51 protein-coding genes and 8 tRNA genes (2 of these 59 cut by a window edge) are annotated in these 56,413 nt (G+C 61.7%); 35 read left to right on the top strand and 24 right to left on the bottom strand.

The genetic code is table 11. From position 1 onward, the window contains the following. Positions 1–115: the 3' portion of an undecaprenyl-diphosphate phosphatase gene (locus MHM84_RS13110; RefSeq protein WP_239266798.1), read on the top strand. The gene continues 701 nt to the left of window position 1, outside the view; only the last 115 of its 816 coding nucleotides appear in the window; the start codon falls outside the window, past its left edge; the stop codon is at positions 113–115. A 71-nt stretch (positions 116–186) separates the two neighbouring features. Further along, positions 187–891, top strand: coding sequence for a class I SAM-dependent methyltransferase (locus tag MHM84_RS13105; protein WP_239266910.1), 705 nt, complete (start codon positions 187–189; stop codon positions 889–891). Positions 892–903: 12 nt separating this feature from the next. Here the strand turns inward: MHM84_RS13105 and plsB are convergent, their stop codons facing one another. Further along, positions 904–3,339, bottom strand: a complete 2,436-nt coding sequence (plsB, locus tag MHM84_RS13100; protein WP_239266909.1) for a glycerol-3-phosphate 1-O-acyltransferase PlsB — start codon at positions 3,337–3,339, stop codon at positions 904–906. 61 nt (positions 3,340–3,400) lie between these two features. Here plsB and MHM84_RS13095 point away from each other — a divergent pair, with 61 nt between their 5' ends. Beyond that, positions 3,401–4,558 (top strand): phosphatidylserine/phosphatidylglycerophosphate/cardiolipin synthase family protein, encoded by a 1,158-nt coding sequence (locus tag MHM84_RS13095; RefSeq protein WP_239266797.1) that lies wholly within the window; start codon positions 3,401–3,403, stop codon positions 4,556–4,558. A gap of 15 nt (positions 4,559–4,573) precedes the next feature. Here MHM84_RS13095 and MHM84_RS13090 read toward each other — a convergent pair whose 3' ends face one another. Then, positions 4,574–5,221 carry a YecA family protein gene (locus MHM84_RS13090; protein ID WP_239266796.1) on the bottom strand — a complete coding sequence of 216 codons (648 nt, stop codon included), beginning with the start codon at positions 5,219–5,221 and terminating at the stop codon, positions 4,574–4,576. Between the two features lie 69 nt (positions 5,222–5,290). Between MHM84_RS13090 and MHM84_RS13085 the strand changes: the two genes are divergently transcribed. The 4 genes from MHM84_RS13085 (at position 5,291) to MHM84_RS13070 (ending at position 9,216) form a co-directional block, all read left to right on the top strand. Then, on the top strand, positions 5,291–5,839 hold the full coding sequence (locus tag MHM84_RS13085) for a SprT-like domain-containing protein (RefSeq protein ID WP_239266908.1): 549 nt from the start codon (positions 5,291–5,293) through the stop codon (positions 5,837–5,839). 158 nt (positions 5,840–5,997) lie between these two features. Further along, positions 5,998–7,947: an acetate--CoA ligase gene (acs, locus tag MHM84_RS13080; RefSeq protein WP_239266795.1), complete on the top strand. Its 1,950-nt coding sequence runs from the start codon at positions 5,998–6,000 to the stop codon at positions 7,945–7,947. Between the two features lie 230 nt (positions 7,948–8,177). Then, the gene (locus tag MHM84_RS13075; RefSeq protein WP_239266794.1) at positions 8,178–8,840 is read left to right on the top strand and encodes a response regulator transcription factor; all 663 of its coding nucleotides are present in this window, start codon (positions 8,178–8,180) and stop codon (positions 8,838–8,840) included. Positions 8,841–9,024: 184 nt separating this feature from the next. Continuing rightward, on the top strand, positions 9,025–9,216 hold the full coding sequence (locus MHM84_RS13070; RefSeq protein ID WP_239266793.1) for a hypothetical protein: 192 nt from the start codon (positions 9,025–9,027) through the stop codon (positions 9,214–9,216). A gap of 42 nt (positions 9,217–9,258) precedes the next feature. Here MHM84_RS13070 and mntR read toward each other — a convergent pair whose 3' ends face one another. The 5 genes from mntR to MHM84_RS13045 form a co-directional block, all read right to left on the bottom strand. Further along, positions 9,259–9,675: a manganese-binding transcriptional regulator MntR gene (mntR, locus tag MHM84_RS13065; RefSeq protein ID WP_239266792.1), complete on the bottom strand. Its 417-nt coding sequence runs from the start codon at positions 9,673–9,675 to the stop codon at positions 9,259–9,261. A gap of 150 nt (positions 9,676–9,825) precedes the next feature. Beyond that, positions 9,826–13,779, bottom strand: coding sequence for a NahK/ErcS family hybrid sensor histidine kinase/response regulator (locus MHM84_RS13060; protein ID WP_239266791.1), 3,954 nt, complete (start codon positions 13,777–13,779; stop codon positions 9,826–9,828). 108 nt (positions 13,780–13,887) lie between these two features. Further along, on the bottom strand, positions 13,888–14,403 hold the full coding sequence (locus MHM84_RS13055; RefSeq protein WP_239266790.1) for a hypothetical protein: 516 nt from the start codon (positions 14,401–14,403) through the stop codon (positions 13,888–13,890). Between the two features lie 93 nt (positions 14,404–14,496). Next, positions 14,497–16,278 (bottom strand): sodium:solute symporter family protein, encoded by a 1,782-nt coding sequence (locus tag MHM84_RS13050; RefSeq protein WP_239266789.1) that lies wholly within the window; start codon positions 16,276–16,278, stop codon positions 14,497–14,499. 6 nt (positions 16,279–16,284) lie between these two features. Beyond that, positions 16,285–16,545: a DUF4212 domain-containing protein gene (locus MHM84_RS13045; RefSeq protein ID WP_239266788.1), complete on the bottom strand. Its 261-nt coding sequence runs from the start codon at positions 16,543–16,545 to the stop codon at positions 16,285–16,287. 735 nt (positions 16,546–17,280) lie between these two features. Here MHM84_RS13045 and MHM84_RS13040 point away from each other — a divergent pair. The 3 genes from MHM84_RS13040 (at position 17,281) to ttcA (ending at position 20,761) form a co-directional block, all read left to right on the top strand. After that, positions 17,281–19,101, top strand: a complete 1,821-nt coding sequence (locus tag MHM84_RS13040; protein WP_239266907.1) for a DUF294 nucleotidyltransferase-like domain-containing protein — start codon at positions 17,281–17,283, stop codon at positions 19,099–19,101. A gap of 69 nt (positions 19,102–19,170) precedes the next feature. Beyond that, entirely contained in the window at positions 19,171–19,788 is a 618-nt protein-coding gene (locus MHM84_RS13035; RefSeq protein WP_239266787.1) for a 3'-5' exonuclease, read from the top strand. Between the two features lie 118 nt (positions 19,789–19,906). Beyond that, a complete protein-coding gene (gene ttcA, locus MHM84_RS13030; protein WP_239266786.1) occupies positions 19,907–20,761 on the top strand; it encodes a tRNA 2-thiocytidine(32) synthetase TtcA in 855 nt (284 codons plus the stop codon). A 100-nt stretch (positions 20,762–20,861) separates the two neighbouring features. On the opposite strand, the gene fnr is transcribed toward ttcA, so the two are convergent. From fnr to ccoN, 11 genes are all read right to left on the bottom strand, one after another. Further along, a complete protein-coding gene (gene fnr / locus MHM84_RS13025) occupies positions 20,862–21,605 on the bottom strand; it encodes a fumarate/nitrate reduction transcriptional regulator Fnr (RefSeq protein ID WP_239266906.1) in 744 nt (247 codons plus the stop codon). A gap of 92 nt (positions 21,606–21,697) precedes the next feature. Continuing rightward, complete coding sequence (hemN, locus tag MHM84_RS13020; protein WP_239266785.1) at positions 21,698–23,110, bottom strand: oxygen-independent coproporphyrinogen III oxidase; 1,413 nt, start codon at positions 23,108–23,110, stop codon at positions 21,698–21,700. A gap of 71 nt (positions 23,111–23,181) precedes the next feature. Then, positions 23,182–23,913 carry a sulfite exporter TauE/SafE family protein gene (locus MHM84_RS13015; protein ID WP_239266784.1) on the bottom strand — a complete coding sequence of 244 codons (732 nt, stop codon included), beginning with the start codon at positions 23,911–23,913 and terminating at the stop codon, positions 23,182–23,184. Next, the gene (gene ccoS / locus MHM84_RS13010; RefSeq protein ID WP_239266783.1) at positions 23,913–24,170 is read right to left on the bottom strand and encodes a cbb3-type cytochrome oxidase assembly protein CcoS; all 258 of its coding nucleotides are present in this window, start codon (positions 24,168–24,170) and stop codon (positions 23,913–23,915) included. The genes MHM84_RS13015 and ccoS overlap by 1 nt, the downstream gene beginning before the upstream one ends. After that, positions 24,167–26,647 carry a heavy metal translocating P-type ATPase gene (locus MHM84_RS13005; protein WP_239266782.1) on the bottom strand — a complete coding sequence of 827 codons (2,481 nt, stop codon included), beginning with the start codon at positions 26,645–26,647 and terminating at the stop codon, positions 24,167–24,169. The genes ccoS and MHM84_RS13005 overlap by 4 nt, the downstream gene beginning before the upstream one ends. Beyond that, entirely contained in the window at positions 26,644–27,150 is a 507-nt protein-coding gene (locus MHM84_RS13000; RefSeq protein WP_239266781.1) for a FixH family protein, read from the bottom strand. The genes MHM84_RS13005 and MHM84_RS13000 overlap by 4 nt, the downstream gene beginning before the upstream one ends. Before the next feature lie 2 nt (positions 27,151–27,152). Beyond that, entirely contained in the window at positions 27,153–28,589 is a 1,437-nt protein-coding gene (gene ccoG / locus MHM84_RS12995) for a cytochrome c oxidase accessory protein CcoG (protein ID WP_239266780.1), read from the bottom strand. A gap of 141 nt (positions 28,590–28,730) precedes the next feature. Next, positions 28,731–29,654, bottom strand: coding sequence for a cytochrome-c oxidase, cbb3-type subunit III (gene ccoP / locus MHM84_RS12990; protein WP_239266779.1), 924 nt, complete (start codon positions 29,652–29,654; stop codon positions 28,731–28,733). After that, positions 29,651–29,872, bottom strand: a complete 222-nt coding sequence (locus MHM84_RS12985; RefSeq protein ID WP_239266778.1) for a cbb3-type cytochrome c oxidase subunit 3 — start codon at positions 29,870–29,872, stop codon at positions 29,651–29,653. The genes ccoP and MHM84_RS12985 overlap by 4 nt, the downstream gene beginning before the upstream one ends. A 3-nt stretch (positions 29,873–29,875) precedes the next feature. After that, the gene (gene ccoO / locus MHM84_RS12980) at positions 29,876–30,484 is read right to left on the bottom strand and encodes a cytochrome-c oxidase, cbb3-type subunit II (RefSeq protein WP_239266777.1); all 609 of its coding nucleotides are present in this window, start codon (positions 30,482–30,484) and stop codon (positions 29,876–29,878) included. Positions 30,485–30,506: 22 nt separating this feature from the next. Further along, positions 30,507–31,931, bottom strand: a complete 1,425-nt coding sequence (gene ccoN, locus MHM84_RS12975) for a cytochrome-c oxidase, cbb3-type subunit I (RefSeq protein ID WP_239266776.1) — start codon at positions 31,929–31,931, stop codon at positions 30,507–30,509. A 167-nt stretch (positions 31,932–32,098) separates the two neighbouring features. Here ccoN and MHM84_RS12970 point away from each other — a divergent pair, with 167 nt between their 5' ends. From MHM84_RS12970 to MHM84_RS12945, 6 genes are all read left to right on the top strand, one after another. After that, complete coding sequence (locus tag MHM84_RS12970; RefSeq protein ID WP_239266775.1) at positions 32,099–32,821, top strand: alpha/beta family hydrolase; 723 nt, start codon at positions 32,099–32,101, stop codon at positions 32,819–32,821. Positions 32,822–32,909: 88 nt separating this feature from the next. Beyond that, positions 32,910–32,985: transfer RNA gene (locus tag MHM84_RS12965), tRNA-Val, on the top strand. 44 nt (positions 32,986–33,029) lie between these two features. Then, positions 33,030–33,106, top strand: a tRNA-Asp gene (locus MHM84_RS12960). Positions 33,107–33,186: 80 nt separating this feature from the next. Beyond that, positions 33,187–33,263 (top strand) — tRNA-Asp (locus MHM84_RS12955). Between the two features lie 31 nt (positions 33,264–33,294). Continuing rightward, positions 33,295–33,371: transfer RNA gene (locus MHM84_RS12950), tRNA-Val, on the top strand. A gap of 3 nt (positions 33,372–33,374) precedes the next feature. After that, positions 33,375–33,451: transfer RNA gene (locus MHM84_RS12945), tRNA-Asp, on the top strand. Between the two features lie 48 nt (positions 33,452–33,499). Here MHM84_RS12945 and MHM84_RS12940 read toward each other — a convergent pair. Next, on the bottom strand, positions 33,500–34,414 hold the full coding sequence (locus MHM84_RS12940; RefSeq protein ID WP_239266774.1) for an alpha/beta fold hydrolase: 915 nt from the start codon (positions 34,412–34,414) through the stop codon (positions 33,500–33,502). A gap of 109 nt (positions 34,415–34,523) precedes the next feature. Between MHM84_RS12940 and MHM84_RS12935 the strand changes: the two genes are divergently transcribed. The 5 genes from MHM84_RS12935 (at position 34,524) to MHM84_RS12915 (ending at position 42,870) form a co-directional block, all read left to right on the top strand. After that, entirely contained in the window at positions 34,524–36,536 is a 2,013-nt protein-coding gene (locus MHM84_RS12935) for an NADPH-dependent 2,4-dienoyl-CoA reductase (RefSeq protein WP_239266773.1), read from the top strand. A gap of 158 nt (positions 36,537–36,694) precedes the next feature. After that, positions 36,695–37,744, top strand: coding sequence for a low specificity L-threonine aldolase (locus MHM84_RS12930; protein ID WP_239266772.1), 1,050 nt, complete (start codon positions 36,695–36,697; stop codon positions 37,742–37,744). 216 nt (positions 37,745–37,960) lie between these two features. Next, entirely contained in the window at positions 37,961–39,883 is a 1,923-nt protein-coding gene (locus MHM84_RS12925; RefSeq protein WP_239266771.1) for a PrkA family serine protein kinase, read from the top strand. An 86-nt stretch (positions 39,884–39,969) separates the two neighbouring features. Further along, positions 39,970–41,253, top strand: coding sequence for a YeaH/YhbH family protein (locus MHM84_RS12920; RefSeq protein WP_239266770.1), 1,284 nt, complete (start codon positions 39,970–39,972; stop codon positions 41,251–41,253). Between the two features lie 63 nt (positions 41,254–41,316). Beyond that, complete coding sequence (locus tag MHM84_RS12915; protein ID WP_239266769.1) at positions 41,317–42,870, top strand: SpoVR family protein; 1,554 nt, start codon at positions 41,317–41,319, stop codon at positions 42,868–42,870. A 65-nt stretch (positions 42,871–42,935) separates the two neighbouring features. Here MHM84_RS12915 and MHM84_RS12910 read toward each other — a convergent pair whose 3' ends face one another. Continuing rightward, complete coding sequence (locus MHM84_RS12910; protein WP_239266768.1) at positions 42,936–43,250, bottom strand: high-potential iron-sulfur protein; 315 nt, start codon at positions 43,248–43,250, stop codon at positions 42,936–42,938. A 224-nt stretch (positions 43,251–43,474) separates the two neighbouring features. Between MHM84_RS12910 and MHM84_RS12905 the strand changes: the two genes are divergently transcribed. The 3 genes from MHM84_RS12905 (at position 43,475) to MHM84_RS12895 (ending at position 45,229) form a co-directional block, all read left to right on the top strand. Continuing rightward, positions 43,475–43,954 (top strand): methylated-DNA--[protein]-cysteine S-methyltransferase, encoded by a 480-nt coding sequence (locus MHM84_RS12905; protein ID WP_239266767.1) that lies wholly within the window; start codon positions 43,475–43,477, stop codon positions 43,952–43,954. 60 nt (positions 43,955–44,014) lie between these two features. Beyond that, the gene (locus MHM84_RS12900; protein ID WP_239266766.1) at positions 44,015–44,290 is read left to right on the top strand and encodes an Lrp/AsnC ligand binding domain-containing protein; all 276 of its coding nucleotides are present in this window, start codon (positions 44,015–44,017) and stop codon (positions 44,288–44,290) included. A gap of 84 nt (positions 44,291–44,374) precedes the next feature. Next, entirely contained in the window at positions 44,375–45,229 is an 855-nt protein-coding gene (locus tag MHM84_RS12895; RefSeq protein ID WP_239266765.1) for a DNA/RNA non-specific endonuclease, read from the top strand. 233 nt (positions 45,230–45,462) lie between these two features. Here the strand turns inward: MHM84_RS12895 and MHM84_RS12890 are convergent. From MHM84_RS12890 to MHM84_RS12880, 3 genes are all read right to left on the bottom strand, one after another. Further along, a tRNA-Leu gene (locus MHM84_RS12890) sits at positions 45,463–45,549 on the bottom strand. Positions 45,550–45,577: 28 nt separating this feature from the next. Then, positions 45,578–45,664: transfer RNA gene (locus MHM84_RS12885), tRNA-Leu, on the bottom strand. Positions 45,665–45,739: 75 nt separating this feature from the next. Continuing rightward, a tRNA-Leu gene (locus MHM84_RS12880) sits at positions 45,740–45,826 on the bottom strand. Between the two features lie 198 nt (positions 45,827–46,024). Here MHM84_RS12880 and rnr point away from each other — a divergent pair. The 10 genes from rnr to MHM84_RS12830 all read left to right on the top strand — a co-directional run bounded on the left by rnr (position 46,025) and on the right by MHM84_RS12830 (position 55,581). Further along, on the top strand, positions 46,025–48,454 hold the full coding sequence (gene rnr / locus MHM84_RS12875; protein WP_239266764.1) for a ribonuclease R: 2,430 nt from the start codon (positions 46,025–46,027) through the stop codon (positions 48,452–48,454). Further along, on the top strand, positions 48,451–49,311 hold the full coding sequence (gene rlmB, locus MHM84_RS12870) for a 23S rRNA (guanosine(2251)-2'-O)-methyltransferase RlmB (RefSeq protein WP_239266763.1): 861 nt from the start codon (positions 48,451–48,453) through the stop codon (positions 49,309–49,311). The genes rnr and rlmB overlap by 4 nt, the downstream gene beginning before the upstream one ends. A gap of 150 nt (positions 49,312–49,461) precedes the next feature. Next, the gene (gene rpsF, locus MHM84_RS12865) at positions 49,462–49,857 is read left to right on the top strand and encodes a 30S ribosomal protein S6 (protein ID WP_239266762.1); all 396 of its coding nucleotides are present in this window, start codon (positions 49,462–49,464) and stop codon (positions 49,855–49,857) included. Between the two features lie 24 nt (positions 49,858–49,881). Then, the gene (gene rpsR / locus MHM84_RS12860; protein ID WP_019016909.1) at positions 49,882–50,109 is read left to right on the top strand and encodes a 30S ribosomal protein S18; all 228 of its coding nucleotides are present in this window, start codon (positions 49,882–49,884) and stop codon (positions 50,107–50,109) included. 13 nt (positions 50,110–50,122) lie between these two features. Continuing rightward, positions 50,123–50,974: a hypothetical protein gene (locus tag MHM84_RS12855; RefSeq protein ID WP_239266905.1), complete on the top strand. Its 852-nt coding sequence runs from the start codon at positions 50,123–50,125 to the stop codon at positions 50,972–50,974. Positions 50,975–50,989: 15 nt separating this feature from the next. After that, on the top strand, positions 50,990–51,436 hold the full coding sequence (gene rplI / locus MHM84_RS12850) for a 50S ribosomal protein L9 (RefSeq protein WP_239266761.1): 447 nt from the start codon (positions 50,990–50,992) through the stop codon (positions 51,434–51,436). Positions 51,437–51,607: 171 nt separating this feature from the next. Continuing rightward, positions 51,608–52,996, top strand: coding sequence for a replicative DNA helicase (gene dnaB, locus MHM84_RS12845; protein ID WP_239266760.1), 1,389 nt, complete (start codon positions 51,608–51,610; stop codon positions 52,994–52,996). A 72-nt stretch (positions 52,997–53,068) separates the two neighbouring features. Further along, entirely contained in the window at positions 53,069–53,365 is a 297-nt protein-coding gene (locus tag MHM84_RS12840) for a hypothetical protein (RefSeq protein WP_239266759.1), read from the top strand. 45 nt (positions 53,366–53,410) lie between these two features. Beyond that, entirely contained in the window at positions 53,411–55,168 is a 1,758-nt protein-coding gene (locus MHM84_RS12835; RefSeq protein ID WP_239266758.1) for a bifunctional diguanylate cyclase/phosphodiesterase, read from the top strand. A gap of 107 nt (positions 55,169–55,275) precedes the next feature. Beyond that, positions 55,276–55,581: a DUF6482 family protein gene (locus MHM84_RS12830; protein ID WP_239266757.1), complete on the top strand. Its 306-nt coding sequence runs from the start codon at positions 55,276–55,278 to the stop codon at positions 55,579–55,581. Positions 55,582–55,591: 10 nt separating this feature from the next. Here MHM84_RS12830 and MHM84_RS12825 read toward each other — a convergent pair whose 3' ends face one another. Next, positions 55,592–56,029: a DUF393 domain-containing protein gene (locus MHM84_RS12825; protein ID WP_239266756.1), complete on the bottom strand. Its 438-nt coding sequence runs from the start codon at positions 56,027–56,029 to the stop codon at positions 55,592–55,594. 110 nt (positions 56,030–56,139) lie between these two features. Between MHM84_RS12825 and hemH the strand changes: the two genes are divergently transcribed. Then, positions 56,140–56,413 carry the beginning of a ferrochelatase gene (hemH, locus tag MHM84_RS12820; protein ID WP_239266755.1) on the top strand. 716 nt of this gene lie beyond the right edge of the window, so the window shows 274 of its 990 coding nt (coding positions 1–274); it begins with the start codon at positions 56,140–56,142; its stop codon lies off the right edge, out of view.

Raw genomic sequence — 56,413 nt, 5'->3', positions numbered from 1 at the left:
CGCACTGGTCTGCATCAAACTGTTCCTGGCGGCGCTGGATCGTATCGGCATGTGGCCGTTCGTGGTCTATCGCCTGCTGTTGGGTGGCGTGTTGCTGTGGTTGTGGCTGGTGTGACTGCGAGCCAAGCCGTTCAAGGCATCGTTGCTGCAGGAGACGGGCTGCGCGACTTGGCCGAGCGCCTGGGCATGTCTTGGGTACCGGCCCGGCCCGAGCAGGGCCTGGCGCTCATCGAGACGCCCGATGGGCTGGCCATCGCCGGCGATCCGGCGCACTACGGCAAGCCACTGCAGGTCGACTTCGTGAGCGGCAAGGCGGCCCATCGGCGCCGCTTCGGGGGCGGGCGAGGACAACTGGTGGCCAAGGCCTGCGGGTTGGGCAAGAGCGGAGTGACCCCTGGCATCGTCGATGCCACGGCGGGGCTGGGACGCGATGCGTTCGTACTCGCGACGCTGGGGGCCGAGGTACTGTTGCTGGAGCGGGTGCCGGCGATCTTCGCGTTGCTCGAGGATGGTCTGCATCGTGCCCGGGGCGATGCAGAGACGGGGACGATCACTGCACGCATGCAGGCCGTGCATGCCGATGCCGCTGGCGAGCTGGCTGAGGTCGTGGCACAGAGCGAGGTGGCGCCCCAGGTCGTCCATCTCGATCCGATGTTCCCCCACCGCGACAAGTCGGCACTGGTCAAGAAAGAGATGCGCCTGTTTCGCGAGCTGGCAGGCGACGATAGCGATGCGCCACGTCTGCTCGAGGCTGCGCTCGACGTGGCCACCCACCGTGTCGTGGTCAAGCGGCCTCGCAAGGCACCTCCCATCGAAGGGCCCAAGCCGGGTCATGTGATCGAGGGCAAGATAAGCCGCTACGACCTCTACGTTCATCGTGCCTTGAAGTGAGACGTCTGGCGTTCACTGGCGGGCGATTTGACGCAGGCGATGACGCAGCACCGGGTCGAATAGCACGCGGCCTCGCAACTGGGCAGCTTCCAGCGCCTTGTCGAAGCACAGGTGGTTCCCTTCGCGCCATAACCAGCCTTCCCCTTCCAGGGTGTCGAGCAAACCACTGAACAGCCGGCGATCGAAAAACTCGGGGGCGTTGAGACCGGACAGCAGGGTCAGTCGCTCGGCCAACTGGTGACTGTGCTCTTCGAGTTCCTCCCGGGTCAGGCTGCCGCTGGGGTAGCGCAGCAGGGCGGCGAGCAATAGATAACCGCGCTCCAGTGACGGCTGAATCAAACGTCCTAGCAGGCTGAGACGTTCGCTGTCCGCCTCGTGACTGGGTGGGCGTCGCCAAGTGCCGCTCTCGTAGCGCAGCAGCCCCAGGCTGACCAGAGATTCGAGCGTGGTGTCGAGTGCCTCATGAAAATCGCCGGGTAACGAGACGCTCAGCTCGTGGTCGATCAATGGCCAGGCCGGGGCCAGCAGGTCATGCAGCGTGTCGCGATCCAGGCGTGCGCTATTGCGGAATGCAAAGGCGACCAAGGCCGGCAGGGCGAACAGGTGCAGTACGTTGTTGCGATACCAGGTAAGCAAGGTGGCCTGCTGACCGTTGGCCAGGATCAGCTCGCCCAGCGCCTGGCCGCGTCGCTCGATGAAGCCCAGCGTATGCGTGGCGGCAAGCCACTCGTCGGGCGTCCCTTCCGGCAGACTGGGATGGGCGCCGTTGGAGTGCACGCGTTGCAGGTCGACCAGCATCGCCATTTGGGTCTTGAGCAGGTCGGCTTCGATGGCGCGGTGCGGTGTGGCGAGCAACACGAGTGCCGTGAGGTTGACGGCGTTGAGTGCCGCGGAGGCATTGATGCGTCGGCTGAGTTCCCGGCCCAGTGCCGGGACTGCGCGGGTCATCCACGGCGGCCGCGTGTCATGTTCCGTCTGGCGCCAGTGAGGGACGCAGTCATCGAGGAACTCGCTCAGGCGCAGCGGGGCGCCGACGTTGACCGAGACCCGCCCGAAAGGCTGGCGCAGTTGTCCCAGCACCCGAATCAGATCGAATGGCGATTCCTTCTTCTTGGCGCCGCCCTGTAGCTCCTTGAGATAGCTGCTGCTCTCCAGCACCTTCTCGTAACCGATGTAGACCGGGACGAAGGCGACTTCGCGGTGGGTGCCGCGCAGGTAGGAACGCAGGGTCATGGCCAGCATGCCGGGGCGCGGCGTCAGCATGCGTCCGCTGCGTGAACGGCCGCCCTCGATGAAGTACTCCACCGGATGGCCGCGCGACAGCAGACGGTGCAGATATTCATTGAACACGGCCGAATAGAGGCGGTTGTCCTTGAAGCTGCGGCGCATGAAGAATGCCCCGCCGCGTCGCAGCAGCGGCCCGACTGCCGGCATGTCGAGATTGCGGCCGGCAGCGATGTGTGGCGGCATCAGGCCTTCCCGGTAGAGGACGTAGGAGAGCAGGAGGTAATCGATGTGGCTGCGGTGGCAAGGCACATACACCAGGGTATGGTCACCGGCCAGCGCCTTGGCGCGTTCCAGCCCGTTGACCTGAACGCCGGCATACAGCTGATTCCACAGGCGGTGCAGTAACTGGGCCAGAAAGCGCAGCACCGGATAGCTCATGTTGGAGGCGATCTCGCGCCCGTATCGCCAGGCGCGGCGGCGTATGCGCCGGGGCGACTGTCCCAACGCGGTGGCGCACTCCTCGATGGTGCGCTGGATCCCCGGGCTGGCCACGACCCCCTCGATCAGCGTGTTGCGGTGCGACAGGTCGGGTCCCAATACTCGGGTACGCACGCGGCGGAAATGCACGCGCAGCAGTCGCGACACCTTGCGGCTGGTCAGTTCCGAGGCGCGGCCATCGTACAGCTCGCGCAGCGATAGCGGGGCGCCCAGGTGAAGTTCGACATCCTTGCCATTGATCAGCACCGACAACAATCGGCGCATGCGTCCGGTGAGCTTCCAGTCGTCGGCAGCCAGCAATTTCCAGAAGCCGAAGGTCTTGCCCGGGGCCCGGCCCCAGAACACGCTGACCGGCACCAGTTGCACGTCTTGCTCGGGCCGTTGCTCGAGCTCATCGATCAGGGCCGCGAACGGCGCATGGGCGGGCGGCAAACGGCCCCATAATCGTCGTCCCGGCCTGGGCAGTGCAACGCAGGCCTTGAGCGCTTGAGAGCCTAGATGCAACCGTGCGTCAGGCGGCGGCAGGTCGTGACGTACACAGAAATCTTCCAGAAGCAGGCTGTCGGACAGGGCGGCATGCGACAGGACATAGAGCGTGGGCTTGGTGGGGTCGAGACCCAGCGCGTGGGGGGCGGGCTCGACCAGGCGCAGGTCGACCCAGCGCGCAAGCAGCTTGCGAAGTGGCGGACGCAACGGTTGGAGCAGGGAAGTCAGCAAGACCACTCCTATGCCGGCAAGAGAATATTGCGGCATTATAACGGTTTGTTCTGCGAACTGGAGCGACATGGCATTGAGAAAGCGTGCGACGGAATCGGGCCGGCGCAGGCGCGGCACATGGCGGGATGGCAATCGCTTCACGCTACTGGCCGAAGGCCGGCGTTACCTGCCGGCCATGGAAGAGGCCATCGCCGCAGCCCGTTCGTTCATCGTTCTCGAACTGTACCTTATGGAGTCGGGGCGTCTGGCCGGACGGCTCATCGAGCGGCTGGTCGACGCCGCGCAGCGTGGCGTGGATGTCCTGGTGCTGCTCGACGGCCTTGGTTCCATGGGACTCGACGGCAAGGATCGCGACACGCTACGTGAGGCCGGCGTGGTCTTGCGCTTCTTCAACCCGCTGGCCTGGGGACATCTGGGCAACGTACTCATGCGCGACCATCGTAAGCTACTGATCGTCGACGGTAAGGTGGCGTTTACCGGCGGTTTTGGCGCGGTCGACGAGTTCATCGATGCCTGGTTCGACGTCGCGGTCCGCATCGAAGGCCCCGTCGTGGCCGACTGGTTGCAGCTGTTTGCCCGCCTGTGGGGCTCGCCCCTGACCCGAGGCGATGGCGAGCCAGCGCTCGTCCAACGCCTGACGGCACAAGGACAGCCAGCGAGGGAGCGTCCGATGCTCGGCCGCGTGATGTGGGGGCAGGGGTACCGCTACCAGGCCATTCGCCACTCACTGCATCAGCGCGTGATGACTGCCCGGCAGCGCATCTGGGTCTGCACGCCCTATTTCGTGCCCACCCTGACACTGCGTCGGCGTCTGGCCCGTGCCGCCCGTCGCGGTGTCGACGTTCGACTGCTGTTGCCCGGCGATGCTCACGATCATCCCGGCGTCAGATATGCCGGACAACGGTTCTACGGCAGGCTGCTGCGTGCCGGGGTGAGAATCTACGAATACCAGCCGGGATTCATCCACGCCAAGATCTCGCTGGTGGATACCTGGGTCAGCGTCGGTTCGTGCAATTTCGATCACTGGAGCCTGCAATGGAATCTCGAGGCCAACCAGGAAGTGCTGAATTCCGCCTTCGCCGACGAAGCCGCGGCCCTGTTCGAGCGCAACTTCGCGGTGAGCCGCGAGATATTGCCCGCCGCGTGGGCCCAGCGCTCCCGGCGACACCGGTTACGGGAATGGATATTCGGGACGCTGGACTCCTGGGTGACGCGGTTGCGCTAATCGTCGGCAATAGCCTCAGCGACGCCGCTTGCCAGCGTGTCCGGCGGGTTTTTTCTTGCGCGGTGTAGGCTTTGGACTCTCCGGCGGTACCCGGTAGTGCAGGTACAGATCGAGGGTCAGTTCGGGCAGTTGCTGCACGAGCCGCTCGGCTTGGATGGCATCACGGCTGAGATCGGCCATGTCCGGCTCATCCTCGAACAGGCCCGATAGCGCCATGAACGGCAACAGCAGGGTGGCGGCGCCTTCCTCGTCGCCTTCGAACCAGGCCGCCTCGTCGAGGAACACTCCTTCCATGAAGCCGGCGCACCAGTCGCCGATCGGGGTTTCCTCGGGCGCGATGCCGCCGAGTTCCAGTTCGAAGGGCAGCTCCGGCAGATGGCCTTGCTCCAATGCGTCGACGGCGTTGCGGCGCAGGCGCTCGAGCAGGCCGAGGATCTCGTCGCGCTCGCTGTCGTCGGTGAAGTCGGGCTCGCCGTGGAACAGTTCGCCAATCCAGGTTGCCGCCGGAACGTCCCGTGGCGCTATGGCCAGTGCCACCAGGAAACCGTGGGCGCCGATCAGGTCCAGGGCATCGGCATCGACCTGGTCGGAGTCGAGGAAGTCATCCAGGCGATCCAGTTCGTCGTCATCGAGCAGCGGGGTAGGGAGTGGCGTCTCTTGCATGTCGTTTCCACCGAAAAAATGAGCCTGGCGCTGGACGCGCGCCGCATTGAGCGGCATTCTAGCACTGCAATGCAATCCCCTGTGCTTCCGACTCCCGATCCCGACGAACTCGCTGCCCTCGACCGGCCGGCGCTGCATGCCCGCGCCATCGAGCGTGTCGATGCTGCCTGGAAACTGGCTTGCGAAGTCTATCCCGAACTGCCGCGTCCCAAGGTGTGGCTGGACATCCGCGGCAAATGTGCCGGTCAGGCCCATTTCGGTCGCGGTGGGCTACGCTTCAATCCGATTCTGCTCAGCGAAAACCGTCTGGCCTTTTTCGTCGACGTGATCCCTCACGAGATGGCGCACTGGCTGGTCCATCACCTCAAGGATGGCAGCCGCGTGCAGCCACACGGTCATGAATGGCGGAGTGTCATGACCCGTCTGTACGGTATCGAGCCGCGCGTGACTCATCGCTTCGATACCCGCTCGGCGAGCCCGGCGCCTCATCGCTATGACTGTGAGTGCCGCAGCCACTATTTTAGCCGCCGACGTCATGCTCGCGCCCAGGCCGGTCAAGCCTATTTTTGTCGACAATGTCGCCAGACCTTGGTCTATAAGGCTTTGGAACAAATCTAAAGTTGTCTTCTTAAGCTTTTGAATATAAAGCAAAAATCGCTTCTACCAATGTCTAATAGGGTACTGCCCCCCGTCTGGGTATATGCTGAATGCACTTTCAGGGGCCGGCTCATTTCCGAAGCTGGCAGAAACATGTTTCAAGGTACAGGGGCTTAGGTATGACCGAGCAACAGAAAGTCTATCCGGTGCGTGACGAATTCGCCGCCAACGCCTGGGCGGACAGGGAAAAGTATCAGGCCATGTACCAGCGGTCGGTAGACGATCCGGAGGGCTTCTGGGCCGAACAGGCAAAGCGCCTCGACTGGACCAGGGCGCCGACCAAGATCAAGCACACCGTGTTCGACACGCACAATGTCGACATTCGCTGGTTCGAGGATGGCGAGCTCAACGCCAGCGTCAATTGCCTGGATCGCCATCTGGAAACGCGTGGCGACCAGCCGGCGATCATCTGGGAGGGCGACGATCCCAACCAGAGCAAGACCCTGACCTACCGCGAATTGCATGCACAGACCTGCCAATTGGCGAACGCGCTCAAAGAACTCGGTATCGGCAAGGGCGATGTGGTCACGCTCTACATGCCGATGATTCCCGAGGCGGCGATGGCGATGCTGGCCTGTGCGCGTATCGGCGCCATTCACTCGGTGGTGTTCGGCGGCTTCTCGCCGGATGCGCTGGCCCAACGTGTCGTCGACGCCCAGTCGAAACTGGTCATCACCGCGGACGAATCGGTGCGCGGTGGCAAGCATGTACCGCTCAAGGACAACGTCGATGCCGCACTGACCCGCAATGGCACCGACGTGGTCGACCATGTGCTGGTGGTCAAGCGAACCGGAGGCGAGATCGACTGGAACGACGATCGCGACGTCTGGTATCACGAGGTGGTCGAAAAGCAGGCTACCGATTGTGCCGCCGAGCCCATGAATGCCGAGGACCCGCTATTCATCCTCTACACGTCGGGCTCTACCGGGGCACCCAAGGGGCTCAAGCACACCACTGGCGGCTATCTCCTGCATGCTTCGATGACCCACCAATACGTCTTCGACTACCACGAGGGCGAGGTCTATTGGTGCAGCGCCGACGTCGGCTGGGTCACCGGTCACAGTTATATCGTCTACGGCCCGCTGGCCAACGGTGCGACCACGCTGATGTTCGAGGGCGTGCCCAGTTACCCCACGGCTGGACGCGTGGGTGAGGTCATCGACAAGCATAACGTGTCGATCCTTTACACTTCGCCGACTGCCGTGCGCGCCCTGATGGCGCATGGCGACAACGTCATGCAGTCCAGCAAGCGCGACAGTTTGCGCCTGCTTGGCTCGGTGGGCGAGCCGATCAACCCCGAGGCCTGGGAATGGTTCCATCGCGTAATCGGCAATTCCCGCTGCCCGATCGTCGATACCTGGTGGCAGACCGAGACCGGCGGCATCATGATCGCGCCGCTGCCGGGTGCGACCGACCTCAAGCCGGGCTCTGCCACGCTGCCGTTCTTCGGCGTGATGCCGGCGCTGGTCGATAACGAGGGTAACATCCTCGAGGGCGCCACCGATGGCAATCTGGTGATTCTGGATTCCTGGCCGGGCCAGGCTCGTTCGATCTGGAACAATCACGAGCGCTTCGTCCAGACCTATTTCTCGACCTACAAGGGCATGTATTTCACCGGTGACGGCTGTCGTCGCGACGAGGACGGCTATTACTGGATCACCGGGCGTGTCGACGATGTCATCAACGTCTCGGGTCACCGCATGGGCACCGCCGAGATCGAGTCCTCGCTGGTCGCTCATCAGGCCGTCGCCGAGGCGGCCGTCGTTGGCTATCCGCACGACATCAAGGGGCAGGGTATCTACATCTACGTCACCCTGGCCGATGAGGTCGAGCCCAGCGACGAGCTCAAGAAGGAGTTGGTTCAGTGGGTGCGCAAGGATATCGGCCCAATCGCTTCGCCGGATGTCATCCAGTGGGCACCGAGCCTGCCCAAGACACGCTCCGGCAAGATCATGCGCCGCATTCTGCGCAAGATTGCCGCCAACGAGTGCGAGGGCTTGGGTGACACGAGTACCCTGGCCGATCCGAGCGTGGTCGAGGACCTGATCGACAATCGCGCCAATCGCTGATTCTGCATCGCTCGTCAGACCGCCGTCCATCCGGAGCCGCCAGCTTGCGGTGGTCTGACTCTCATGCCGGCTCAAAGGGCCGGTTTTTTCATGGTTTTTTATGATCCTGGAATTCCAACCTTGGGAATCCTGCAAGGCATGGGGTAACATGCGGAAAGAAAAGGCGGACCGTGTCTAGCACCGCCAAGACGGTGCGGCCGTTCGCTGCAGGAGGATCCGGAGGAGACTCAATGGCTTTTGCCCAGAAATTCATCGTCGCTGACGATCACCCGCTGTTTCGCGCTGCGCTGACCCAGGCGCTCCGGCAGGTGGCGCCGCAGGCCGAGATCGTCGAAGCCGACACCATGGATGCCACGACCGAGGTGGTGACTCGCCATCCCGATGCCGATCTGATCCTGCTCGATCTGCATATGCCCGGCGCGCATGGTTTCTCCGGCCTCATTCAGTTGCGCGGACAAACCCCGGACATTCCGGTAGCCGTCGTGTCGGGAAGTGACGAGCCCCATGTAGTCCGGCGTGCGATCGACTACGGGGCGTCCGGCTTCATTCCCAAGTCTGCCTCGCTGAGTGTGATTGCCGAGGCCGTCGGGGAAATTCTCGATGGCGAGGTTTGGCTCCCTGCAGAAATGGCCGGCCTGCTCGATGAGTTCAATGAGGAAGAGGCGCGCTTTGCCGAGGCGATCGCTTCGCTGACGCCGCAGCAGTTCCGCGTACTCAACATGCTCACCGAAGGACTGCTGAACAAGCAGATCGCTTTCGAGCTCAACGTGTCCGAGGCCACTATCAAGGCCCATGTGACTGCCATTTTGCGCAAGCTCGGCGTGCATTCACGTACTCAGGCAGTCATCGCAGCCCAGAAGCTCGAGGTCGAACCCCCCAAGGTCGAGAGCTGAGCAAACGCGATATCTCGTCACCAAACAGTGCGACAGATTCTGCAAGGCCCGCCCACCTGGCGGGCCTTGTGCATTTACAAGCCATTACCTTCGATAGTTCCCGAGCCGGTTGAGCCGCATCCTGAGACTGACTACGCTGAATATAGGCAAGCCCAATCGCTGCGATAAAACGAAACAATGAAGGGTGCCTACCGATCATGCCGGTATCGGGGCTTCTCTGCCGCTCGAGGGAATGTCCGGCGATTACGGTAACTGGAACCTGAGCGGCCAAGCGGGAGTGCTGGCGCGCAGCGAAGAGATACGTCAGGCCGATCCGGCCTTCTCCCGGGACACACTGATCCCTCATGCGTCGCTGACGCTCAATTTCGCCTATTGAGCGGGCCGAGGTAGATCAGGCCGAATGAAACGGACAGTGAGGTCAGTGCTCCAGCTTGCCCAGGAAGCGCCGCATGGCGACGACGGTCTCCTCACTGCAGTGATGCTCGATGCCTTCAGAGTCGGCACGCGCTATCTCTTCCGGCACTCCCAATTGACGTAGGGTCTCGAGCACGATCGAGTGGCGAATCGCCACGCGTTCGGCCAAGGCTTCGCCGGATTCGGTCAGGAAAATGCCACGGTAGGGGCGGGCAATCACCAGGCCGTCGCGCTTCAGGCGCGAAATGACCTTGGAAACGGCGGCCGTACTGACTCCGAAGCGCTCGGCGAGGTCGCTGGCGCGTGCCTCGCCCAAGGTGGAGTGAAGATGTGCGATCTCCTCGACGTAATCTTCCACCAACTCGGTCTGGTGATCCTGCCGAACCCGCTTGAAGTGTTCGTGCTTGGGCATTGGATTCATTCAGGGGCTCTATCACTCACCAAAGGGTAAAAAATAACACGTAACCGCTAAGAGCGATAATCAGCGTGCAAATGATGGTGCGGATCAGGGCATGACGCCGGCTTCTGATGACTCGCTCCGCGTCACGGATGACACGGAGCGAGACGCAGATCAGGACGTCTGGCGGGCAGCGCGGTTGGCCTGCAAGGTCCGCGTCAGCAGGGCGCGCAGGGCCGCCGGCCGTACCGGCTTGAGCAGGAGCTGATAACCGGCGCGCTTGATCTCCTCGGCGACTTCGTCGGTGCGGTCGGCGGTGATCACGATGCCGGGTACCGGCCCGTGACAGCGCTCGGCCAGGGCCTCGAGGGCCATCAGGCCGGTGACTTCATTGTCGAGGTGGTAATCGGCGAGGATGGCATCGGGATCGCTGTCGAGGTGCCGCAGGATCGACTTGGCGCCGCCGATCGAGGTGGCGGTGAACACCTCGCAGCCCCAGCCGGTGAGCATGGCCTTCATGCCTTCGAGAATCAATGTCTCGTTATCGATACAGATCACTCGGGCGTTGGCCAACTTGTTACCGGCGCGCCGGGACGGAGCGTCTTCTGCCGTCTTTTCGTCGGCACGGGCCGCCACCGTCGGGACCGACACCGAGAATACGGTACCTACGCCCTCCCAGGAGCGGACCTTGATCGGGTGGTCGAGTACCCGGCTCATGCGGTCGGCGATCGACAGGCCCAAGCCCAGACCCTTTTCGCTCTCCTTGTGACGCGAGGCCTGGTCGAGGCGCCGGAACTCCTGAAAGATCTCGGTCAGCTTGGATTCGGGAATCCCCGGGCCGGTGTCCCAGACCTCGATGGTCAGCCGCTCGCCGCGCCGACGGCAGCCCAGCAGGACTCGACCATGCTGGGTGTAGCGCAAGGCATTGGAAAGGAAGTTCTGGATGATCCGGCGCAGCATCTGTGGGTCGCTGTCGACCCAGGCCTGGGTCGAGACCACCATCAGATCGAGGCCGCGCTCTTCCGCCATCACTTCGAATTCCGCCCGCAGCGGGCGGAAGATGTCGCTCAGCGCGAAATGGCTGCGGCGCGGTGTCAAGGCACCGGCGTCCAGCTTGGAAATGTCCAGCAGGGTGCCGAGCAACTCCTCGGCGGCCTGTAGCGAGTTGTCGATATGCCCGATGGTACGCTTGAGATCCTCGGCATCGACCTGTTGCGACAGTGCAGAGGTGAACAGGCGTGCGGCGTTCAGTGGCTGCAAGAGATCGTGGCTGGCGGCGGCCAGAAAGCGAGTCTTCGACGTGTTGGCATCCTCGGCGACCTGCTTGGCCTGACGCAGGGCCTGTTCCGCCTCGGCGCGAACGCGGTTCTCCTGACGTAATGCGGCGTTGGCCTCCGACAGGGCCTGGGTACGTTCGCGAACGCGTTCCTCGAGGTTCTCGTTGGTTTCCTTGAGCGCGATCTCGGCCAGGCGCCGCTCGGTGATGTCCTGATAGAGCGCGAAGAACCCGAGGATGGCCCCGCTGTCGCCGAAATGCGGTGTATAGGTGACTAGCATGTAGCGCGTGCCGCCGTCGCCGTCATCGAGCGAAATCTCGAAACTCACCCGCTCGCCGCCCAGTGCCAGACGCATCCAGGGTGCACGGTCGCGGGCGATGGAGAGTGACATTACGCTCTCCACGCGTTCGCCGATCACCTCGTTGCGGTCGATGCCGAAAGCCTGCTCGTAAGCGCGGTTAGTGAAAAGATAGCGGCACTCCTTGTCGAAGTAGGCGATCAGCGCCGGTACGTTGTCGGTATAGATGCGGATGTTGTTTTCCGAGCGGATCAGCGCTTCCTCGGTACGCTTCTGTTGCGTGATGTCCTGATAGGTATAGACGAAGCCGCCACCGGGCATGGGGTTGCCCTGGACCTCGAGGACGGTGCCGTCCTGCCGGTAGCGAACGTAGCGGTGCGGCTGGCCCTGACGAATGTTTTCGACCAGCAGGTCGACATGCTCCTCGGGATCGCCCGGGCCATATTCGCCGTTGTGAGCGTTGTAGCGAAAGATCTTGTCCATCGGCGCGCCGACCCGGATCAGATGGTCGGGGAAGCGGAACAACTCGAGGTAGCGTTGGTTCCATACCACCAGACGCAGGTTCTGGTCGACTACGCTAATGCCCTGATTGATGTTCTCGATGGTCGCTTGCAGCAGGGCGCGGTTGAACTCGAGAACCTGCGAGGCTTCGTCGACGATCGAGATGACGTCCGAAATGCCGATGCCGCGGCCCTGCAGCGCCGAGTTGACGACGATACGCGCCGACGATGCGCCAAGTACCGACGCCAGGAAGCGTTCGGTGAACTGAATGACATCGATCGACGCTCGAGTATTGTATTCCAGCGGCTGGCCGCTGCGCCGCGCGTAGTCGTCGAAGGCGCGTTGCACCTGACCGGCACCCAGGAAGCGCTCGCACAGTACCTTGAGGTCGCCCACCGTGGTGGCGCCGGTCCATGGCCGATTCACCGAAGTCTGGCGGGTCTCGACGCTGTCGACGAACAGCGAGGCCTGGATGCGCTCGACGACACGCTGCGGCGTGATCTGCGAGACGAAGATGTAGCAGAACAGGTTGAGACCCAGCGACAGCATGACGCCATGGGTGAAGGGATCGCCGAAGTGCAGGCCGAACAGGTTGGTCGGCGACAGCCAGGCGATGCCGAAGGGACCGCCGACCATCCACTCGCCCGAGACCACGCCGGCCTTGGCCAGGGTCGGTAGCAGCAAGGCATAGGCCCATACCGCAAAGCCGATATTCATACCGGCGATGACGCCGAGACGGTTGCCGCGTTTCCAGTACAGGCCACCCAATAGGGCGGGGGCGAACTGGGCGGCGGCGGCGAACGACAACATGCCGGTGGAGGCCAGCGAGCTGAACTCGGCGGTCAGCTTGTAGAAGCCGTAGGCCAGCGCCAGGATCACCACGATGGTCACTCGCCGTGCACGCAGCACCAGGCGGCCGTAGTCGCGGGCCTTGGTGTCGAACCAGCGCATGCGAAACAGTAGTGGGATGACGATCTCGTTGGAGATCATGATCGATACCGCGACGGCCGCGACGATTACCATGCCGGTGGCGGCGGAGAAACCACCGATAAAGGTCAGCAAGGTCAGCAGATCGTTGCCGGCGGCCATGGGTAGGGCCAGGACGAAGGTATCGGGCTCCACGCTGCCATGCGGGAACAGGGTCAGCCCGGCGGCGGCGATCGGCAGCACGAAGAAGCCGAACACCACCAGGTAAAGCGGAAACAACCAGCGTGCCCGGGCGGCATCGTCGGGGTGGGTGTTTTCGACCACCGTGACATGGAACTGGCGCGGCAGGCAGAAGATCGCCAGCATCGCCAGCAACGTCTGGGCCCAGAAGCTCTGGCCGAAATCCTGTTCCGCCAGTTGGCGTTGCAGTTCGAGATAGTTGTCCGCGCGCCCCAGCAGGTCGCCCAATCCATCGAACATGCCCCAGGTGACGTAGGCGCCCAGAATCACGAACACCACCAGCTTGACCAGCGACTCGAAGGCGATGGCGTGAACCAGCCCTTCGTGGTGCTCGGTCGCATCGGTATGGCGGGTACCGAACAGGATGGCGAACACGGCCATGACCGCGGCGACATAGAACGCGGTATCGGCGAACAGCGGGGCGCGGGTCATGTCGGAGGATGCCGTGAGCACCATGAAGGCGGCCGAGACGGCCTTCAACTGCAGAGCGATGTAGGGCAACGTGCCGATCAGCGCGACCAAACTGGCGAAGGCGGCCAGCGATTGGGTCTTGCCATAGCGCGAGGCGATGAAATCGGCGATCGACGTCACGTTCTGCCGCTTGGCGACACGAATCATCTTGGCCAGGATCGGCCAGAACAGCAGAAAGGTCAGCAGCGGGCCGACAAAGATACTCGCGAACGACCAGCCCGAGGTCGCCGCCTGCCCCACCGCCCCGTAGAACGTCCATGACGTGCAGTAGATGGCTAGGGCAAGACTGTAGATCACCGGACGGCGCTGCACGGCGCCGCGCAGCTTGGCGCGCCGGTCGCCGCGCCAGGCGATGAAGAACAGAATGGCGATATAGCACAGCGAGATGGCGATCAGCAGCCAGCCAGCAAACATGAGCGTTCCCCCTTGGTATGCCGCCATTCTAGGGGAATGCCGGGCGCGAGGGCAGCCGTGACCCGCTTCTCGGGTTCATCAGCGGCGGGATGTGCCGACGAGCGGGAGTCAGACGTTGGCGCAGACTGCCTGGAACAGCGGTGTCGAGGAATCGACGCGGCGCAATTCCGTGTGGCGAGGCTCGCGGCTCTGCTCGGCGAGCGGCACCATTTCCTGCGCAGAGCAGTTCAGCAGGTAGGTCCGATGCGAGACCCGATCGGTGTGCTGGCGCTCGAAACGGTAGAGGATGAACTCGACCAGGCGATCATCGCCAGTCTGCTGCGTGACGAGGTTACTTTGATCGATAACATCGAAAGCGGTAGTCAACGGAAAGACGTAGGTCCAGGGGCGCCAGACCATCTGATCGGTATGCGTGGAGACTACCTGTGCCGAGGCCGGTAATTGAGCCTGCTTGTAATCGAACCAGGTATATTCATAGTGAATCTGGTAACCGATTATCCCCAGGCCGCCCAAGGCCGGAACGATCCAGCGCGGCAGGCGCTTGCCGCTGAGCTGGCGCAGGATCAAACCGACCCCTGCGGCCCCGAGACCGGCGAACACCGCTGCTATCAAATGCCAAATCATACAATGCCTTCTTAACGAAATCGGGCTTCCCGCTGGGAAGCCCGAAGTGGTGTGATCCCGAGCCCGGGCCAGCCGGGCCGGGGCTATTATGGCTCAGTGATCGATGGCGCCACCAGCACCTTTCGGATAACGCACGCTTTCCACCAGGTCCTGGATCTCTTGCGGCGGTTGCTCGGTCGCGTTGGAGACGAGGTAGGCCACGGCGAAGTTGATGATCGCCCCTACGGCACCGATGGAGAGCGGGGAAATACCCAGTACCCAATTATCGGGAGTGTCCGCCAGGTTGTTGGTGCCCGGGATGAAGAACCAGCCCTTGTAGACGAAGATGTACACCAAGGTGAAGACCAGGCCGGAAAGCATGCCGGCAATGGCCCCCTTGTTGTTCACCCGCTTGGAGAAGATGCCCATCATCAGCACCGGGAACAGCGAAGCGGCGGCGATACCGAAGGCCAGCGCCACGACCTGGGCCGCAAACCCTGGCGGATTGGCGCCGAGGTAGGTCGCGACGACGATGGCGACGGACATCGAGATACGCGCCGTCAGTAGCTCGGATTTCTCCGAGATCTTGGGGTTGATCGCTCCCTTGATCAGGTCGTGACTGATGGCCGAGGAGATGGCCAGCAACAGACCGGCAGCCGTGGACAGTGCCGCTGCCAGGCCGCCTGCGGCGATCAGACCGATTACCCAGCCGGGCAGGTTGGCGATCTCCGGGTTGGCCAGCACCAGAATGTCATTGTTGACCACCAGTTCGTTGCCTTCCCAGCCACGCTCGGTGAAATTGGCGGTATCGTTGTAGAACTGGATGTTGCCGTCGTTGTTCTTGTCCTCGAAGGTGATCAGACCGGTCTCTTCCCAGGTCCGGATCCATTCGGGACGTTCCTCGTAAGCGATGGGATTGCCGGCGGCTTCCTCGTAATTCTCGACCTGGCCCGCCATGTCCGGATAAATGGTGGTCATCAGGTTCAGGCGTGCCATGGAGGCCACGGCCGGAGCCGTCAGATAGAGCAGGCCGATGAACACCAGCGCCCAACCTGCCGACCAACGCGCATCGGCTACCTTGGGTACGGTGAAGAAGCGCATGATGACGTGCGGCAGGCCGGCGGTACCGATCATCAGCGACAGGGTGAACAGCACCATGTTCAGCTTGTTGTCCACCATGGCCGTGTAGGCGTTGAAGCCCAGCGCGGTGACCACTTCGTTGAGTTTGGCCAGCAGTGGCTCGCCGGATGCACTGTGATCGGAAAACAGACCGAGCGGTGGCAGCGGATTGCCGGTCAGCTCGAGCGAGATGAACACGGCCGGGATGGTATAGGCGATGATCAGCACGATGTACTGGGCCACCTGGGTGTAGGTGATGCCTTTCATGCCGCCCAGCACCGAATAGAAGAACACCACGACGGCGGCAATGATCAGGCCGGTAGTCGCATCGACTTCCAGGAAGCGGGAGAAGGCCACGCCGGCACCGGCCATCTGTCCGATGACGTAGGTCACGGACGCCACGATCAGACAGACCACGGCCACCATGCGCGCCGTCTTGCTGTAGAAGCGATCGCCGATGAACTCGGGCACGGTGAACTTGCCGAACTTACGCAAGTAGGGGGCCAGTAGCATGGCCAGCAGCACGTAGCCGCCTGTCCAACCCATCAGGAACGTCGAGTTGGCATAGCCCCCGGCAGCGATAAGGCCTGCCATGGAGATGAAGGAGGCTGCTGACATCCAGTCGGCCCCGATCGCCATCCCGTTGGTGACGGGGTGGACGCCGCCGCCGGCTACGTAGAAATCCTTGGTCGACCCGGCCTTGGCCCAGATGGCGATGCCGATATAAATGGCAAAGGAGGCGCCGACGAATAGGACGTTAATCGCAAATTGACTCATGCTGGCTTACTCCCCGAGTCCGAATTGCTTGTCCAGCCGATTCATCTTCCAGGCATAGAAGAAGATCAGGGCGATGAAGGTCAGAATGGATCCTTGTTGTGCAAACCAGAATCCCAGGTCTGTGCCTCCGACGGGAATCCCTGACAACAGGGGACGCAGCAGGATGGCAAAGCCGTAAGACACCAGTGCCCAGACGATCAGGCAGCCGGTGATCAGGCGTAAGTTGGCCTTCCAGTAAGCTTCGGCATTGGACTTGTCTTCTGCCATGATATTGCTCTCCGCTTGTTTGTGAGAGGGATTGCTTCGAGGGGATATCTAACCCTGCAGGATACCTGTCATCCGTTCAGCCATTTCCATCGAACCATTGGTGCTGAAATTAGTGGCGCATTTGGCGATAGTATGACCGAAAAAAGTATCCTTATTTTATTTTTTAAATAGCGACTAAAGTCGCTGTCATTGCATGTGAGCCGGCAGTCTTTCCTGTGCTTTTCACATGGGTTTGCCTATAAGGGTCGTAGCCAATAGTGGTCAATATCAAGGAAAAATAAAATCCCATACTTTGGTCTTATGAAATAAATGTAATGTAACGCGTTTTTGTATTTTTGTTTTTTAATCAGTAGGTTGTGGGAAGTTTTTATTTTAGGGAAGGTAACGGGCGTTTCTGAATAGGACGATGGTATAGGCGTGCAAGGATAGGACAATGGTCTAACGGCATGCTCCCTAGAACATTGGTCTATGTTCAATTGAAAGAAGCGAGGCTGGTATCCTAGCTTTGTTCTATAAATTGTTAGATAAGAGTGGGGCGAGGACAGCCCAATGTCTGACACTCTTGTCTCATGTTGGCGATGACGTTGACCAACGCATCGGGTCGACAAGGATGTCCGAGCTTTCTCGTTGCGTTTCGAAGCAGCTCCGTATCGATGAAGGCCAGCGCAGTAAGGTTAATGGCTCGCCTGCTCACGTTTGGCAGCGGGATGAAGCCGTCATGACGAGGGCGACATGATGGTCGACATCGATCTTTCACAAGCACCTTTCTCGCTACTCGACGAGGCAGGCAGAATCCGCGTGACCAACGGCGTGGACATGGCCTACTTCGACACGGGGGAGGTCATTCTGGACGCCGGTCAGCCCGGCGAGTTCATGTTCATCATCCATAAGGGGGAAGTCGCCGAACTGGACCCAACCCTACCCGATGCCCGGGCGCGTATCGGGCATTACACGGCCGGTGACGTGTTCGGGGCCATCAGCATTCTCAACGGCAAGAGCCGCTATCGCTTCAAAACCGAGCAGGAAACGCTCTGCTACCTGCTGCCCAAGGCCCTGTTCGAACAGTTATGTACAAATTATCCGGCGTTTGGCGACTTTTTTCGTGAAAGCCTGGCCAACAAGGCTCGTCTGCTCGTCGAGCGACGAGCCTCGGACGGAGTTTCCATGGCGGGCTTCATGCTGGCCCGCGTGGCCGAGTGCATGCGGGCCCCCTGCATTGCCGCCGAGGGCACCACCGTGGCCGAAGCGGTGACCATGCTCAATGATCAGCATGCCGATAGCCTGCTGGTCAGGGCGGCAGATCGATTCGGCATCGTGACCAAGACCGATCTGCTCAATGCGCTGATTCTCCAGGGATTGGAGCGTAGCAGCCCGGTGCTGAGCATCGCGCATTTTGCGCTGGTCACGGCGCGACCGGACGATTATCTGTTTCAAGCCCTGGTCAGCATGACCCGTCACGATGTAGCGCGGGTGATCGTGACGGAACGCGACACGCCCATCGGGGTCGTCGAGCTTACCGACGTGCTGAGCTATTTTTCCAGTCGCTCCTACGTGGTCAGCCTGGAGGTCGAGCAGGCCAACGATCTCGATGCCTTGGCAAGGGCCAGTGCACGCTTGCCGGAGCTGGTCAAGGCGCTGATGTCCCAGGGCGTGAAGCTGCAATTCGCGATGGACCTGTTGGCCGCTCTCAACGGACGCATCATCAGCAAGGCGTTCCAGTTCCTGATTCCATCGCAGCAGCAGGCACAGAGCTGCTTCGTGGTCATGGGTAGCGAAGGGCGCGGTGAACAGATTCTCAAGACCGATCAGGACAATGCCCTGATCCTGCAGGACGGTAGCGACTGGCCGACGTGCGCCGCCGACATGCAGCGACTGACCGAGACTTTATACACCCTGGGCTATCCGCCTTGTCCCGGCAACATCATGGTATCCAATCCGGAATGGGTGAACAGCGAGTCGGGATGGCGGCAAACCATTTCGCGCTGGGTCGGGCGTCGTGACGGCGCCTCGCTGATGAATGTGGCGATCATGCTCGACGCCCATGGCGTTGCCGGCAACACCCAGCTACTGGATGGGATTCGCCGGCATCTGTTCGAGAGTTGTTCGCACGACGAAATCTTTCTGTCGTACTTCGCCAAGATGGCATTGCGTTTCGCCGCTCCGTTGACGCTGTTCGGATCGCTCAAGCGTCCGGCACACGGCATCGATATCAAAAAAGGGGGCATCTTTCCTATCGTCCAGGGCGTTCGAACGCTGGCATTGGAATGCCGGACGACGCCGACCTCCACCCTGGGACGTCTCGACGCACTAGCGGCGCAGGGGCGGCTCGAGCCGGAATTCGCCTCCGACCTGGGCGAGGCCTTATCGCTGTTCGCCGAATTGCGCCTCAAGCAGCAACTGGCTCGGCTCGATGGCACCGGCAAGGCTGGCGCCGATCCCAACATGGTGGTCGTACAGTCACTGTCTTCCCTGGAGCGCGATCTGCTGCGCGAAGCGTTGCACATCGTCAAGGAATTCCAGCAGCGCCTGTCACACCGCTTTCATCTCGAATATTGAGGGGCACTCGCCCATGAGCCACGCGAGGTTATCCATCAGGGAGTCATCGAACAGGCAGGAGGCCTACCCATGATCCGATCACTGCGGCGCGTTACCGACCGCCGAAAGCAGGCCAATGGCCGTTACGGCTGGCTATTCAATCCCTACACCGGCGACGAGCTGGTCGCCATCGATTGCGAGACCACCGGCCTCGATCCCAAGATCGCCGAACTGGTATCGATTGCCGCAGTGCGAATCAAGGGCGATCATGTACTGACCAGCGACTCGCTGGATCTACGCCTGCAGCAGCCCGACAGCCTGACCGGTGACTCGATCCGTATCCATCGCCTGCGCGGTGTCGACCTCGAGGAAGGTGAGCCGCTTCAAGCGGCGTTGGAACGGTTCATCGACTTCATCGGCAATCGGCCATTGCTCGGGTGGTGTATCGACTACGATATCAGCGTCATCAATCGCCATTTGCGCCCGCTGTTCGGCTTCGACCTGCCCAACGTCAGTATCGACATGGCCCAGATCTACCAGCGCGAACTGCGCCGGATACGCCCGCATCTGGAACCGCATCTGGGCTTCGAAAGCATTGCCAAGGCGCTGAATGTCCCCGTCATTGGACGACATACCGCCCTTGGCGATGCGACGACGACGGCGCTCATGTATGTGCGGTTGACCAAGGGGGCACTCGAAGCGTGCTAGCTGGCCCGGGCGTGAGTCGTCGCTACCGCCCGCAGGTGGGAGATGCCGGGGCCATCGCATGTCGACGGTGGCGGTGGTAGCATAGGCGGCCATCATTTTCACTGCGTGTCGTCTCATCATGCTGGAACTCACCGGTACCCAGAAACGCGAGTTCAACAAGCTCCAGAAGCGGCTGCGTCGCCAGGTCGGCAATGCGATCATCGACTATGCAATGATCGAGGACGGCGACAAGGTCATGGTGTGCCTGTCCGGTGGCAAGGACTCCTACACCATGCTGGAGATCCTGAGCAATCTGCAGCGCAATGCCCCGATCGACTTCGAACTGGTGGCGGTCAATCTCGACCAGAAACAGCCCGGTTTTCCCGAGCATGTCCTGCCCGAGTACCTCGAAAGCGTTGGCGTGCCATACCATATTCTCGAGCGCGATACCTACTCGGTGGTCAAGGAGAAGACGCCGGAAGGCAAGACGACTTGTGCGCTTTGCTCACGCCTGCGTCGTGGCTCGCTCTATGGGTTCGCCGAGGAGATCGGTGCGACCAAGGTGGCCCTGGGGCACCACCGCGAGGATATCCTCGAGACACTGTTCCTCAATATGTTCTACGGCGGTACGCTCAAGGCGATGCCGCCCAAGCTGCTTTCCAATGACGGCAAGAACATCGTCATTCGCCCGCTGGCCTATTGCAAGGAGGCCGACATCGCCGAGTTCGCGCGGTTGATGGAGTTTCCGATCATTCCCTGCAATCTGTGCGGCTCGCAGCCCAATCTGCAGCGCCAGGTAGTCAAGGAGATGCTTGCCGATTGGGAGAAGGCACACCCGGGACGTCTCGAGACGATGTTCAAGGCGGTTACCAATGTGGCGCCATCGCAGCTCGCCGATCGCGATCTGTTCGATTTCCAGGGGCTCGAGGCCAAGCGTGAGTCCATGCAGACTAACCGAATCGATGCCTTCGACCTGCTGGCCAAAGAGGTTTGAGCGTCAGCGCAGCCTGATCTAAAGGTGTATGACGACAACGCCCCCGGCCATACGGTCGGGGGCGTTGTCATTCGCGCTCTGTGGTTCGCACGGCTAGCGCTCAGCGACAGCCTTCGCCTTCGGCCACCGACTCCAGCGTCGCCAGGTCGAGGATATGCACTTCGCGCCCCTGGACGGCGAGTAGCTTCTGCTGCTGGAAACGGCTGAGAATGCGGCTGACCGTTTCCAGCGCCAAACCTAGGTAGTTGCCGATATCGGCGCGCGCCATCGACAGGCGAAAGCTGTACGGCGAGTAGCCGCGGCGGCGAAAGCGCGTGGAAAGGTTGACCAGAAAGCTGGCCAGACGCTCGTCGGCGGTCTTGCGCGACAGCAGGCGCAGCATGCGTCGATCGTCGCGCAGTTCCTTGCTCATGCTGCGGTAAAGCTGGTTGCGCAATTCAGGCAGAGTCTCCGAGAGCTTGTCGAGACGGTCGAAGGGAATTTCGCAGACCGTGGTGGTTTCCAGGGCGATCACGCTGCCCGGGTAGACTTGCTCATCGATGCCGTCGAGGCCGACCAGCTCGCTGGGCAGATAGAAATTGGTCAGCTGTTCTTCGCCGTCCCCCTCGCTGGTCAACTGCTTGAGGCTGCCCGAGCGTACGGCGAACACACTGGTAAACGGATCGTCCTGACGCACCAGATGCTCGCCCTTCTTGAGCGGAGGGCGGCGATGAATGATGGCGTCGAAACTGTCGATGTCGTCGAGTTCCAGCGCGAGGGGCAGGCACAACGAGCTCAGGCTGCAGGTCTGGCAACGCGCCTCCTGCAAACGAGGTCGGCGTGTCTGTAGAACTTGGCTGGCCATGCAGGTCTCCTCGCCATCGATAATTTCACTATTATGGCAGACCCGGTCCGTGTCGATAAATGCACTTTCCATCTCGTCTCTCGTCGGCTCTTTCAAAGGATGCGTGAAAAGCGCGCATCACTGTCGGGTAGCCGGGCATCGAAGGCCATGGCCAGATGCCTGACCAGCAGTCGCCCCGGGCGGCTCACTTCGAGCCGGTTGCCCTGGCGCGACACCAGTCCGTCTCGCTCGGCCTGTTCCAGCGTGGTCAGCGAGGCGGCGAAATAATTGGGGGCATCGATGCCGAATGCCATGCCAATGCTGTCCAGATCGAGGACGAGATCGCACATCAAGCGATGGATGGCGTGACGGCGCACTCGATCGTCGAACGTCAACCGGATGCCACGCTGCGTGGCCAGATGGCCTGCGTCCAGGGCCGCTTCGTAGGCGGCCAGTTCGGTGGGATTCTGGGCGTAGCAGTCGTCGATCTGACTGATGGCGGACACGCCCAGACCGATCAGATCGCAGCCGCCGTGTGTGGTATAGCCCTGAAAGTTGCGATGCAACGTGCCTTCGCGCTGAGCCGCGGCCAGGCTGTCGTCCGGCTTGGCAAAATGATCGAGTCCGATATGCACGTAGCCGGCGTCGCTGAGCATCTGCATCGTGGTCGTCAGAATGGCGAGCTTTTCCTCGCTGTCGGGCAGGTCGGCAGCGTCGATGCGACGTTGCGGCTTGAAGCGTTCGGGCAGGTGCGCATAATTGAACACCGACAGCCGGGCCGGGGCCAGCTCGATGACTTGCTCCAGCGTAGCGGCGAAGCTGGTGCGGGTCTGGTGGGGCAGGCCGACGATGAGGTCCATGTTCAGCGAGGTGAAGCCCAGCCGACTTGCCTCGTCGACGAGGGTTTCGGTCAGTACACGAGGCTGGACTCGGTTCACTGCCCGTTGGACCTTGGGATCGAGATCCTGTACGCCAAGACTGATGCGGTTGAAGCCCAGCGTCTGCAAATGACGCAATGTCAGGACATCGGCCTCGCGGGGGTCGATCTCGATGGCATAGTCGCGCCCAGGCGCATCGGACAGGCCGAAGCGGGCATGCAACTGGTCGATCAGTTGGCTCATCTGGCTCAGGGTCAGAAAGGTCGGCGTGCCGCCACCCCAGTGCAACTGCTCGACAGGGCGCGAGGTCGCCAGGTGCCGGGCCACCAGACGCATCTCTGCATCCAGGCGTGACAGGTAGGGGGCCGCCAAGCGCGTGTCCTTGGTCGCAATCTTGTTGCAGCCGCAATAGAAACAGATCTTGCGGCAGAAGGGTACGTGTACATAGAGCGACAGGGGACGTGCCTGCGCGTTGCTGCGCTCAAGAGCATCACGATGCTGATCGGGGCCGAACGCTGCGGAAAAGTCGGGAGCGGTCGGGTAGGAGGTGTAACGCGGTCCGCTGTGGGAGTAGCGCGCAATGAGCGAGGCGTCCCACTCGGACGGTAGCCCCTCCTGGAGACAGGAGGTAGCGGGAACAGCAGACATTGGCGGAGTCTCGTGCCGATGAGGATGGCGTCGATGGTACGCCCTGGGAGAGCTTCTCCTCGTGACCTGGATCAATGAGTGTGGGAATGCAGCGTCGAAACGGGCATATCATGCGCGCCCGGCCATAGCTGCCAAAGTTGCCATACCGCGAAGGCTATGATCAGCACGGCGGCGATGCTGCGTGTGGCGGGATGGCGAATCAGGGCGGCCATTTGGCGCGCGGCCACGCCGGTAACCAGCAGGGCGGGAAGGGTCCCTAGCCCGAAGGCTCCCATCAGCGCAGCGCCCCGCCACGGATCGCCGCCGGCCAGGCTCCAGGCGAGCATCGAATAGACCAGCCCACAGGGCAGCCAGCCCCACACGGCGCCAAGGGCGATGGCCTGGGGTATTTTGACGACGGGCATCAGGCGACGACCGAGCGGCTCGAGGTGACGCCAGAGTCGGCGACCCAGCGCCTCGACATAGACCAGTCCACGCCACCAGTTGGCCAGATAGAGGGCCATGAGAATCAGCATTACGGCAGCCAGCACCTGCAGGGCCACGCGCAGCGCGCCATGGGCGCTGCCGAGTAGCGTGCCCAGGCCGGCAACCAGCGCACCGGCGAGCATGTAACTGGCGATGCGGCCCAGGTTGTAGCCGAGCAGCAGACCGCCCAGTCGGGTGGGGTTGCGCATGCTGGGCGGGACGGCAAAGGTCAGGGCGCTCATGATCCCCCCGCACATGCCGATGCAGTGAGCGCCACCCAGCAGGCCGAAAACGAATGCGGCAGCCAGCGGTGGCAGGTCGAGTCCAGTCGGGTCCATCAACGCGACTCGTCAGAAGGCGGCGAGCCGTCACCCAGGCTGTCGTCGGCGGCGGAGTCGGTCGGACGCCGACGGGCTTCCTGCCGACGGCGGCGCTGTTCGGGAGGAAGGTCGTTATCGTCCTCGTCGAAAAGGATGCGGTGCGCCGGTCCTTCCAGGTCGTCGAACTGGCCGCTCTTGACCGCCCAGAAGAAGGCCCAGATGGCAAAGCCGAGCAGGATCAACGACAGCGGGATCAACAGATAGAGAATGCTCATGAGGCGTTCATTGGCATCGGATTGGGCGCGGGCAGCCGGGACCTGTTGAGACGCAGGGCGTTGCCGACGACGATCAGTGAACTGGCCGACATGCCCAGCGCCGCAGCCCACGGCGGTACCAGGCCCATGGCCGCCAGGGGCAATGCACAGAGGTTATAACACAGCGCCCAGCCGAGGTTCTGACGAATCAGGCGCCGGGTCAGACGGGCCAGTGTCATTGCCTCGACGATACGCCACAGTCGAGGACTCATCAATACGGCATCCGCCCGGGTGCGGGCCAGGTCGGTAGCGCCGTTCATGGCCACCGAGACATCGGCGGCGGCGAGTACCGGCACATCGTTGATGCCGTCACCGATCATGACCACACGCTCACCGGCGGCCTGCAGTGCCTGGACATGCGCCAGCTTGCTTTCCGGCGTGGCTTCGGCGGTCCAGGTCGTGATCCCCACTTCATTGGCCAGTGTTTCGACCGTCGTCCGGCCATCGCCGGACAATAGCTCAACGGTTAGACCGGCCTCGCGCAGCGCAGCCACGGTTTCGCGGGCATCCTCGCGTAGAAAATCGTCGAGCCGGAACCAGGCCAATGGTTCGGCATGCTCGATGCTGTCGCCACGCGATAGGAGCAGCCATTGTCCTGTCCTGGCCGGGGGCAACGGAGAAGCGGCAAGCGCGAAGCCGGGGCGGCCCAGGCGGTAGTGCTGCCCGTCGATGTCGCCTTCCAGGCCCTGACCGGTATGGTTGCGCACGTCATTGGCGCGCAGCGATGGGTCGCGAAGTTCATGGAAGGCGCGTGCGATGGGATGTTCCGAGTGGGCTTCCAGGGCAGCCGCCAACCTGCCGGCCTGATTGGCGTCGAGCGTGTCGGCGATAAGCTGCGTCTCCTGAAGGCGCATATGGCCTTCGGTCAATGTGCCGGTCTTGTCGAACACGACCCGGGTCGCTTGGGAAAGCCCTTCGATGGCGTGGGCGCGGGTGACCAGCACACCGCGCCGACGCATCTGGCCGTGACAGGCAGTGAGCGCCGTCGGAGTGGCAAGCGCCAGGGCGCAGGGGCAGGTCACGACCAGTACCGATAGCGTGACCCACAGCACCCGCGAGGGGTCGATGAAGCTCCAGGCAACGATCACCCCGAGGGTGACGATCAGCAGCCGCAGCACGAAATGGTGGGCCATGCGCGAAGCCTGTTCGGCGATGCGTGGCCGGCTGGCGAAGGCGCGATCGGTCAGTTCCAGAATGCCGGCAGCTCGCGCATCACGGCCGGCATGCGTCACTTCGATTTCGAGCACGCTCTCCACGTTGAGACTGCCACCGGTGACCGTCTCGCCGATCTCTCGGCTGACCGGCAGCGGCTCGCCGGTCAGCATCGACTCGTCCAGGCTGGAATGGCCGGCCACGATGACGCCATCGGCCGGGATGCCATGACCGGGTCGTACGCGAACGCGATCGCCCGGGCGCAACTGGTTGGCCGGCAGGATGCGTTCGCTGCCGTCGGTCTCGACACGCACCGCACTCGACGGCAGCACGCCGGACAGCGCATTGCCACTGTGCCCGTTGCGGCGACGTGCGCGCATCTCGATGTAGCGACTGAACAGCAGAAAGAAGGTGAACATGGTCACCGAGTCGAAATAGACCTCGCCGCTGCCGCTCAGCACGGCATAGGCACTGGCCAGATAAGCGCAAAGAATGGCCAGCGAGACCGGTACGTCCATGCCTAAGTGACGGGTGCGAAGGTCGCGCAGCGCATTGCGGAAGAACGGTAGGGCGGAAAACGCCACCACCGGGGTGGCCAGGGCCAACGACAACCAATGAAACAGCGTGTGAAAGCCTTCGCTCATGCCGTCGGGACCGGCGACATAAAGCGGGATGGAGAACATCATGACCTGCATCATCGCCACCGCGGCGACGATCAGGCGTCGAATCGCCTGACGCTCCTCGTGCTGCAGCTTCTGTTGGGCCTGGTCCGGCTCGTAGGGTTGCGATGGGTAGCCGATGGCAGCCAGCTCGGCGAGGATGCGCGAGAGCTTGAGACGGTCAGGGTCCCACACCACATGCAGGCGGTGATGGCTGAGGTTGACCGCGCTCGATTCCAGTCCATCGAGGGCGTTGAGCCGATGCTCGATCAGCCAGGCGCAGGCGGCACAGGTAATCCCGTCGACGGCCAGCGTTACCTGGCGATGGCCGTCGTCCCCGGCCGAGTGAACGAACTCGCGCTGCAGCTCTGGGTCGTCGAATACCGCCCAGGTATCGGCCCGCTGAATGTCCCGGTCGCTGGGACGTTCGGGCAGCTCGGTCCGGAACCGGTAGTAGCTTTCCAGGCCGCCCTCGACGATGGCGTGAGCCACCGCCTCGCAGCCTGGGCAGCAAAGCGGATGGTTGAGTTCCTCGAGCTCGATACGCCACGGGGCGCCATGCGGCACCTCGGCGCCGCAGTGATAACAGCAGACCGTGTTGCCGGCCGGGGCGGTCGCGACGTTCATGACGTCTGGCTATCGGCGCGCAGCGTCAAGGGGGGCTTGCGCGGCAGCTCGATTTCGCCCCGCAGACGCCAGTCGGGTTCGCTGACGGCCGGCTGCAGGCGCAGATACCAGCGATATTGCAAGGCGTGGGGTAGCTGTCCGACGTAGTGCCCGTCGCGTACCCGGTCGAGCATCACGCTCTGGTCGCGGTTGCCCTGGGTGGGAAAGATCAGTTCGAGACGTAACTGCTCGGGACGTGCCTGGCCCTGCAGGTCGACCACGACATCGCCGGTCAGATCATCGATCCGCAGGTCGGCCTGCATGCCCAGTTCGGCGGCACGCTGATCCTGCTCCAGCACTTGGTTGATGGCCATGCCTTGCTTGTAGTAATCGTCTTCGACCGTACCGTCGAAGCCAATGAGGGAAAACACCAGGAAGGTGACCCCCATGACCACGGACAAGCCCAGGATGCCGAGCAGAAACCAGGGCCAGAACTCTTTGTACCAGGGACGCGGTGCGGTCATCGTTATCTCCGGGCTTGCCCCAGGAAGCGGGCTTCCTTGGACAGGGTGATGTCTGAGTCTTCCAGCGCCTCGATGCGCAAGCCAATGGCTTCGCTGGGAGCATCGAGGGCGCCGCTTGGGACGGCAAGCTGCAGCGGCAGGGTGGTGCTGGAGCCGGCAGCGATGGAGACGGTATCGTCGCCGATCAGGTAAATCCCATCCAGCCCGGTCGGCACGATGCGATAGCGGTGCGCTTCGTCGTCCAGGTTGCGGATATGCAGCGTATAGAAATTGGTGATGTCGCCGTCCTGCGTCAAGCTGTAAAGCTGGTTGCGGTCACGCTCGATGTCGACGTCCAGTGGTAGACGATCGGCCACGGTCCAGGCGAACAGGCCAAGCATGATCACCAGTGCCGCCAAATAACCGAGCAGACGTGGACGCAGAATGTGCGTCTTGCGGCCCTCCAGGGCATGCTCGGTGGTGTAGCGTATCAGCCCGCGTGGGTAATTCATCTTATCCATGACACTGTCACACGCGTCGATACAGGCTGCACAGGTAATGCATTCGTATTGCAGCCCGTTGCGAATGTCGATGCCGGTGGGGCAGACCTGCACGCACAGGCCGCAATCGATGCAGCCACCGATGCCCTCGGCACGCGGATCGACCGTTTTCTTGCGCGCGCCGCGCGGCTCGCCGCGTGCCGTATCGTAGGATACGACCAGCGTGTCCTTGTCGAACATCACCGCCTGGAAACGGGCGTAAGGGCACATGTAGATGCACACCTGCTCGCGCAGCCAACCGGCATTCAGGTAGGTAAAGACGGTGAAGAATCCGACCCAGAACAGTGCCCAGCCGCTGACGTCGAGCGTGGCGAAATCGGCCACCAAGCCGCGAATCGGAGTGAAATAGCCGACGAAGGTCAGACCCGTCGCGAAAGCGATCAGTAACCACAGGGCGTGCTTGGCTCCCTTGCGGCGGGCCTTGCTGCCGGTCATGGCCTGCTTGTCGAGCTTCATGCGCTGGTTGCGAGAGCCCTCGGTGATGTGTTCCACCCAGATGAACAGCCAGGTCCACACGCTTTGTGGGCAAGTGTAGCCACACCACACGCGACCGGCGAAGACGGTGATCAGGAACAGCCCGAAAGCGCAGATGATCAGCAGCCACGATAGCAGCATGAAGTCCTGTGGATAGAACGTCGCGCCGAAGATATGAAAAGCGCGCGAGGGCAGGTCGAACAGCACGGCCTGACGATCGCCCCAGTAGAGCCAGGGGATGCCGAAATAAAGCGCCATCAGCACCCAGTTGGCGCTGCGCCGGAGTCGCTGGAAGAGTCCCTTTATCTCGCGTACGTAGATGTGCTTGCGGCGAGCGTACATATCCTGGGATACGCTGCGCTGAGGGTCGTGGGTCCCCACGACTGGGGCCGGGGTCACGTCCCGGAGCGGAATCTTGTCCGTCATGAAGCCACCAAAGGGTCACGGTGAGGCAGGCGCCAGGGGCAGGGAGCGCTTTCTTGCGTACGCTTCTCTTGCTGATGAAATTCTAGCGCTTCGGCGCGGGGGAAAGGACCGGGTGCGACTGCCGGACGCACCCGGGGAAGGTCAATTGGAGAGGCTGTAAATGTAGGCGGCGACGAGGTGGACCTTGTCTTCGCCGATGTAGGCAGCCTGCGCCGGCATATGGCCGTTGCGGCCGTTGCGCAGCGTCTCGAGCACCGACTCCAGCACCGGCTGGCCGGGCTGTCGATACAGCCAGACATCGTCGGTCAGGTTGGGGGCGCCAATAGCGTGGATCCCCTTGGCGTCCTGCCCGTGGCAGGCCACGCAGGCGGAAGTGAATATCGCTTCGCCCTGGCTGGCGCGCTCGGCGTCGTGCTCGGTATCGGACAGGCTCAGCACGTAGTGGGCGACATTGCGCAGGTTCTCGTCGCCGAGTTGCTGCCAGGCCGGCATCAGGCCATTACGCCCTTCGGCGATGCTGGTCGTGATGGCTTCGGGCGTTCCGCCGTAGAGCCAGTCGTCATCGGTATTGTTGGGAAAGCCGTAGCCACCCTGCGCATTGGAGCCATGGCATACCGCACAGTTGTTGAGATAGATGCGCTCGGCCACATGCATGGCCTCGGTATCCTGGGCCAACTCGGGAATCGGGATTTGCTGATATCTGGCGAAGATCGGCGCGTACTGCTCCTGAGCGTAGGCGATTTCTTCTTCCCACTGGTTTTCCTGGGTCCAGCCGAACAGCCCCTTGTAGTTGCCCAGGCCGGGATAAAGCAGCAGGTAGCCTATCGCGAACACGATGGTGCCGATGAACAGCATGAACCACCAGCGCGGCAGCGGGTTGTCGTACTCGTCGATGCCATCGGCACTGTGGCCGGTGGTTTCGACTTCGCCATACTCGTTGGGCTGTTTGTCGGTCTGGCGGTTGGCGAACAGTAGCCACCAGCAGAACACGATGGTGCCCAGGGTGATGACGATGATCCAGACGCTCCAGAAGCCGGAAAGGGAATCACCCCACAAGTTACTCATGAATGCTTGTCTCCCTCATCATGGCGGGACGATGTCTTGTCTTGTGTTCCGCTACGGTCACGGGACTCGGTGGCGTCTTCATCGTCGTCGGCAAACGGTAGACGACTCGCCTCGTCGAAATCCTTCTTGCGGCGTTTGGAGTACGCCCAGAACACGACGCCGAGAAAGGCGATCATGATCAGCAGCGTGGTGATGCCGCGAAACGTTCCGATATCCATGGCTCAGCGTGTGTCCTTGAGTACGGTGCCGAGCTGCTGCAGATAGGCCACCAGTGCGGTGATCTCCTGCTCGCCTCGGACATCTTTGGCAGCGTTGGCGATCTGTTCGTCGGTATACGGCACACCCAGGCTACGCATGGCGCGCAGCTTGTCGGCGGTGTTCTCTCCGGTCAGCGTGCGTTCGAACAGCCACGGGTAGTTCGGCATCTTGGATTCCGGCACCACGTCACGGGGGTTGTAGAGGTGGGCCCGGTGCCACTCGTCACTGTAGCGGCCACCGACACGGGCCAGGTCAGGACCGGTACGCTTGGAGCCCCACAGGAAGGGATGGTCGTACACGAACTCCCCCGCCACGCTGTAATGCCCGTAACGCTCCGTTTCGGCGCGGAATGGGCGAATCATCTGCGAGTGGCAGCCCACACAGCCTTCGCGGATGTAGATGTCACGGCCTTCGAGTTCCAGAGCCGATAGCGGCTTGAGGCCGTCGATGGGCTGGGTGGTTTCCTTCTGGAAGAACAGCGGCACGATCTCGGCCAGGCCGCCGAAGCTGATTACTACCAGGATCAGCACGGCGAGCAAGCCAACGTTCTTTTCTACGATCTCGTGTCTCATCAGTGTCAGGTTCCCCGATTGATCAAGCAGTCTGCGCGACCGGTGCCTGCTCGTGCTCGCTACGCTTCACCGTCTTGTAGACGTTGAAGGCCATCAGCAGCATGCCGGCCGTGAAGAAGCAGCCACCCAGCCAGCGCACGATGTAGCCCGGGTGGCTGGCCTCGAGCGCCTCGACGAAGGTGTACATCAGCGTGCCGTCGGCATTCACCGCGCGCCACATCAAGCCCTGCATGATGCCGTTGACCCACATCGCAGTGATGTAAAGCACGGTGCCGATGGTGGCCAGCCAGAAGTGCACGGCGATGAGCTTCTCGGAATACATGGCCTGGCCGCCGAACAGGCGCGGTATCAGGTGATACATGGAGCCGATGGTGATCATGGCGACCCAGCCGAGGGCGCCGGCGTGGACGTGGCCGATGGTCCAGTCGGTATAGTGGGACAAGGCATTGACCGTCTTGACCGCCATCATCGGGCCTTCGAAGGTCGACATGCCGTAGAACGACAGGGCCACGACCAGAAAGCGCAGGGTCGGATCGGTACGCAGTTTGTGCCAGGCACCCGACAGGGTCATCATGCCGTTGATCATGCCGCCCCACGAGGGCGCCAGCAGAATGATCGACATGATCATGCCCAGCGACTGGGCCCAGTCGGGCAGGGCGGTGTAGTGCAGGTGGTGCGAACCGGCCCACATGTAGGTGGTGATCAGCGCCCAGAAATGCACGATGGAAAGCCGGTAGGAATAGATGGGGCGTTCGGCCTGCTTGGGAACGAAGTAGTACATCATGCCCAGGAAGCCTGCGGTCAGCAGGAAACCGACGGCATTGTGTCCATACCACCATTGGGCCATGGCATCGATGGCGCCGGCATAGGCGGAGTAGGACTTCATGGGGCCAACCGGAACCTCGGCCGAGTTGACGATATGCAGTACGGCAACGGTCAGGATGAATGCGGCGTAGAACCAGTTCGCCACATAGATGTGTGGCGTCTTGCGCTGCTTGATTGTGCCGAGGAAGACGATGGCATAGGCCACCCAAACCAAGGTGATCAGGATGTCGATGGGCCATTCCAGCTCGGCGTATTCCTTGGAGGTGGTATAGCCCATCGGCAGCGTAATGACCGCCAGCACGATGACGGCCTGCCAGCCCCAGAACGTGAAGGCGGCCAGGCCATCGGAAAACAGGCGTGTCTGGCAGGTTCGCTGGACGACGTATAGAGAGGTTGCCATCAGTGCCGAGCCGCCGAAGGCAAAGATGACGGCATTGGTATGCAGCGGGCGCAGTCGCCCGAAGCTCGTCCAGGGCAAGCCAAAGTTCAGCTCAGGCCAGACCAGCTGTGCAGCGATGAAGACACCTAGGGCCATGCCTATGATGCCCCATACAACGGTCATGATCGCGAACTGCCGAACTACCTTGTAATTGTAGGTCGGGTGTTCAAAGGTTGTGCTCATGTCAGGTTCCCATCGAACGCGGTGGTGGGGAGACGTCCCGAAAGGCATTTTGCCTTGGGTTGACCGCCCACATGATGATGCAGGTCAAGGTGCTGACGATTCTATCTCAGCCTACCTCAACCTGGGTAAGCCGGACCCACCGGTTGCGACGAAAGCATAGGGAGAAAATGCCATACAGCGAACACAATGGCTGGCGCCAAGCGACGCTTGATGATGTGACCGATGCGCTGCTCGACGAGCGGGATACCCGCCTATTCATCGAAGGGATAGGTCCTCTGGAAAAGCGCGGTGACGCGAAGAAAGGCCGGCTGCTCATGGCGCACGGTGCCGGGGCCGGGCAGGATTCGAAGTTCATGCAGGCCTTGCGAGAATCCCTGGCGCGCAATGGCGTGCAGACGTTGTCGATCGAGTTCGCCTATATGCAGCGAATCCGTCGGGAAAATCGTCGGCGTCCGCCGCCAAGTGTCGAACGCCTCGTCGAGGAAATGATCCAGTGGTGCAGCATCCTGTCACATCGCGAATTGCCGCCCCTGTGGCTGGGAGGCAAGTCGTTGGGCGGGCGGGTTGCCAGCTTGGTTGCCGCTCGCCAGGACGTGGCCGGCCTGGCCCTGTGCGGCTATCCCTTTCATCCGCCGGGCAAGCCGGACAGGACACGCCTGGCGCACTGGCCAGGGATCGCCTGTCCGGTTCTGGTGCTGCAGGGAACGCGCGACCCCTTCGGGACGCGGGATGAGGTCGAAGGCTACGACCTGCCGGGCAACGTACGGGTCACGTTTCTCGAGGACGGCGAGCACGATTGGAAACCCCGCAAGGCCTCGGGACTGACCCAGCAGCAATTGATCGACCGGGCTGCCGTCGGCGTGGCCGCCTTCATGGCAGCAAGCCGATGAATTCGAAACGGAAAACTTATTGTCGGCTGCAGAGGAAAAGCGTTGACATTACTCCGTGGCCCTGTAGAATGCAGCGCCACGTGACCGAGGGTGGTTAGCTCAGTTGGGAGAGCACCAGCCTTACAAGCTGGGGGTCACTGGTTCGAACCCAGTACCACCCACCATCGCCTTTGGGCATGGCTCGTGCACGTAAAGTCGGAAATATCGTGGACCGGTAGTTCAGTCGGTTAGAATGCCGGCCTGTCACGCCGGAGGTCGCGGGTTCGAGTCCCGTCCGGTCCGCCATTTCCAACCGGTATTGCCTGGCAATGCCAAAAATCAGTCGCAAGTTCCGTATCGATGCGCATGGCACGATACAGTGTCGCGGACCGGTAGTTCAGTCGGTTAGAATGCCGGCCTGTCACGCCGGAGGTCGCGGGTTCGAGTCCCGTCCGGTCCGCCATCTTGTCTGGTTTCGTATTACCTCGATAGTTGGGTGGTTAGCTCAGCCGGTTAGAGCACCAGCCTCACATGCTGGGGGTCACAGGTTCGAGTCCTGTACCACCCACCACACGGACCGGTAGTTCAGTCGGTTAGAATGCCGGCCTGTCACGCCGGAGGTCGCGGGTTCGAGTCCCGTCCGGTCCGCCATTATCGATACGATTTCAACCCCGAGCCAAATGGCTCGGGGTTTTTCGTTTACGCCTCGCCTGGGCGGGCATGGCTGGTGAGCCAGGCATCGACCAGAGGGTAGACCTCGGTAGCGGCCTGGGGGTGCGTCAGCATGTCCAGGTGGCCGTAGTCACGTGTCTGGCCGGCCGAGATACCCAGCCGGACGAGACGCTGGACGTGGGGACCGCACTCCTGGGCAAAGCGGGCCACGTCGTCCGGATGCCCCAGCGCTCGATCGTTGGTGCCTGTCAGGTGCAGGGTCGGAGGCAGCCCGCCGGACGCCAGTGCGGATGAATAGTCGAAGCCGTCGCGTGCGTCGATCCACGCGGAAGCCTTCACCCAGGCGACTCCTTGGCGATGACTGCCTGCATACTCGTCGTCGCTTCCCCAGCGCAGGGCGCGTGCCGGAAGATATCCGCAAAGCCGCCGGGCGACCGGTGCGACGCCTTTCCACATCAGGTCGATGTACAGCAATCGCTGCCACGTCCAGCTACGCACGCTGCGTTTCGTGCCGAAATAGGCCTGGCTGATGATCCTGTCGCGCAGCTGCGGATAGCGTCCCAGGCTCGAGGCAACCAGCACGCCGCCCCAGGAGTGGGTGACGACGTGCAACCGACGGGCATTGGCCAGGGCCAGGCATGCCTCGATCGTGGCGGGGATCTCCTCACGGATGACATCCGTCTGGTCGAGAGTAACACCGCGTGCCGGCCTCGGCGGTGCCTCGTGTCGGCCGCGCTGATCGGCAACGAAGACATCGTAACCCTGGTTGGCCAGCCAGGGAGCCAGGCCCTTGCCGGAGCGGCTGTAAAAAATGCGGCCAGATTCGATCGCGCCATGCCAGCACAGGACGACGCCCCGGCAGGGCGACGTCGGGCGAAAGCGGGTGACATGGACTGCCCCTTGGTTCAGGGCGGCCTCATGGCGTTCGGGAGTGGCACTCATGTGTGGTTGCCCTCTGTAATTCGTTCAAGGGATTGTGTCTCGTGGTGCCTACGCTACACTTGGCGATACAATCATACACTTGTTTGAATCAGCCGCTAGCGAGGCGACCGTGACCGCTTACCCCTCCCTGTTCCGCCCCCTGACGCTGGGTCACATTACGTTGCCCAACCGTATTCTCATGGGATCCATGCATACCAATCTGGAAGAGGCCCCGAACGGGTTTGCACGGCTGGCGGCCTTTTACGCCGAACGCGCCAGGGCGGGCGTGGCGCTGATCGTCACCGGTGGCATCGCTCCCAACCCGGAAGGGGCGGTCTTTCAAGGGGCGGCCAAGCTGACCACGGACGAGGAGGCCGACCGGCACCGAGCGGTGACCGAGGCAGTGCATGCCGAGGGCGGACACATCTGCCTGCAGATCCTGCATGCCGGGCGTTATGCCTACTCGCCCGACCTGGTCGCGCCCTCGGCTCTCCAGGCGCCGATCAATCCGTTCGTGCCGCGCGAACTGCGTGGCGAGGAGATCGAGCGGCAGATCGACGACTACGTGCGCTGCGCCCAGCTAGCGCAGCAGGCAGGCTACGATGGCGTCGAAGTGATGGGCTCGGAAGGTTACTTGATCAATCAGTTCGTCTGCCGGCGCACCAATCGACGTGAGGACCACTGGGGCGGCGAGTTCGCCAACCGCATTCGCTTTCCTGTGGGAATCGTACGGCGTATCCGGGCAGCGCTCGGCGAGGATTTTCTGATCATCTTCCGCCTGTCGATGATCGATCTGGTCGAAGAAGGCAGTACCTGGGATGAAGTGGTGGCATTGGGTCGCGCCATCGAGGCGGCGGGCGCCAGTCTGATCAATACCGGTATCGGCTGGCACGAGGCGCGTGTACCGACCATCGTCACCAGCGTGCCGCGTGCGGCATTCACCGAGGTGACCCGGCGCATGAAGGCCGAACTGTCGATCCCGTTGATCACCACCAATCGCATCAATATGCCGGATGTCGCCGAGCGGGTGCTGGGCGACGGCCATGCCGACATGGTCTCGATGGCGCGTCCCTTTTTGGCCGATCCCGGGTGGGTGCGCAAGGCCGAGACCGGGCGCGCCGACGAGATCAATACCTGCATTGCCTGCAACCAGGCCTGTCTCGACCATACCTTCCAGGGCAAGTTGACCTCCTGCCTGGTCAATCCACGCGCCTGCCACGAGACGGAATTGGTCATCGAGGCCGCGACAACGCCCAAGACCGTTGCCGTGGTCGGTGGCGGTCCGGCGGGGCTGGCCTGCGCTGTCACGGCGGCCGGCCGGGGCCACCGCGTCGTGCTTTTCGAGCGTGGCGACGAATTGGGTGGACAGTTCAACTATGCGCGACGGATTCCCGGCAAGGAGGAGTTCGACGAGACGCTGCGCTATTACCGAGTGATGCTCGATCGTCATGGCGTCGAGGTGCGTCTGAACACGCCGGCCGATGTCGAGGCTCTGAGAGGCTTCGACGAGGTCGTACTGGCGACCGGCGTACGCCCACGCCGGCTCGATCTGATGGGTAGCGACCATCCCAAGGTCATCGATTACCCGACGGCAATCCGCCATCCCGAGCGTATCGGGCGGCGGGTGGCTCTCATCGGTGCCGGCGGTATCGGCTTCGACGTGGCCGAGCTGCTTTCCCATGCCGGGCATCCGGCGCTGGAACCGTCGGCCTGGTATCGCGAGTGGGGGGTGGACTTGGCGGTGTCCCAGGCTGGAGGGTTGATGGCGCCGGCCATGCCGCAGGTGGCTCGCCAGATATTTCTACTGCAACGCAAGGCCTCGAAGCCCGGCAAGGGGCTGGGCACCACGACCGGCTGGGTGCATCGGGCATCGTTGCGTCACCGGGGTGTCGAGACGCTGGCGGGATGCGAGTATCTGAAAATCGACGATCAGGGATTGCATGTGCGCATCGATGGCGAAGAGCGAGTGCTGGACGTCGATCATGTGGTGGTCTGCGCCGGTCAGGAGTCGGTCGTCGATCTGGCCGAGCCGCTGCGTGACGCCAAGGTGTCGGTGCATGTCATCGGCGGGGCGCAGCTCGCTGCGGAGCTGGATGCCAAGCGGGCCATCGACCAGGGGACGCGTCTGGCGGCATCGCTGTGATTCGTGCTGCGACTTTCGTCCACGCCAGACGGTGATAGACTGCATTGGGGTGCGTGATCCGCGCCCTGCCTGCGGCGCTGGCGGCCACCGCCGCCGCGCACCGAGGAGCGGCGACGGCATCCGGTCGCTGCAGCGAACAACAAGAGAAAGGAAACCTCATGTCCCCCTATTGCTCTCCGCGTTTTCTGGCCAGCGACAACACTTCCGGCATCTGCCCCGAGGCCCTGGACTATCTGCTCGAAGCCAACGCCTGCGACGATCTCGCCTATGGCAACGATAGCTGGACCCAGCGGGCAACCGACCGCTTCCGCCGCCTGTTCGACTACGACTGCGAGGTCTTCTTCGTCTTCAACGGTACGGCCGCCAATTCGCTGACCCTGGCTGCCATGGGACAGAGCTATCACAGTGTGATCTGTCACGAGCTGGCGCATATCGAGACCGACGAATGCGGTGGGCCTGAATTTTTCTCCAACGGCGCCAAGCTGCTCACCAGCGCAGGAAGGCACGGCAAGCTCAATGCCGAAGGCATCGAGCAATTGGTGACCCGGCGCAGCGATATCCATTATCCCAAGCCCAGGATCGTGTCGATCACCCAGGCCACCGAGGTCGGTACCGTCTACGATCGCGAGGAGCTGCTGGCGATTCGCACCGTGGCCGATAAGTACGACCTGCGCGTGCACATGGACGGCGCACGCTTTGCCAATGCCTGCGCAGCGCTGGAGGCCACGCCGGCGGAGCTGACCTGGCAGGTCGGCGTCGATGCGTTGTGCTTTTCCGGTACCAAGAACGGTTTGCCGATGGGCGAGGCAGTGGTGTTCTTCAACCGCGAACTTGCCGAGGACTTCGATTATCGCTGCAAGCAGGCCGGGCAGTTGGCCTCCAAGATGCGCTTCATCGCCGCCCCCTGGCTGGGCCTGCTGGAAACCGGTGCTTGGCTGAGCAATGCCAAGCACGCCAACGCCATGGCTCGTTACCTCGCTGAAGGGCTGCGTGACCTGCCCGGTGCCGAGCTGATGTTCCCCACCCAGGCCAACAGTGTCTTCGTGCAATTGCCGCCGCCGGTGCTGGCGCAGTTGCGCGAACGAGGCTGGACCTTCTATACCTTCATTGGTGCCGGAGGGGCGCGTTTCGTCTGCGCCTGGAACACTACGCTCGAGCTATTGGATACCCTGCTGGCGGACATTCGTCAGGCTCTCGACGCCGTTTAAATCGTTTCGTTACATAACTTCCTTATTTGCCATGGCGAACCATCGCGACGCCCGGCGCTCTTAGCTTTAGACGAGGGCGTCATGGGGTTGCGTTGAATGCTCGCGGTTAGCACTCCCCCTTCTGACGATTTATCCGTCTACGCTGATAAATACGCCAGCCCGGAAACCCCAGACTGTTTGTCTTGCGACCGGGGGTCGCGATCCAAGGAGGCCTCAATGAGTATCTTCGATCACGTGCAGAACCGATATGAGAAGGTTCAGCAGGAAGAAATGAGTCTTCAGGAGTACCTGGAGTTGTGCCGTTCGGATCCCGCTGCCTACGCTTCGGCACCTGAACGCATGTTGAAGGCCATTGGCGAGCCCGAGGTGATCGACACCGCCAAGGACCCGCGTCTGTCCCGTATTTTCACCAACAAGGTCATCCGTCGTTATCCGGCCTTTTCCGAGTTCTACGGCATGGAAGAGGCCATCGAGCAGATCGTGGCGTATTTCCGGCATGCCGCTCAGGGGCTCGAGGAACGCAAACAGATCCTCTATCTGTTGGGACCGGTCGGGGGCGGCAAGTCGTCTCTGGCCGAGCGACTCAAGCTGTTGATGGAGCGGATACCGTTCTATGCCATCAAGGGCTCACCCGTCTATGAATCGCCGCTGGGCCTGTTTTCGCCCGAGGAAGACGGCGAGCTACTCGAGAAGGAATACGGGATTCCGCAGCGTTATTTGAAGAGCGTCATGTCGCCATGGGCGGCCAAGCGCCTCAAGGAGTACGGTGGCGACATTTCCGAGTTCCGTGTGGTCAAGCTGTATCCGTCGCGTCTCAATCAGATCGCCGTGTCCAAGACCGAGCCGGGCGATGAGAACAATCAGGATATTTCCTCCCTGGTGGGCAAGGTCGACATTCGTCAACTCGAACTTTATTCCCAGGACGACCCGGACGCCTACAGCTTTTCCGGTGGCCTGTGTAAGTCCAATCAGGGGCTGATGGAGTTCGTCGAGATGTTCAAGGCACCGATCAAGGTGCTGCATCCCTTGCTGACCGCCACCCAGGAGGGCAACTACAATCCCACCGAGGGGATGGGTGCGATTCCCTTCGACGGCATCATTCTTGCGCACTCCAACGAGAGCGAGTGGCAGCAGTTCCGCAACAACCGCAACAACGAGGCCTTCCTCGACCGCGTGTACATCGTCAAGGTGCCTTACTGCCTGCGGGTTTCGGAAGAGATCAAGATCTACAAGAAACTGCTCGAGCATTCATCGCTCGATCAGGCACCGTGCGCCCCCGACACGCTGCGCATGCTGGCGCAGTTCTCGGTCCTGTCGCGTCTCAAGGAGCCCGAGAACTCGAGTATCTATTCCAAGATGCGCGTCTATGACGGCGAGAACCTCAAGGATACCGATCCCAAGGCCAAGTCGATTCAGGAATATCGCGACGCCGCTGGGGTCGACGAAGGCATGGATGGATTGTCCACACGCTTTGCCTTCAAGATCCTGTCCAAGGTATTCAACTTCGACACTCACGAAATCGCCGCCAATCCGGTGCATCTGCTCTACGTTCTCGAACAACGGCTCGAGCAGGAGCAATTGCCCAAGGAAGTCCATGATCGCTACCTGCGTTTCATCAAGGAATTCCTGGCGCCGCGCTATGTCGACTTCATCGGCAAGGAGATCCAGACCGCCTATCTCGAGTCGTACAGCGAGTACGGTCAGAATATCTTCGACCGTTACGTCACCTATGCCGATTTCTGGATTCAGGATCAGGAGTATCGCGACCCCGAGACCGGCGAGCTGTTCAATCGCCAGTCGCTCAATGAGGAGCTGGAAAAGATCGAGAAGCCGGCGGGTATCTCCAATCCCAAGGACTTCCGGCACGAGGTAGTCAACTTCGTGCTGCGGGCCCGGGCGCAAAACAACGGCATGAATCCCAGCTGGCAGTCCTACGAGAAACTCAAGGGCGTCATCGAGAAGAAGATGTTCGCCAATACCGAGGAGCTGTTGCCGGTCATTTCGTTCAATGCCAAGGCCTCTGCCAACGATCAGCGCAAGCACGAGGATTTCGTGGCGCGAATGGTTGATCGCGGATATACCGAAAAGCAGGTCCGTCTGCTTTCCGAGTGGTATCTGCGCGTTCGCAAGTCCCAGTAAGCGAGCTGGGGCCGGATCAGGGCGGAGCGGGCCTTCATGGCCGCTCCGCGTCCCGCGGCGCATCCTGCGCAGGGGAGGTGCTAGACATGAGTTATTTCATCGACCGTCGTCTGAATGCCCGCCACAAGAGCGAGGTGAACCGGCAGCGGTTTCTGGATCGTTATCGTACGCACATCAAGCGTTCCGTGGAGGAAGCGGTCAACCGGCGCTCGATCACCGATATGGAGCGCGGCGAGAAGGTGTCGATACCGGCGCGCGATATTTCCGAGCCGGTGTTCCAGCATGGCCAGGGTGGACAGCGCACCATCGTCAGTCCCGGCAACAAGGAATTCGTCGAAGGGGATCGCCTCAGGCGTCCCGGTGGGGGAGGCGGTGGCGGTGGTGCCGGTGAGGGTAGCGCCTCCAACCAGGGCGAAGGTGCCGACGAGTTCGCCTTCTCGCTGACTCGCGAGGAGTTTCTCGATTTCGTGTTCGACGGCTTGGAGCTGCCGCACCTGGAGCGCAAGCAGCTGGTCGATGTCGAGGAGGTGCGTCCGGTACGTGCCGGTATTTCCCGGGAGGGCGTGCCGGCACGCATGAACATCGTGCGTTCGATGCGCGAGGCCCAGGCACGGCGAATCGCCATGCGCGCGCCGATCCGGCGTGCCCTGCGCGAGGCGATGGAAGCCCTCGAAGCCGAGGAACGCAAGGACCCGGTGCTGCGCAATCCTGCGCGTATTGCCGAATTGAAGGCGGAGGTCGAACGGCTAGAGAAACGTCTCGAGTCCGTTCCCTTCATCGATACCTACGACCTGCGTTACAACAATCTCGTCAACCAGCCGCAGCCTTCCAACAAGGCGGTGATGTTCTGCGTCATGGACGTGTCGGGATCGATGACGCAGTCGCACAAGGACATCGCCAAGCGTTTCTTCCTGCTGCTGTATCTGTTCCTGGAGCGCAACTACGAAAAAGTGGAGCTGGTCTTCGTGCGTCACCACACGGCGGCCAAGGAAGTCGACGAGGAGGAGTTCTTCTATTCTCGCGAAACCGGCGGCACCATCGTTTCCAGCGCGCTATCGCTGGTCGACGAAATCGTGCAGGACCGTTATCCCGCGGCACAGTGGAATCTATACGTTGCGCAGGCCTCCGACGGCGACAACTGGGATGACGATTCAACCACCTGCCGCAAGCTGCTGGCCCAGTCGTTGATGCCGCGGTTGCAGTACTACACTTACGTCGAAATCACGCCCCACGCGCACCAGGCACTGTGGGAAGAGTATGAGAGCGTCCAGGCCGAATTCCCCGAGCGTTTCGCCATGCGGCAGATCGTCGAGGCGGGGGATATCTATCCGGTCTTTCGCGAGCTGTTTCGGCGTCGCGTCAAACAGTGAGCTCTGGCATGAACGGGCCCTGGCGGGCGCTGAGTGTGCCGGTCCGGCCCGAAAGGAGACAGCATGACCAAGCGTACCCCGATTGCTACCGGCTCCGATTGGAACTTCGAGATCATCACCGACTATGAGCGCGAGATCGCTCGGTTGGCCGACGAGTACCGGCTGGACACCTATCCCAACCAGATCGAGATCATCACTTCCGAGCAAATGATGGATGCCTATGCCAGCGTGGGGATGCCGGTGGGTTACCATCACTGGTCGTTCGGCAAGCAGTTCATGGCCGTCGAGCAGGCTTATCGGCGTGGACAGATGGGGCTGGCTTACGAATTGGTGATCAATTCCGATCCGTGCATCGCTTATCTCATGGAAGAGAATACGCTGATGATGCAGGTTCTGGTCATGGCGCATGCCTGTTATGGCCATAACTCCTTCTTCAAAGGCAACTATCTGTTCCGCACCTGGACCGATGCGTCGGCCATCGTCGACTATCTGGTCTTCGCCCGGAAATACGTCTCCGAATGCGAAGAGCGGCATGGGGTCACAGCCGTCGAGCAGTTGCTCGATGCCTGTCATGCCCTGCAGAACTATGGGGTCGATCGCTACAAGCGGCCCTCGCCGATTTCGGCGGAGGAAGAGGCGAGGCGGCAGGTCGAGCGCGAGGCCTATCTGCAATCTCAGATCAACCTGCTATGGCGAACCATTCCCACTCCACAGGAGCATAGCGAGGCGCTGGGGGACGATGACGAGGAGGATCCGTTGGGCCTCCATCAGCAAGGGCGCTATCCGGCCGAGCCTCAGGAGAACCTGCTCTACTTCATCGAAAAGAATGCGCCGCTATTGGCACCTTGGCAGCGTGAAATCGTCCGCATCGTCCGCAAACTGGCGCAGTATTTTTATCCTCAGCGCCAGACCCAGGTGATGAACGAAGGTTGGGCCACGTTCTGGCACTACACGCTGATGCATCGTATGTACGATGAGGGGCTGGTCGACGAGGGCTTGATGCTGGAGTTTCTGCAGTCCCATACGGCCGTGGTCAACCAGCCGGAGTTCGATAGCCCCTACTACAACGGCATCAATCCCTATGCGTTGGGGTTTGCCATGTTCAGCGACATCAAGCGTATCTGCCAGGAGCCGACCGACGAGGATCGACAGTGGTTCCCCGACATGGCGGGCAGCGACTGGCTCGAGACGCTGCATTTCGCAATGCGTAACTTCAAGGACGAATCCTTCATTCAGCAATTCCTGTCGCCCAAGGTGATGCGTGACCTCAAGCTATTCTCACTGGTCGATGACGACCGCGACGAGATGCTGACCATCGAGGCGATTCACGATGAACGCGGCTACCAGCGGATTCGCGAGGCGCTGTCGACACAGTACGCCCTATCGGTACGCGAGCCCAACATTCAGGTCTGGGAAGCCAATATTCGCGGCGATCGATCATTGATCCTGCGCCACGTACAGGACCGGCGGCGGCCGCTGGCCAAGAGCGTTTATCCGGTCATGCGTCACTTGCATCAGCTATGGGGCTTTCCGGTGAGATTGGAGTCGCAGGAAGGCGAAGAGATCGTGCGGCGCTATCAATGGCCGCTACCCGAGCATGACGGTGAGCGAGGCTGAACAGAGCTTGCAACGCAAAGCGCCGGCATCTGCCGGCGCTTTGCGTTGGGTTTCAAGTCAGCCGATCAGGGCTGCTTGGTCCAGGACTGGCACCAGCCCTCGGGCGCCACGCTGTGTTGCGGGAACAGTTGGCACCCGTCGTTGGCTTCCTTGAAGAACATGCAATTGGCGCAGTGCTCGCCTGGCGAGAACGCCGGATGATCACTGGCCTGCTGGGCGTCAGTGACATAGTTGAGCGCCTTGGCCTGGGGGTTCTCCGGATCGAGAGGGGGAAGCTCCTGCGCCAAGACGCGTTGGGAGAGAATGCCGGCACCCAGTGGCAGGGCGGCGAGCCCCAGTAGGCTGTGTCGTATGAAGTCGCGACGACTTTGCTTGGCCATGGTGTCTCCTTGAGTTGTGGTAGTTATGCCGATCACGGGTATGTATGGACGGTTTTCCGTCTCTATCTGCGTGTCGCTGCGGAGCGATGCCTGTAGCGACCGGTCGAAGTGCGCTACCCTCCGACTCTTCTATCCTAGTGTAAGCGGGGCCTTGTCCACTATGGCCCCGTTTGCTGTGTGGCAATCCGTCGCGGTGTTATCGGTCGGGAAAGCAAGGAGATGGCATGCATTACACGATTTTCTCGAGTCCGCTGGGCGAGCTGCTGCTGGCAGGTGACAAGCGCGGCCTGCGGCGCCTGTGTTTTCTCGATGAAAAGTCGCCGTTGGTCGAGAGGGACCAGTGGCAACGCGATGACGACTCGTTGGCGGAGGCGCGCGAGGAAGTGCTGGCTTACCTGGCTGGGCGCCGCCGCAGCTTCAATGTCGACGTGGCGCCCGAGGGGAGTGAAGCCCAGCGAGAAGTCTGGGCGGCAGTGATGCGCATTCCCTATGGGCAGACGCGAACGTATGGCGAGCTGGCCCAGCGCCTGGGACAGGGCAAGCCTGTGATTGCCGTGAGCAGTGCCAGCGCCGCCAACCCGCTACCGATCTTGATCCCTTGCCATCGGCTGGTCGCTGCCCGGGGAATCGGCAGCTACAGCGGCGGGGGAGTCCTCAAGCAACGGCTGCTCGACATGGAAAGTGGCGCTGCCGCCCTGCAGTGACATGCTCTGTACCGGCCAGGGCTGATATACTGGCCGCCACGTCAGCTCAGGAGTCGAACGATGCAGAACGCCGTGATTCTGATCAATGCCGAAAAAGGCCAGATCCAGGCCGTCGCCCAGCGCCTGGCTGAGGTGGACGGGATCAGTGAAGTCTATTCGACCTGCGGTCGCTATGACCTTGTGGCCATTGCCCGCACTCGTGATTTCGAGTCGCTGGCGGAGCTAGTTACCGTCCGCCTCATGAAGGTCGAAGGGATACGCGACACCGAGACGCTCAATGCCATGCAGGTCCATTCCCGCCATGACCTGGAAACCATGTTCAGTGTCGGGCTCTGACCCGGCCAAGCGTTTGCCGCTTTTCCTTGCCTGCCCGGGCCATTGCCGGTCAGGTTAACGTCGCTCTTGGATAGTCCTGCACGCATGATATCTTCCTTGCCGTTCGTCCGGCGCCAAGTGCGCAATCTGGGCGTTTCCCTACTGTTCGTGATGGTCGCCAGCGGCTTGTGGTACTGGCAGGAGCAGGATGTCAGGGATCGCCTGAGCTGGATGGGGGTAACCACCTGGGACGAGCCCGGGCTGACCAATTTTCACCGCGTCTTGCGCAATGAAGGCGTGCTGATCGGTTGGTCCGATGTGCGCGTCAATCCATTATGGGTCAGCTATCGCCTGCATCGCGTCGATGATGCAAGAATCGGTTCACGGCCCGATTTCCGCCGGGATTGGCGAACGCTATGGCCGGTCATGCCCGACAGCTATTTCGGCAGCGGTTACGATCGTGGCCATTTGGCGCCGAACTATGCGATTGCCCGGGTGCATGGTGCCGAAGCGCAGCGCGACACCTTCCTGATGTCGAACGTCTCGCCGCAACGGCCCGACCTCAACCGGCGGCTCTGGCAGCGTCTCGAGGAGGTGGTGATCGATCACTTCGTGCCGCGCTTCGGTGCGGTGCAGGTGATCACCGGGCCGGTCTTTTCAACGGACTTCCTCGCCAACGTTTTCAACCGGGTCGGTCTGGTCGAAGTGCCCCAGGCGTTCTACAAGATCGTGGTGGTTCCGGGTGAACGGCCCAAGGCACTGGCCTTCCTGATGCCGCAGACGGTCCAGGGCAACGAACCCTTGGATCGTTTCCTGGTCAGCATCGACGAAATCGAGGCGCGTACCGGGCTGGATTTCTTCCCCTTGCTACCCGATAACGTCGAGAACGTACTCGAGGGAAGCATTCGCTCCGAAGGATGGGCGCTGGACAAGGTGGCTAGGTTGCCGTCGCGTTATTGAGGCGCAGTTGGAGACGAAAAAGCAAGCCGTAAAAAGCGAGGTTGTCGTCAAGCTGACGTGCGACATCGGCGCGTGTGGATAAAGCGGGAAGGGCTAAAGACAACCGAAGCGTGGTGTCCAGAAAAGGACTCGAAGCTTTACGACAATGGGGGGCTGCTACCTGAAACTAACGCGTCCAACAATTGCGTCGCCTGGCGCATGCGGGAAACCGTGCAGTAGAGATGATGCGAGAATGGTGCCCAGGAGAGGACTTGAACCTCCACGTCCGTAAGGACACTAGCACCTGAAGCTAGCGCGTCTACCAATTCCGCCACCTGGGCGCATCATCGTCATAGGCTCATGTTCGCGTGGTGCCCAGGAGAGGACTTGAACCTCCACGTCCGTAAGGACACTAGCACCTGAAGCTAGCGCGTCTACCAATTCCGCCACCTGGGCGAACATGAGAATCTGGCTGTGCCAGGGTGGGGCTTTCGCCCCGACGCTTCACGTAATACCGTAGAAGCATCGATTTGGTGCCCAGAAGAGGACTTGAACCTCCACGTCCGTAAGGACACTAGCACCTGAAGCTAGCGCGTCTACCAATTCCGCCATCTGGGCAAGTGGCCACGCATCTTACCGATTTTGCGTGGGATTGCAAGAGGGCAAGCGGTATGGGTAGAAGAAAAATCGGCACGGGATGCCCATGGTTGGGTCGTTATGCACAGGGGGTTATACTGCAGGCATGATTTACTGCCCTCAATTCGCCCCACGCCCGCTGCCGCTCGCCCATTCTATCTACAAGGAAGCACGACAACGATGAACCATTGGACGTTAAGCGACGATCCGAATGCGGAACGTGAAGCTCACAAGTACGACAAGCCGGTGCCCAGCCGGGAGTACCTGCTCGAACGGCTCGAGGAGTATGGCAAGCCCATCACTCACGAAAACATGAGCCGTATGCTGGGCCTGGATGACGAGGACCAGATGGAGGCGGTGCGCCGTCGCCTGGCAGCCATGGAGCGCGACGGCCAGGTGCTGCGTAACCGGCGCGGTGCCTATGCGCTGATCGACAAGCTCGATCTGATCAAGGGGCGGGTACTCGGTCACCGCGACGGGATCGGTTTTCTGATCCGCGACGACGGCAAAAAACCTGACCTGGTGATTCCGCCTCGGCAAATGCGTCGGGTCTTCCATGGCGATCATGTGCTGGTGCGCGTCAGTGGACGCGATCGCCGTGGGCGCGACGAGGCCACCATCGTCGAGGTGCTGGCCCGCAATACGCAGACCCTTGTCGGCATCTACCGCGAGCGTTCCAGCGAGTTCGGCCTGTTGATTCCCGAGAACTCGCGTATCGCCCAGGAAATCATCATTCCCAACAGTGCCACTGGTGGGGCCCGTGACGGGCAGATCGTCTCGGTACGCATCACCCAGCAGCCCGAAACTCGCATCCAACCCACCGGCGAGGTGGTGGAAGTGCTGGGCGAACGCATGGATCCGGGGATGGAGATCGACATCGCCATTCGCAGCCATGACATTCCCGCCGAGTTTCCGCCCGAGGTCGAAGCCGAAATCGCCGGTATGTCGGCGGAGGTCGTCGAAGCCGACAAGCGGCATCGTATCGATCTGCGCGATTTTCCGCTGGTCACCATCGATGGTGAGGACGCCAAGGACTTCGACGATGCGGTCTGCGCCTGGAAGACGCGCTCGGGCAGTTGGAAGCTGATCGTAGCGATCGCCGACGTCTCGCATTACGTGCGTCCGGGCACGGCCCTGGACGAAGAGGCGCATGTCCGCGGCAACTCGGTGTATTTTCCGGGACAGGTCGTGCCGATGCTGCCCGAGCTGCTCTCCAATGGCCTGTGTTCGCTCAATCCCGAGGTCGACCGCCTGACGCTGGTTTGCGAGATGAACATCTCCAAGTCCGGGGCCATCAGCCGCTACAAGTTCTACGAGGCGGTAATACGCTCGCATGCGCGCCTGACCTACACCCAGGTCGGCGAAATGCTGGAGTCGCCGGATAGCCCGGAAGGGCAGGAGCTCTGCCAGCGTTACGAGTCGCTGGTGCCGTCGCTTAAAAACCTGCACGAGCTTTACAAGCTGTTGCGCCTTTCCCGCGGGGAGCGCGGCGCGATCGATTTCGAGACCACCGAAACCCAGATACTGTTCAATAGCGAACGCAAGATCGAGACCATCGTGCCGCGGTCGCGCAACGATGCCCACAAGCTGATCGAGGAGTGCATGCTGGCCGCCAACGTGGCGACTGCGCGTTTCCTCGACAAGCACGATCTGCCGGCGCTGTACCGTATCCACGAACCGCCTGCACCCGAACGCCTCGACAAGCTGCGTCTGTTCCTCAACGAGTTGGGGCTGACGCTGGGCGGCGGCGACGATCCGACCCCGCAGGATTATCAGCAGTTACGCGAAGTGATCAAGGATCGCCCCGATGCCGACATCATCCAGACGGTAATGCTGCGCTCGATGAGTCAGGCAGTCTATTCGCCGCATAACGAGGGGCACTTCGGGCTGGCCTATCCGGCCTATGCGCACTTCACCTCGCCGATTCGCCGCTACCCCGACCTGCTGGTACACCGTGCCATTCGCTCGGTGATCCGTGGGCCTCGGCAAACCTCAACCGTACAGCGTGCCGAGGGTGCGCCGGTGGAGAAACCGAGCAAGTGGTGCCCGTACACCTTCGAGCAGATGGTCGAGCTCGGCGAGCACTGCTCGATGACCGAGCGGCGCGCCGATGACGCTACCCGTGACGTGACTGACTGGCTCAAGTGCGAGTTCATGTCCGACAAGGTCGGTGAGGTCTTCGAAGGTACCATCGCCTCGGTCACTCAGTTCGGCATTTTCGTGCGCCTCGACGAGGTCTATGTGGAAGGCTTGGTGCATGTCACCTCCCTGCCTTCCGATTACTATCACTACGAGGCCGAGAAGCACCGCCTCAAGGGCGAGCGCGGCGGCATTTCCTACCGCCTGGGCGATGGAGTGACGGTGCAGGTCGCACGGGTCGATCTCGACGAGCGCAAGATCGATTTCGAACTGGTCGGCGACATGCCGCGCAAACAGCGCCAGCCGCGCAAGCCCAAGGCCAATGCCGAGGGGGATCGCAGCGACAAGAATGACAAGGGGGCAAAGCGCCCACGCCGCCGTCGCCCCAGACCCGGCCGTAAGGAGCGTGATCAGAGTGGCGACAACAACAAGTCTCGGCGTAGCGGAAAGCCGGGCGGGGAGCGTTCATGAGTCGCAATGGCGCCGCGCGACCGCGTCATAAGTCTCCGGCCGGGCGCGGCAAGTCGAATTCGACTCGACGGTCATCCTCGGTCAGCGTGCCGGGCGGGCTGGATAGCGTATTCGGTGTGCATGCCGTGCGTGCCTTGTTGGCACGGGGCGAAGCTCCGCGTGAGCTATGGATCCAGGAAGGCCAGGCCGGTTCGCGTCTGGAGGAGCTGGTCGCCGAGGCTCGCGATGCCGGGGCTCACCTGGTGATGCAGCCGCGCGAGGTGCTCGACGAGCTGGCGGGGGAGGCTGCGCACCAAGGCGTCATTGCGTTTTGTCCGCCGCTGACCGTACAGAGTGAAGAGGCGCTAATGCTGCGTCTGGGTGCCTGGCAGCAGTCCGAGCCGCCGCTTCTGCTGGTGCTGGACGGCGTGACGGACGTGCACAATTTCGGTGCCTGTCTGCGTAGTGCCGATGCTGCCGGCGCCCATGGCGTCATCGTTCCCAAGGACAAGGCTGCCCCGCTCAACGCGACGGTACGCAAGGTGGCCTGCGGGGCCGCCGAGAGCGTGCCCGTCTATCAGGTCACCAACCTGGCCCGCGCCATGCAGCGTCTCAAGGACGCCGGGGTGTGGATCACCGGCACTGCAGGCGAAGCCGAGGCCGGCCTGTTCGAAGCCGATTTCACCGGCGCCTGTGCACTGGTCATGGGCGCGGAGGGCAAAGGTATGCGTCGTCTGACGCGCGAGGCCTGCGACGGTCTGGTCAAGCTGCCCATGGCCGGCAGCGTGTCGAGCCTCAACGTGTCCGTGGCCACCGGTATCTGTCTCTACGAGATCGTGCGGCAGCGCGGCCTGGCACGGCCTGCCACGGTGGAATGAGTCTCCCGCCCGGCATTTCTTGCAAGCACGGGGCGCGATCACTACAATTGTGCGGTTCTTCGAACACCCTCACCCAGTAAATCACGACTCCTTGCTTCCCCGTGGTGAATTTTTCGCCATCCGGAAGCTGTCAAACCGTAAGGAGACATCATGCGTCATTACGAAATCGTGTTCATGGTCCACCCGGATCAGAGCGAGCAAGTGCCGGCTATGGTCGAGCGTTATACCGGCATCGTCACCGAAAACGGTGGCACCGTGCATCGTCTCGAGGATTGGGGCCGTCGTCACCTGGCTTACCCGATCAACAAGATCCACAAGGCCCACTACGTACTGATGAACATCGAATGCCGCGGCGAGACTCTCGAAGAAATCGAGAACATCTTCCGCTTCAACGATGCCATCATCCGTAGCCTGGTCGTGCGCTGCAAGGAAGCCGTCACCGAAGCTTCTCCGATGATGAAGCAGGCTGACGACAAGCGTCCGCGTCGTGAAGACCGCCCCGAGCGTCCGCGTTCCGAGCGCTCCGAAACCGCCGAAGCCAGCTAACTCGCACACCCAGGAGGATAATCCATGGCACGCTTTTTCCGTCGCCGCAAGTTCTGCCGCTTCACCGCCGAAGGCGTGAAGTATATCGATTACAAGGATATCGATACCCTCAAGGCGTACATCACCGAGACCGGCAAGATCGTCCCGAGCCGCATCACTGGCACACGAGCGCGCTACCAGCGCCAGCTCGCCACTGCCATCAAGCGCGCTCGCTATCTGGCGTTGCTGCCCTACACCGACAGCCACCAGTAAGTCGTATCGCGTGATGCTGCCTCTGGCTCGCTGGGTGATGCGCGGCACACCGCAGGCTGCGGGTGCCGCTGCCCTTGCCGCCGTGATTCCCTGGCTGTTCTGGTTCAGCGCCGCAGTGGCCGCTCTGGTGACCCTACGGCGCGGCCTGGGGCCGGCTATGCCGGTGGTCGTCGCCGCTGCACTTCCCTCCGGCTGGTGGTGGGTGCAGGGCGACACGATTCCGCTGGCCAGCCTGCTGCTGGTAACGCTGATGGCGACCGTGCTGCGTTCGCGCATGCGCTGGAGCGAGACACTGATCGTCGGCGCCCTGGTCGGGGCAGTGATGGTTCAGTTGGGCATCTTCCTGCCTCCCGGTGGGGCGGGGCCGTTACTCGATCAGTTGCGCCAGTCGTCGCCCGAGATCGAGCGCATGCTCGCCGATCTCACCGAACAGGGCGTGGCGACCGAGCGACTGGCCACCCTGCTGATCGGCGGGGTAACCGGATTGATCGTCATGCTGGCCTCGGTGGCCTGTCTGGCGCTGGCGCGTAGCTGGCAGGCCGGATTGTACAATCCCGGCGGCTTCCGGACCGAGTTTCATGCCCTGCGTCTATCGGGTCGGGAACTCATCGCTCTGGTCGTGCTGGTCGTACTGGGCATGGTCTTTGCGCTACCTGCGCTGACCATGCTTGCCTGGGTTCCGCTGCTAGTGAGTGGCGTTGCGCTGATACACGGGTTGATTGGTCTCAAGGGGATGAACGGGCTGTGGTTGGCGGCATTCTATGTGTTGCTGTTGACCACCTGGCCCATGATTCTGATTGTGCTGCTGCTGGGTTTCATCGATACCTTTGCGGATTTCCGCGGCCGATTGGCCCGCAGCCAATGACAAGAGGTTAACGAGATGGAAGTCATTCTGCTCGACAATATCGGCAAGCTGGGTGGTCTGGGTGACAAGGTCACCGTCAAGCCCGGTTATGGCCGTAACTACCTGGTTCCCTACGGCCTGGCCGTGCCGGCAACCAAAGAAAACGTGGAAGCCTTCGAAGCGCAGCGCGCCGAGCTCGAAGCTCAGGCCAACGAGCGCAAGAGCGAAGCCGAAGCCCGTGCCGAACAGCTCAACGACATCGAACTGTCGTTGGTGGCCAAGGCCGGCGACGAAGGCAAGCTGTTCGGCTCCATCGGTCCGCGTGACCTGGCCGACGCCCTTGCCCAGGCCGGCATCGACGTGGCCAAAAGCGAAGTTCGCATGCCCGAAGGGCCGATCCGCGCAACTGGCGAATACGATATCCAACTGCGCTTGCATGCGGAAGTCGACGCTACCATCCGTATCGTGGTCGTGGCCGAATAAGCCGCACATTGCGATACCCAACGCGGCAGCTTCGGCTGCCGCGTTTTTTTATGGCCGAATAACCGTGTGTTCCGGAGTGTATCCCGGCTACGGTCGCACGAGGCGATAGGATAGAATGACGCAACCGTTTCCACGCTCCCTGCAGGCTATTTCATCCCGGCGGAACATCCCATGAGTGACACTCTGGAACTCGATCAGGAAACTGCGGCACTGAAGGTGCCGCCGCATTCATTGGAGGCCGAGCAATCCGTGCTGGGCGGTCTGATGCTCGACAATGATGCCTGGGATACGGTCTCCGAGCGGCTGGTGGCGGATGATTTCTACCGTTACGAGCATCGTCTGGCCTTCAATGCCATGACCCAGCTGGCAGAGGCGGGACATCCTCTCGACGTGGTGACGCTATCCGAGGCGCTGGAGTCGCGTGATCAGCTCGAGACCGTGGGTGGGTTGGCCTACCTGGCGGAGTTGGCCCGCAACACACCGTCGGCCGGAAACATTCGTGCCTACGCCGATATCGTTCGTGAGCGGGCCACGTTGCGTAAGCTGATTCAGGCCGCCAACCAGATCGCCGAAGGGGCTTTCAGCCCTCAGGGACGGCCGGCCGACGAGCTGGTCAACGAAGCCGAGCGGCTGGTCTTTCAGATCAGCGAGTCGCGGCCCAAGTCAGGCGGCCCCATCGGTATGAGCCAGCTGCTCTCCAGAGCCGTCGATCGTATCGACGAACTGTTCAACATGCAGGGCCAGATGACCGGTCTGTCGTCGGGTTTTCGCGATCTCGACGACATGACTTCAGGCTTGCAGCCGTCCGATCTGGTGATCATTGCCGGGCGCCCCTCCATGGGCAAGACCACCTTCGCCATGAATCTGGTCGAGCATGCCGTGATTTCCAGCGACAAGCCGGTCGTGGTGTTCTCCATGGAGATGCCGGCCGAGGCCCTGATGCTGCGTATGCTGTCGTCACTGGGGCGTATCGATCAGACGCGCGTTCGTACCGGGCAACTCGAGGACGAGGATTGGCCGCGCCTGACCTCGGCAGTCAACCTGCTCAAGGACAAGCAACTGTTCATCGACGATACGGCGGCACTGTCGCCCAACGAGATGCGTTCACGCATCCGGCGTATCGTCCGCGAACATGACAACATCGGTCTGATCATGATCGACTATTTGCAGTTGATGCAGATTCCCGGCTTTTCTGAGAACCGCACCGGCGAGATCTCGGAAATATCGCGCTCGCTGAAAGGGTTGGCCAAGGAGTTCGGTTGTCCGGTGATTGCGCTATCGCAGCTCAACCGCTCGCTGGAACAGCGCCCCAACAAGCGGCCGGTGATGTCGGACCTGCGCGAGTCGGGCGCTATCGAGCAGGACGCCGATTTGATTGCCTTCGTCTACCGCGACGAGGTCTATAATCCTGACAATCCCGACAACAAGGGACTGGCCGAACTGATCATCGGTAAGCAGCGTAACGGGCCGATCGGTACCGTGCACATGGCCTTCATCGGCAAGTACACGCGCTTCGAGGATCTCGCACCGGATAGTTACGGTCAGCATTTCGGCGAGTGATTCACTTGAGACTGTTATGGGGCGCCGTATAATGCCGCCCCTCCGATAGGCATGATTACGAAAGGAGGCAGCATGGCGGGCGGTTTTCGTGGCAAGCGCAAGCGTACTCCCAAACTCGAGGCGCGTGGCACGCTGGAGAGCATGGATCGCGAGGGGCCGTTCAAGGAGTGGCTGGGTATGCCGGATCTGTATCGCTATAGCCTGGTGGTCGACGGCGAGACCTACAGCTACCAGACCGAGGATGCCGAGTTGCCGGTGGCGGTCGGTGACCGCGTGGTGTTCCGCTACAAGGAAACCAAGGCCGGTAAGTGGGTGGATCGCAATTCACTGGGCGTGGCCATCGATCCCTCCAGTTATCAGCGTGACTGAGTGCCTGTCATCAGACTGACATCATGACGGGGCATAACGTGTGGTATGACGATCCTGACCAGCCACACTCCCTCTTTCTCCCTCGCCGAGGTGATCGACGCTGAGCGCATCGAGGTTCACTTTCAGCCCATCGTCTCGCCGCGCGCCGGGCGGGTCATTGCCTACGAGGCGCTGGCGCGGGGTCCGGTAGGAACACCCTATGTCCAGCCGTTGACGATGTTCGACGAGGCGCGGGTCTCGGGCAGGCTGGCCTCGCTCGAGCAGGCATGCCGCCGACGAGCGATTACCGGGTGGGCCGCTCAAGGGTTGGAAGATCGGCTGTTTCTCAATGTCACGCCCGAAGTCCTGCTGGATCCGGCACACCGCAGCGGCATGACCCGGGAACTCCTCGAGCGCAGCGGGCTGGCCCCCCATCGTCTGGTCATCGAACTGACCGAACAGTCGCCGGGTATCGACCCCGAGTTGATGGCCGAGGCCGTGCGCCATTACCAGTCGATGGGATTCGCCATCGCGCTCGACGATCTGGGTGACGGTTATGCCAGCCTGCGCTTGTGGTCGCATCTTTCCCCGGAATTCGTCAAGCTCGACCGCCACTTCGTGCAGGGCATCGATAGCGACCGTACCAAGCGTCGCTTCGTCCGCTCGTTCATCGAGATTTCCCACGGCCTGGGCAGCCAGGTCATTGCCGAGGGCGTCGAACGGGTCGAGGAGCTGGATGTACTGCTCGAGCTGGGGGTCGATTTCTGTCAGGGCTGGCTGTTCGGCCACCCCACGCCTCGTCCCGGGCAAGAGCGTGCTGCTCTCGACGCTCGGCTCGTCGAACTGCAACGGCGCAATCGACGTCAACTGGCGGACAGCGCATTACATAAGCTGATACAGCCGCAGCCGGTATTGACGCCCGATATGACCGTAGCCCGGGCGGCAGAGCGCTTCGGCGAGCTACCCCAGGTCAATGCCCTGGCCGTGGTCGATGGCGAATGCCGAGTCATCGGCACCTTGTCGCGTCGTCAACTGATGGGGCTGGTAGGTAAGCGCTATGGCTTCGACCTGCATGGCAAGCAGCCAGTCAGCCGTGTGATGAATCCCTTCGCGCTGACCGTCGAAGTGGATGAGCCACTGGAACAAGTATCACGCAAGGTGACGGCGCGCGAGCACGGAGTCAGCGACGAAGACTTTTCCATTACAAAGCATGGCTTTTATCAGGGCATGGGGCAGGTCATGCATCTGCTACAGTTAATTACAGAGCGGCAGGTGCAACTGGCTCGCCAGGCCAACCCGTTGACGCAACTGCCCGGTAACTTGCCGATTCGGGCCGCTCTGGAGCGCAGTTGTCAGACGTCGTTGCCGTTCGTGGCTTGCCTGTTCGATCTGGACAATTTCAAGCCATTCAACGATCGCTTCGGCTATGCGCTTGGCGACAGTTTGCTACTGGCGCTGGCCGAAACGCTGCAGGCCGACTGTGAACAAGGCGATTTTCTCGGCCATCTCGGCGGTGACGATTTCGTCCTGCTGCTGGGGCGGGTGACGGATGTGCAGCGGCGGTTAGCGCGCTTGCAGGCCAGGTTCGCCGAGGCGTGCCGGGGCAAATTGCCGCGCCAGACCGTCGATGAGGGCGGTTTCCAGGCCATGGACCGATTCGGTACGCGGCGCTTTTTTCCGCTGGTCAGGGTGTCCGTGGTGGCACTGACGGTCACCCAGCCATTGTCTATCGAGACGATTAGCGATATCTGGGGGCAATGGAAGTCCGTGGCCAAGCGCAGTGCCAACGGGCGGGCCGTAGTGACAGGACGCCGAACTCAATAGACCGAAAACGGTCATAGAGGCGACGTCGAATGGACATGACGTTGTCATCGGGCAAGGGCCAGGCTGGGCCCAGCCAATCATTCCAATAGTTTTCCCAGGAGGGGAGCATGAATTTCAAAGAACTCAAAGCATTTGCCGAACATAACGACAACTATGAAATCCGCATCATCAGCCACGCCGGCAGCAATTTCTATCAGATCGAACTGGAAGACGTGGAAGGCGAGCGCCATTTATTGATGCGTCAGGGCAAACCGGTGCTGTTTCGTTCCCTGGACGATGCCTACCTGGAGCTCAAGCGGGCCGGTATTCATCGGGCGTATCTCGTGCAGTTCGTGGCCTATGACGAAATGATCGGTCATGAGGCCAACCAGTATCACGAGCCGCTCACGTCACGCATGCCGCTGGTCTTCTGATCCGCTGTTTTCACTCATTACGGCCAATCCATCGGCCGATGCGATTGCGCCGCTTCGCCACTGCCAGATACAGCCTGTCGAGCATCACGCCGAGCCCCGGCAGGCTGGATAGCTTCACCCTTCCCCGATAGCCCAATACGACATAGAGCGCACGCGTCGAATCCATGCCGGCGTACCAACGCCCTTCGCCGTCGAGAGCGTACAGTCGCCCCATCAGTTCATCGCAGCTTCGGCCCCATAGGGTGGGATCGAAGCCTGGTGCGCGAATATCGATGAAGTGCACGCGATCATGTCCTTTCTGACGCTTGACCCAGGCGACCTGACGACGGCAGAGAGGACAGCCGCCATCGTAGAAAAGCGTGATCGGTGCGCGGGCATCGAGGGGCGAAGTCAACGCTCCGGTACGTTGCGGCGTCTGGCCGGAATGAGACATGAATGGTTTGAACATGGGCTTTCCAAAATTTGTACAAATCTTGTCGATAGCATAACTTCATTCCCGATCCGCGAGCCGTACTTGGTAAACTGGCCGCTCATGAAAGCGTAGCAAGGAGATGAGCGATGAAGACTGCCCGATTCGGTGTATTGCTGGCTAACCTAGGTACTCCGGATGCACCGACACCCGAGGCAGTGCGCCGTTATCTTGCCGAGTTTCTGTGGGACGAGCGGGTCGTCGACGCGCCGCGACCGCTATGGTGGCTAATCCTGAACGGCTTCATCCTTCGCACGCGGCCTGCCCGAGTGGCCAAAGGCTACGAGTCCATCTGGACGCAAGAGGGCTCGCCGTTGCTGGTCTTTGGCCGTTTGCAGCAGCAGGCGCTCAAAGCCAGCCTGG

The organism is Halomonas sp. McH1-25, assembly GCF_022348165.1.
Classification (GTDB): domain Bacteria; phylum Pseudomonadota; class Gammaproteobacteria; order Pseudomonadales; family Halomonadaceae; genus Modicisalibacter.
The sequence above is the reverse complement of the archived record's forward strand: the minus strand, read 5'-3'. Positions and strand labels throughout refer to the sequence as shown.

Bases quoted from the DNA above. Each gene is read 5' to 3' on its own strand.
- MHM84_RS13105 (WP_239266910.1), top strand. From the start codon at position 187: ATGTCTTGGGTACCGGCCCGGCCCGAGCAGGGCCTGGCGCTCATCGAG.
- MHM84_RS13095 (WP_239266797.1), top strand. From the start codon at position 3,401: ATGGCATTGAGAAAGCGTGCGACGGAATCGGGCCGGCGCAGGCGCGGC.
- MHM84_RS13090 (WP_239266796.1), bottom strand. From the start codon at position 5,221: ATGCAAGAGACGCCACTCCCTACCCCGCTGCTCGATGACGACGAACTG.
- MHM84_RS13085 (WP_239266908.1), top strand. From the start codon at position 5,291: ATGCAATCCCCTGTGCTTCCGACTCCCGATCCCGACGAACTCGCTGCC.
- acs (WP_239266795.1), top strand. From the start codon at position 5,998: ATGACCGAGCAACAGAAAGTCTATCCGGTGCGTGACGAATTCGCCGCC.
- MHM84_RS13075 (WP_239266794.1), top strand. From the start codon at position 8,178: ATGGCTTTTGCCCAGAAATTCATCGTCGCTGACGATCACCCGCTGTTT.
- mntR (WP_239266792.1), bottom strand. From the start codon at position 9,675: ATGAATCCAATGCCCAAGCACGAACACTTCAAGCGGGTTCGGCAGGAT.
- MHM84_RS13060 (WP_239266791.1), bottom strand. From the start codon at position 13,779: ATGTTTGCTGGCTGGCTGCTGATCGCCATCTCGCTGTGCTATATCGCC.
- MHM84_RS13055 (WP_239266790.1), bottom strand. From the start codon at position 14,403: ATGATTTGGCATTTGATAGCAGCGGTGTTCGCCGGTCTCGGGGCCGCA.
- MHM84_RS13050 (WP_239266789.1), bottom strand. From the start codon at position 16,278: ATGAGTCAATTTGCGATTAACGTCCTATTCGTCGGCGCCTCCTTTGCC.
- MHM84_RS13045 (WP_239266788.1), bottom strand. From the start codon at position 16,545: ATGGCAGAAGACAAGTCCAATGCCGAAGCTTACTGGAAGGCCAACTTA.
- MHM84_RS13040 (WP_239266907.1), top strand. From the start codon at position 17,281: ATGGTCGACATCGATCTTTCACAAGCACCTTTCTCGCTACTCGACGAG.
- MHM84_RS13035 (WP_239266787.1), top strand. From the start codon at position 19,171: ATGATCCGATCACTGCGGCGCGTTACCGACCGCCGAAAGCAGGCCAAT.
- ttcA (WP_239266786.1), top strand. From the start codon at position 19,907: ATGCTGGAACTCACCGGTACCCAGAAACGCGAGTTCAACAAGCTCCAG.
- fnr (WP_239266906.1), bottom strand. From the start codon at position 21,605: ATGGCCAGCCAAGTTCTACAGACACGCCGACCTCGTTTGCAGGAGGCG.
- hemN (WP_239266785.1), bottom strand. From the start codon at position 23,110: ATGTCTGCTGTTCCCGCTACCTCCTGTCTCCAGGAGGGGCTACCGTCC.
- MHM84_RS13015 (WP_239266784.1), bottom strand. From the start codon at position 23,913: ATGGACCCGACTGGACTCGACCTGCCACCGCTGGCTGCCGCATTCGTT.
- ccoS (WP_239266783.1), bottom strand. From the start codon at position 24,170: ATGAGCATTCTCTATCTGTTGATCCCGCTGTCGTTGATCCTGCTCGGC.
- MHM84_RS13005 (WP_239266782.1), bottom strand. From the start codon at position 26,647: ATGAACGTCGCGACCGCCCCGGCCGGCAACACGGTCTGCTGTTATCAC.
- MHM84_RS13000 (WP_239266781.1), bottom strand. From the start codon at position 27,150: ATGACCGCACCGCGTCCCTGGTACAAAGAGTTCTGGCCCTGGTTTCTG.
- ccoG (WP_239266780.1), bottom strand. From the start codon at position 28,589: ATGACGGACAAGATTCCGCTCCGGGACGTGACCCCGGCCCCAGTCGTG.
- ccoP (WP_239266779.1), bottom strand. From the start codon at position 29,654: ATGAGTAACTTGTGGGGTGATTCCCTTTCCGGCTTCTGGAGCGTCTGG.
- MHM84_RS12985 (WP_239266778.1), bottom strand. From the start codon at position 29,872: ATGGATATCGGAACGTTTCGCGGCATCACCACGCTGCTGATCATGATC.
- ccoO (WP_239266777.1), bottom strand. From the start codon at position 30,484: ATGAGACACGAGATCGTAGAAAAGAACGTTGGCTTGCTCGCCGTGCTG.
- ccoN (WP_239266776.1), bottom strand. From the start codon at position 31,931: ATGAGCACAACCTTTGAACACCCGACCTACAATTACAAGGTAGTTCGG.
- MHM84_RS12970 (WP_239266775.1), top strand. From the start codon at position 32,099: ATGCCATACAGCGAACACAATGGCTGGCGCCAAGCGACGCTTGATGAT.
- MHM84_RS12940 (WP_239266774.1), bottom strand. From the start codon at position 34,414: ATGAGTGCCACTCCCGAACGCCATGAGGCCGCCCTGAACCAAGGGGCA.
- MHM84_RS12930 (WP_239266772.1), top strand. From the start codon at position 36,695: ATGTCCCCCTATTGCTCTCCGCGTTTTCTGGCCAGCGACAACACTTCC.
- MHM84_RS12925 (WP_239266771.1), top strand. From the start codon at position 37,961: ATGAGTATCTTCGATCACGTGCAGAACCGATATGAGAAGGTTCAGCAG.
- MHM84_RS12920 (WP_239266770.1), top strand. From the start codon at position 39,970: ATGAGTTATTTCATCGACCGTCGTCTGAATGCCCGCCACAAGAGCGAG.
- MHM84_RS12915 (WP_239266769.1), top strand. From the start codon at position 41,317: ATGACCAAGCGTACCCCGATTGCTACCGGCTCCGATTGGAACTTCGAG.
- MHM84_RS12910 (WP_239266768.1), bottom strand. From the start codon at position 43,250: ATGGCCAAGCAAAGTCGTCGCGACTTCATACGACACAGCCTACTGGGG.
- MHM84_RS12905 (WP_239266767.1), top strand. From the start codon at position 43,475: ATGCATTACACGATTTTCTCGAGTCCGCTGGGCGAGCTGCTGCTGGCA.
- MHM84_RS12900 (WP_239266766.1), top strand. From the start codon at position 44,015: ATGCAGAACGCCGTGATTCTGATCAATGCCGAAAAAGGCCAGATCCAG.
- MHM84_RS12895 (WP_239266765.1), top strand. From the start codon at position 44,375: ATGATATCTTCCTTGCCGTTCGTCCGGCGCCAAGTGCGCAATCTGGGC.
- rnr (WP_239266764.1), top strand. From the start codon at position 46,025: ATGAACCATTGGACGTTAAGCGACGATCCGAATGCGGAACGTGAAGCT.
- rlmB (WP_239266763.1), top strand. From the start codon at position 48,451: ATGAGTCGCAATGGCGCCGCGCGACCGCGTCATAAGTCTCCGGCCGGG.
- rpsF (WP_239266762.1), top strand. From the start codon at position 49,462: ATGCGTCATTACGAAATCGTGTTCATGGTCCACCCGGATCAGAGCGAG.
- rpsR (WP_019016909.1), top strand. From the start codon at position 49,882: ATGGCACGCTTTTTCCGTCGCCGCAAGTTCTGCCGCTTCACCGCCGAA.
- MHM84_RS12855 (WP_239266905.1), top strand. From the start codon at position 50,123: ATGCTGCCTCTGGCTCGCTGGGTGATGCGCGGCACACCGCAGGCTGCG.
- rplI (WP_239266761.1), top strand. From the start codon at position 50,990: ATGGAAGTCATTCTGCTCGACAATATCGGCAAGCTGGGTGGTCTGGGT.
- dnaB (WP_239266760.1), top strand. From the start codon at position 51,608: ATGAGTGACACTCTGGAACTCGATCAGGAAACTGCGGCACTGAAGGTG.
- MHM84_RS12840 (WP_239266759.1), top strand. From the start codon at position 53,069: ATGGCGGGCGGTTTTCGTGGCAAGCGCAAGCGTACTCCCAAACTCGAG.
- MHM84_RS12835 (WP_239266758.1), top strand. From the start codon at position 53,411: ATGACGATCCTGACCAGCCACACTCCCTCTTTCTCCCTCGCCGAGGTG.
- MHM84_RS12830 (WP_239266757.1), top strand. From the start codon at position 55,276: ATGAATTTCAAAGAACTCAAAGCATTTGCCGAACATAACGACAACTAT.
- MHM84_RS12825 (WP_239266756.1), bottom strand. From the start codon at position 56,029: ATGTTCAAACCATTCATGTCTCATTCCGGCCAGACGCCGCAACGTACC.